At 72.0% G+C, this 53,185-nt stretch carries 39 protein-coding genes (1 of these 39 only partly in view); 16 read left to right on the plus strand and 23 right to left on the minus strand.

All coding sequences use genetic code 11. From position 1 onward, the window contains the following. Positions 1–684, minus strand: partial view of a PucR family transcriptional regulator gene (locus tag ACIRVF_RS27950; RefSeq protein ID WP_402823418.1) — the 5' portion only. Its footprint begins 552 nt before the window's first position; 684 of the gene's 1,236 nt are visible here — the first part of the coding sequence; its start codon is at positions 682–684; its stop codon lies off the left edge, out of view. 329 nt (positions 685–1,013) lie between these two features. Here ACIRVF_RS27950 and ACIRVF_RS27955 point away from each other — a divergent pair, with 329 nt between their 5' ends. After that, positions 1,014–1,544 carry a helix-turn-helix domain-containing protein gene (locus tag ACIRVF_RS27955; RefSeq protein WP_402823540.1) on the plus strand — a complete coding sequence of 177 codons (531 nt, stop codon included), beginning with the start codon at positions 1,014–1,016 and terminating at the stop codon, positions 1,542–1,544. On the opposite strand, the gene ACIRVF_RS27960 is transcribed toward ACIRVF_RS27955, so the two are convergent. From ACIRVF_RS27960 to ACIRVF_RS27975, 4 genes are read right to left on the minus strand one after another with little or no spacing between them, the layout of a single operon-like run. Continuing rightward, the gene (locus tag ACIRVF_RS27960) at positions 1,541–3,202 is read right to left on the minus strand and encodes a class I adenylate-forming enzyme family protein (protein ID WP_402823421.1); all 1,662 of its coding nucleotides are present in this window, start codon (positions 3,200–3,202) and stop codon (positions 1,541–1,543) included. The two genes, ACIRVF_RS27955 and ACIRVF_RS27960, sit on opposite strands and share 4 nt — an antisense overlap. 34 nt (positions 3,203–3,236) lie before the next feature. After that, positions 3,237–3,986 carry an SDR family NAD(P)-dependent oxidoreductase gene (locus tag ACIRVF_RS27965; protein ID WP_402823424.1) on the minus strand — a complete coding sequence of 250 codons (750 nt, stop codon included), beginning with the start codon at positions 3,984–3,986 and terminating at the stop codon, positions 3,237–3,239. Further along, the gene (locus ACIRVF_RS27970; RefSeq protein WP_402823427.1) at positions 3,983–5,053 is read right to left on the minus strand and encodes a phosphotransferase family protein; all 1,071 of its coding nucleotides are present in this window, start codon (positions 5,051–5,053) and stop codon (positions 3,983–3,985) included. The genes ACIRVF_RS27965 and ACIRVF_RS27970 overlap by 4 nt, the downstream gene beginning before the upstream one ends. 4 nt (positions 5,054–5,057) lie before the next feature. Beyond that, entirely contained in the window at positions 5,058–6,239 is a 1,182-nt protein-coding gene (locus ACIRVF_RS27975; protein ID WP_402823430.1) for an acyl-CoA dehydrogenase family protein, read from the minus strand. Between the two features lie 370 nt (positions 6,240–6,609). On the opposite strand from ACIRVF_RS27975, the gene ACIRVF_RS27980 reads away from it, so the two are divergent. From ACIRVF_RS27980 to ACIRVF_RS28010, 7 genes are read left to right on the plus strand one after another with little or no spacing between them, the layout of a single operon-like run. Next, complete coding sequence (locus ACIRVF_RS27980) at positions 6,610–8,145, plus strand: flavin-containing monooxygenase (RefSeq protein ID WP_402823433.1); 1,536 nt, start codon at positions 6,610–6,612, stop codon at positions 8,143–8,145. Next, positions 8,138–9,070 carry an alpha/beta fold hydrolase gene (locus tag ACIRVF_RS27985; RefSeq protein WP_402823435.1) on the plus strand — a complete coding sequence of 311 codons (933 nt, stop codon included), beginning with the start codon at positions 8,138–8,140 and terminating at the stop codon, positions 9,068–9,070. The genes ACIRVF_RS27980 and ACIRVF_RS27985 overlap by 8 nt, the downstream gene beginning before the upstream one ends. Further along, positions 9,054–10,448: a flavin monoamine oxidase family protein gene (locus ACIRVF_RS27990; RefSeq protein WP_402823438.1), complete on the plus strand. Its 1,395-nt coding sequence runs from the start codon at positions 9,054–9,056 to the stop codon at positions 10,446–10,448. Before ACIRVF_RS27985 ends, ACIRVF_RS27990 begins: the two co-directional genes overlap by 17 nt. Continuing rightward, positions 10,445–11,149: a transporter gene (locus ACIRVF_RS27995; protein ID WP_402823441.1), complete on the plus strand. Its 705-nt coding sequence runs from the start codon at positions 10,445–10,447 to the stop codon at positions 11,147–11,149. Before ACIRVF_RS27990 ends, ACIRVF_RS27995 begins: the two co-directional genes overlap by 4 nt. Positions 11,150–11,175: 26 nt before the next feature. Next, the gene (locus tag ACIRVF_RS28000; protein WP_402823443.1) at positions 11,176–12,567 is read left to right on the plus strand and encodes an NAD-dependent succinate-semialdehyde dehydrogenase; all 1,392 of its coding nucleotides are present in this window, start codon (positions 11,176–11,178) and stop codon (positions 12,565–12,567) included. After that, positions 12,564–13,679 carry a Zn-dependent alcohol dehydrogenase gene (locus ACIRVF_RS28005; protein ID WP_402823446.1) on the plus strand — a complete coding sequence of 372 codons (1,116 nt, stop codon included), beginning with the start codon at positions 12,564–12,566 and terminating at the stop codon, positions 13,677–13,679. Before ACIRVF_RS28000 ends, ACIRVF_RS28005 begins: the two co-directional genes overlap by 4 nt. 17 nt (positions 13,680–13,696) lie before the next feature. Beyond that, a complete protein-coding gene (locus ACIRVF_RS28010; RefSeq protein ID WP_402823449.1) occupies positions 13,697–14,953 on the plus strand; it encodes an aspartate aminotransferase family protein in 1,257 nt (418 codons plus the stop codon). 133 nt (positions 14,954–15,086) lie between these two features. On the opposite strand, the gene ACIRVF_RS28015 is transcribed toward ACIRVF_RS28010, so the two are convergent. From ACIRVF_RS28015 to ACIRVF_RS28045, 7 genes are read right to left on the minus strand one after another with little or no spacing between them, the layout of a single operon-like run. After that, positions 15,087–17,432, minus strand: a complete 2,346-nt coding sequence (locus ACIRVF_RS28015) for a sulfatase-like hydrolase/transferase (protein WP_402823452.1) — start codon at positions 17,430–17,432, stop codon at positions 15,087–15,089. After that, positions 17,429–19,033: an ABC transporter ATP-binding protein gene (locus ACIRVF_RS28020; RefSeq protein ID WP_402823455.1), complete on the minus strand. Its 1,605-nt coding sequence runs from the start codon at positions 19,031–19,033 to the stop codon at positions 17,429–17,431. The genes ACIRVF_RS28015 and ACIRVF_RS28020 overlap by 4 nt, the downstream gene beginning before the upstream one ends. Continuing rightward, a complete protein-coding gene (locus ACIRVF_RS28025) occupies positions 19,030–19,881 on the minus strand; it encodes an ABC transporter permease (protein ID WP_402823457.1) in 852 nt (283 codons plus the stop codon). Before ACIRVF_RS28025 ends, ACIRVF_RS28020 begins: the two co-directional genes overlap by 4 nt. 4 nt (positions 19,882–19,885) lie before the next feature. Continuing rightward, positions 19,886–20,830, minus strand: a complete 945-nt coding sequence (locus ACIRVF_RS28030) for an ABC transporter permease (protein ID WP_402823460.1) — start codon at positions 20,828–20,830, stop codon at positions 19,886–19,888. Between the two features lie 12 nt (positions 20,831–20,842). Then, complete coding sequence (locus ACIRVF_RS28035; RefSeq protein ID WP_402823463.1) at positions 20,843–22,432, minus strand: ABC transporter substrate-binding protein; 1,590 nt, start codon at positions 22,430–22,432, stop codon at positions 20,843–20,845. Between the two features lie 44 nt (positions 22,433–22,476). After that, positions 22,477–23,670: an ROK family protein gene (locus ACIRVF_RS28040; protein ID WP_402823466.1), complete on the minus strand. Its 1,194-nt coding sequence runs from the start codon at positions 23,668–23,670 to the stop codon at positions 22,477–22,479. A gap of 33 nt (positions 23,671–23,703) precedes the next feature. After that, the gene (locus tag ACIRVF_RS28045) at positions 23,704–24,651 is read right to left on the minus strand and encodes a TauD/TfdA dioxygenase family protein (protein WP_402823469.1); all 948 of its coding nucleotides are present in this window, start codon (positions 24,649–24,651) and stop codon (positions 23,704–23,706) included. A gap of 584 nt (positions 24,652–25,235) precedes the next feature. On the opposite strand from ACIRVF_RS28045, the gene ACIRVF_RS28050 reads away from it, so the two are divergent. After that, entirely contained in the window at positions 25,236–26,579 is a 1,344-nt protein-coding gene (locus ACIRVF_RS28050) for a GH1 family beta-glucosidase (RefSeq protein WP_402823472.1), read from the plus strand. A 573-nt stretch (positions 26,580–27,152) separates the two neighbouring features. Here ACIRVF_RS28050 and ACIRVF_RS28055 read toward each other — a convergent pair. Further along, positions 27,153–27,920, minus strand: coding sequence for a hypothetical protein (locus tag ACIRVF_RS28055; protein ID WP_402823475.1), 768 nt, complete (start codon positions 27,918–27,920; stop codon positions 27,153–27,155). Between the two features lie 574 nt (positions 27,921–28,494). Here ACIRVF_RS28055 and ACIRVF_RS28060 point away from each other — a divergent pair. The 6 genes from ACIRVF_RS28060 (at position 28,495) to ACIRVF_RS28085 (ending at position 37,904) form a co-directional block, all read left to right on the plus strand. Next, on the plus strand, positions 28,495–30,135 hold the full coding sequence (locus ACIRVF_RS28060) for a glycoside hydrolase family 27 protein (protein ID WP_402823543.1): 1,641 nt from the start codon (positions 28,495–28,497) through the stop codon (positions 30,133–30,135). 332 nt (positions 30,136–30,467) lie between these two features. Then, the gene (locus tag ACIRVF_RS28065; protein WP_402823478.1) at positions 30,468–31,562 is read left to right on the plus strand and encodes a sugar ABC transporter substrate-binding protein; all 1,095 of its coding nucleotides are present in this window, start codon (positions 30,468–30,470) and stop codon (positions 31,560–31,562) included. A 78-nt stretch (positions 31,563–31,640) separates the two neighbouring features. Beyond that, a complete protein-coding gene (locus ACIRVF_RS28070; RefSeq protein ID WP_402823481.1) occupies positions 31,641–32,420 on the plus strand; it encodes an ATP-binding cassette domain-containing protein in 780 nt (259 codons plus the stop codon). Continuing rightward, positions 32,417–33,694, plus strand: coding sequence for a sugar ABC transporter permease (locus tag ACIRVF_RS28075; protein ID WP_402823484.1), 1,278 nt, complete (start codon positions 32,417–32,419; stop codon positions 33,692–33,694). The genes ACIRVF_RS28070 and ACIRVF_RS28075 overlap by 4 nt, the downstream gene beginning before the upstream one ends. A gap of 29 nt (positions 33,695–33,723) precedes the next feature. Then, the gene (locus ACIRVF_RS28080) at positions 33,724–34,956 is read left to right on the plus strand and encodes an ROK family protein (protein ID WP_402823487.1); all 1,233 of its coding nucleotides are present in this window, start codon (positions 33,724–33,726) and stop codon (positions 34,954–34,956) included. Between the two features lie 326 nt (positions 34,957–35,282). Beyond that, positions 35,283–37,904 carry a SpoIIE family protein phosphatase gene (locus ACIRVF_RS28085; protein WP_402823546.1) on the plus strand — a complete coding sequence of 874 codons (2,622 nt, stop codon included), beginning with the start codon at positions 35,283–35,285 and terminating at the stop codon, positions 37,902–37,904. Positions 37,905–37,943: 39 nt separating this feature from the next. Here ACIRVF_RS28085 and ACIRVF_RS28090 read toward each other — a convergent pair whose 3' ends face one another. The 10 genes from ACIRVF_RS28090 to tnpA all read right to left on the minus strand — a co-directional run bounded on the left by ACIRVF_RS28090 (position 37,944) and on the right by tnpA (position 51,560). After that, positions 37,944–38,117 (minus strand): hypothetical protein, encoded by a 174-nt coding sequence (locus ACIRVF_RS28090; protein ID WP_402823490.1) that lies wholly within the window; start codon positions 38,115–38,117, stop codon positions 37,944–37,946. A 48-nt stretch (positions 38,118–38,165) separates the two neighbouring features. Further along, positions 38,166–39,293: an NADH:flavin oxidoreductase gene (locus ACIRVF_RS28095; protein WP_402823493.1), complete on the minus strand. Its 1,128-nt coding sequence runs from the start codon at positions 39,291–39,293 to the stop codon at positions 38,166–38,168. 140 nt (positions 39,294–39,433) lie between these two features. Continuing rightward, entirely contained in the window at positions 39,434–40,882 is a 1,449-nt protein-coding gene (locus tag ACIRVF_RS28100) for a leucyl aminopeptidase (RefSeq protein ID WP_402823496.1), read from the minus strand. Continuing rightward, positions 40,879–43,410 carry a hypothetical protein gene (locus ACIRVF_RS28105; protein WP_402823499.1) on the minus strand — a complete coding sequence of 844 codons (2,532 nt, stop codon included), beginning with the start codon at positions 43,408–43,410 and terminating at the stop codon, positions 40,879–40,881. Before ACIRVF_RS28105 ends, ACIRVF_RS28100 begins: the two co-directional genes overlap by 4 nt. Before the next feature lie 300 nt (positions 43,411–43,710). Continuing rightward, positions 43,711–44,853 carry an aminotransferase class V-fold PLP-dependent enzyme gene (locus ACIRVF_RS28110; RefSeq protein WP_402823502.1) on the minus strand — a complete coding sequence of 381 codons (1,143 nt, stop codon included), beginning with the start codon at positions 44,851–44,853 and terminating at the stop codon, positions 43,711–43,713. Next, positions 44,850–46,091 (minus strand): MFS transporter, encoded by a 1,242-nt coding sequence (locus tag ACIRVF_RS28115; protein ID WP_402823505.1) that lies wholly within the window; start codon positions 46,089–46,091, stop codon positions 44,850–44,852. Before ACIRVF_RS28115 ends, ACIRVF_RS28110 begins: the two co-directional genes overlap by 4 nt. 123 nt (positions 46,092–46,214) lie before the next feature. Beyond that, positions 46,215–48,425 carry an HAD-IIB family hydrolase gene (locus tag ACIRVF_RS28120; RefSeq protein WP_402823508.1) on the minus strand — a complete coding sequence of 737 codons (2,211 nt, stop codon included), beginning with the start codon at positions 48,423–48,425 and terminating at the stop codon, positions 46,215–46,217. Between the two features lie 40 nt (positions 48,426–48,465). After that, complete coding sequence (locus ACIRVF_RS28125; RefSeq protein WP_402823511.1) at positions 48,466–49,449, minus strand: carbohydrate kinase family protein; 984 nt, start codon at positions 49,447–49,449, stop codon at positions 48,466–48,468. 610 nt (positions 49,450–50,059) lie between these two features. Beyond that, complete coding sequence (locus ACIRVF_RS28130; protein WP_402823514.1) at positions 50,060–50,803, minus strand: G1 family glutamic endopeptidase; 744 nt, start codon at positions 50,801–50,803, stop codon at positions 50,060–50,062. Positions 50,804–51,143: 340 nt separating this feature from the next. Then, positions 51,144–51,560: an IS200/IS605 family transposase gene (gene tnpA / locus ACIRVF_RS28135; protein WP_402823517.1), complete on the minus strand. Its 417-nt coding sequence runs from the start codon at positions 51,558–51,560 to the stop codon at positions 51,144–51,146. Between the two features lie 24 nt (positions 51,561–51,584). Here tnpA and ACIRVF_RS28140 point away from each other — a divergent pair, with 24 nt between their 5' ends. Continuing rightward, positions 51,585–52,808, plus strand: coding sequence for an RNA-guided endonuclease InsQ/TnpB family protein (locus ACIRVF_RS28140; protein ID WP_402823549.1), 1,224 nt, complete (start codon positions 51,585–51,587; stop codon positions 52,806–52,808). Positions 52,809–53,185 lie beyond the last annotated feature (377 nt).

The following is a 53,185-nucleotide window of genomic DNA, read 5'->3' on the forward strand; positions in this document are numbered from 1 at the left end:
GGCCGGGGTGCTCACCGCCGCGACGGCCAGGTCCAGGGCGTCGATGTGCCGGGGGTCGTCGATCCACAGCACGAGACCGGTGTGCCAGCGCCCCATCCGGTAGTGCAGGCGCCCCTCGGCGAGGTCCTGCGCCATCGGTGCTCCGCTGGCGATCAGCTGGATCAACGCGATCGCCCCGGCGTCCGCGTTGCCCTTCGCCGCTGTGAGACTGGCTTCCCGCAGCGCCAGGACGGAGTCGAGTGCGTACTGCACCAGCGACTTCGCCGACACGTCCAGGACGTCCACCAGGAGGCCGCGATCGGTGACCTCCGCCGCGCACTCCTCCAGCCACCGCCGCCAGCCCATGCCCAGGGCCACGCGCCAGGCGCCGACGAAGTCCGGCGCGATGCCGCGGGAGACGAGGTCGTTGATGTAGGCCGTGGCACGCGGGCCGACGTACGGCTCCACCCGCCGCCCCGGCCGCTGGACGTTCGCCGTCAACCACTGCACGAGATCGGAGCGGTTGAGCTCGCGGTCCTCCTCCGCCAGGGATGCGTCCGCGAGCAGGGCGGGGTCGTTCTGGGCCACGAGCGTGGGCGGGGTGAGGGCGTCGATCATGGCGTCCGTCTCGCTCATCAGGCGCTGGCACAGGGATCTGATCGCGTCGGCGACTTCGGGGGAAGGCGGGGGCCACAGCTCGTCCATGTCTGAAGTCTGCTCCTGATCTCGAGAAGCCGGTGCACCCGGGGTGCGCCGCGGCACCGGCGGTGGGGGAGGAGGAAGGGGCCGGGGGAGGCCCGTACATCGCCCTGCCGCGGTCATCGCGCGGGGTCGGGGGAAGCGGCCCCGTCCCAGGGGCAGCACCCACCATGGCCTAGCCTCTCCTACGGAGGGGCTCGTCGGAGTCGGCCGGCCGCCCGCCGGCCGGGCGGCCTCGGCTCCGGGACAGGCGGTGAGCGGACATCGACAGCAGCAGGACGACCCACGGGGCGCCGGAGGGCTCGCCAGCTCCCGAAGGCTCCGCGGGCCCGAGGCTGAGGGAGATCAGGGCCGGTCGAGGGCTGTCGTTGACGGAGGTCGCGCACCGGGCGGGCGTCACCAAGGGCTTTCTGAGTCAGCTGGAGCGTGGTCTCACCAGCGTGTCCGTCCCGACGCTGCTGCGACTCTGCGAGGTGCTGCGGATCGGGGTGGGCGAGCTGTTCGACTACCCGGACGAGCCGGTCGTGCAGGGCGGGAGCCGGATCGACATGGGCGGCGAGGGTGTCGTCGAGTACCTGCTGACGCCCGCCGGCACCACGGAGTTCCAGGTCTTCCGCTCGGTGATCGAACCGGGTGGGGGCACCGGCGGCCCCTATCGGCTCGGCCCGGGAAGCGTCTTTGCGATGGGGCTGAGCGGCTCCACCCGCCTGGTCGTCGGTGGCGAGACCCGGATGCTGTCGGCCGGCGCGTCCACCTCGTTCTCCGGCGAGGTGCTGCACCAGTTCGACAACCCGGGCCCAACGGCGAGCGAGGTCCTGTGGGTGGTGTCGCCCCCGCTCCTGCGCGCCGCCCGAGGGCCGTCCTAGCCCTGTTCGCGCAGTTCCTGACGGCGGATCTTGCCGGTGGCGGTCTTGGGGAGTTCGCCGACGAGGTGGATGCGGCGCGGCCGCTTGTACGCGGCCAGGCGGCCGCGCACGAAGGCGTGGAGCTCGTCCGCGGTCGTGGTGGCCCCCGGTGTGAGGGACACGTGGGCGACGACGGCTTCTCCGCGGTAGGCGTCCGGTTCCCCGACGACGGCGGCTTCGAAGACCGCGGGGTGTTCGTAGAGGGCGTCCTCGACCTCGCGGGGCCAGACCTTGTAGCCGGAGCTGTTGATCTGGTCCTTGAGCCGGTCGACCAGGTAGACCCAGCCGTCCGGGTCGAGGACGGCGACGTCGCCGGTGCGCAGGCGCCCCCGGGGGAGGGCGGCGGCGGAGCTGTCGGGCTTCTCCCAGTAGCCGGAGATCACCTGGGGCGCGGAGATCTCCAGCTCGCCGGCGGTCCCGCACGGCAGGCCGGTGCCTTCGGCGTCGACGACGCGCACGACGACACCGGGAGTGGGCACACCCACCGAGAGGGTGCCGTCGGCCGCGTGGAGGCGCGCGTGACGCCCCGGGGGCACGGCGATGCCGCCCGCGGTGGTCTCGGTCATCCCCCAGACGTTGTGGAGGTAGTGGCCGAACCGCTCCTGGAACGCCTCCACGGTGGCCGGCGGTACGGGAGCGCCGCCGGAGTAGAGCAGCCGCACGTGGCGCAGGTGGTCGGCGCCGGCGTGTTCGAGCGCCATCAGGGCGTTGAACGCGGTGATCGACCCGAGGGTGAAGGTGACGCCGTGCTCGGCGAACGCGTCGAGGACGACCTCGGGCCGGTAGCGGCCGACGAGGACGAGTGCCGCATCGTTGAGGACGGCGGTGGCGGCGTTGAGGATCACGCCGGAGATGTGGAACAGCGGGGCGATGCCCAGCACGACGTCGTCGGGTCCCAGGCGCACCCAGGCGCCGAAGTTGGCGGCGGAGTGCAGCACGTTGCCGTGGCTGTTCATCGCGCCCTTCGCCGGACCCGTGGTGCCGGAGGTGTAGCAGATCAGCGCCGTGTCGTCGGCGCCGACGGCCGGACGCCGCGGACGGCGTCCGGCGTGCTGCGCCAGCAGCGCCGACAGGTCCGCCAGCGCGCTGGACGAGGCGCCCCAGGCGACGCGGGGATCGTTGCGGGTCTGCCAGTCGCGGTCGTTGACGCCGATCACCCAGGTGACGGAAGAGCCGGCGAGGGTGGCCGACATCTCGGCGGCGTCGGTGTGGGCCGCGAAGACGCCCACCGGCCGGCAGTCATCGACCAGTCGGCGCAGTTCGCGGCCGCGGTACATCGGGTTGAGCGGCACGCCGATTGCGCCGGTCTTCCACAGGGCGAGGAGGACGACGAGGTAGTGCGGCACGCTCTGCAGGTGGATCGCGACCCGGTCGCCCCGGCCGACGCCCCGGTCCTGGAGCGCGGCCGCGAGGGCGTCCGAGGCCGCGTCGACCTGGGCGGCGGTGAGCGTGCCGTCGAAATACCGGACGAGCACGCGGTGGGGCGCCCTCGCCACGCGCGCGTCCCAGGCCTCGGCGAGGCAGGCGTGGCGCAGCACCGGGTCGGGGTCGGTGCCGGCGGGGTAGCTCGCGAGCCAGGGCCGCTCGTCGGGCAGGGCTCCGGGGCTGGGTGGGGTCATCGTCGACGTACCTTCCTCATCCGGTGGGGGCGGCTCAGGCCTGGAATCCCGAGGTCCCGGCTCGGGTCATCACGATCGGCGCGACACCGGCGTTGCGGGAGAGCCGCAGCACCATGTCGACCACCTCGACCACGTCCTCGACGGGGATCATCGAGGCTGCGGGCACCCGGTCCGCGATCCACGAGGTCATGTCGGTGGCGACGTAGGCCGGCGCGATCGAGGTGGCCCGGACGCCGGCCGCGGACTCCTCCTGGTGGACGGCCTCGAGGTACCGCAGCAGGGCCGCCTTGCTGGCGCCGTAGACCGCATAGCCGGCGTCGGCGTGGACGCCGGTGATCGACGACAGCCCGATGATGCTGGCGCCGTGCCGCGGGTCGGCGGCGGCGCCCTCGCGGAGCAGCGGCAGTGCCCGCTGGGTCAGCCGCATCGAGGTCACCAGGTTGACCTGCAGGGTCTTGGCCATGCGGTGCGCCGGAAAGTCGGCGGCGCGGGCGACCGTTCCGACGCCGGCGTTGAGGACCAGGGCGCTCATCGCGCCGAAGGCGTGCTGGTGCAGCTCGGCGAGCTGGTCGGCCGCGTCCTCGGCGGCGAGGTCGACGGCCAGCCGCGCGACGTGCGGCGCGCCGGCGGCGCGCAGTTCCCCGGCGAGTTCGGTCAGGTGGTCGGCGTTGCGGGCGGTGACCGTCAGGCCCCACCCGTGCTGGGCGAGCCGGGTGGCGATGCCCCGGCCGATGCCGCGGGAAGCGCCCGTGACCAGCGCGGTCCGGGGGGAGGAGTTCGTCATGCCGTCCCCTGCAGTGCGTCGTGTGCGAGGTCGAAGTAGCGGGCGACGGATTCGCCGGCGCTGGCATAGCCCGCGGCGCCGTCGCCGGCGCCCGCCCGGTGGCGGTGCGCGATGCCGGCGGCGATGACGCCGATCTTGAAGTAGGCCAGGGCGAGGTGGAAGTCCCAGTCGCGGAGCGGGACGCCGCCGGCCCTCTCGTACCGTTCCGCGAGGGCGGACGCCTCGGGCAGCCGGGGGCTGGTCCAGGAGCTGGGCGCGCCGACGATGAGGTCGAAGACCCGGTCGCGGTAGGCGCACATGAGGGCGACGTCGGCCACCGGGTCGCCGATGGTGGACAGCTCCCAGTCGACGACCGCGGCGATCTCGGCCCCGCCGGTCGCGCGGCCGAGGCGGACCAGGGTGTTGTCGAGGCGGTAGTCGCCGTGCACGACCGAGACGTGGTGCTGGGCCGGCAGGCGTGCGCACAGCAGTTCCGCGACCCGTTCGCCGGCCGCGGCCAGTTCGGGCGCCCCGACCAGCGTCCACTGGCCGGCCCACCGTCTGAGCTGCCGCTCGGCGTAGCCGTCCGGGCGGCCGAACCGTTCCAGTCCGACCGCGACGTGGTCGACCCGGTGCAGGGCGGCGAGCACGTCGATCAGCCGGGTGACGACCTCGTCGACCTCTGCGTCGCCGAGCGGTGCCAGCTCGGTGGCGAGACGGAGGGACCGGGCGCTGACATGCTCGACGACGGTGAACGGCACGCCGAGCACCGAGAGGTCCTCCACCAGCAGCACGGGCCGCGCCACCGGCACCTCGGTCCCGACCAGGGCCGAGGTGACCGTGAACTCCCGCGCCACGTCGTGGGCGGACGGCGTGTGCCCGGCGCGCGGCGGGGTGCGCAGTACCCAGGTCGACGTGCCGTCGGTGAGCCGGTAGGTGAGGTTGGAACGTCCTCCGGCGATCAGCTCGGTCCGCAAGGGGCCGGCCGGTGTCGTGCCGATCTGACGCAGCGCCGTGTCCAGCCGGGTGAGTTCGGCGTCGGTCGGCTGCATGCCGAGCGGGGTGGCGGCGGCAATGTTGTCGCTCATCCGGTCACCGCCCTGCGACGGCGCGCAGCGCCCGGCGGGCGATGGACCAGCGGTGCACCTCGGAGGGACCGTCGTAGATCCGGAACGGCCGCAGCTCGCGGGCGATCTTCGCGACCGGCAGGTCGCGGGAGACGCCGAGGCCGCCGCACATCTGCACCGCCCGGTCGACGACCCGGTGCAGCGCCTCGGCGGCGAAGGTCTTGGTGATCGAGGTCTCCCGGGAGGCGCGCTCGCCGGCGTCGAGCCGCCGGCACGCGTCGAGCAGCAGCGCCCGGGTGGCGGCCAGGTCGATCTCGCTGTCGCCGATCATCTGGTGGATCATCCCCTGGTCGGCGAGCCGCGAGCCGAAGGCCTCCCGGTCGCAGACGTAGCGCAGGGCCACCTCGTGCGCCCGCTGCGCCGCGCCCGTCCACCGCATCACGTGGGTCATCCGTGCGGGCCCGAGCCGCACCTGCGCGTAGCGCATGCCCTCGTCGACGCCGCCCAGGACGTCGTCGTCGGGGACGAACAGGTCGGTGAAGCGGAGCTCGCAGTGCCCGCCGAGCATGCTCTTGTCGACCGTCTCGACGTGCCGCACCACCTCGATGCCGGGCGAGTCGGCGGGGGCGAGGAACATCGTCGCGCCGCCGGCCGAGCCCGGCTCACCGCCGGTGCGGGCCATGACGATCAGGAAGCCGGCCCCGTCGGCCCCCGTGATGAAGCGCTTCTCACCGTCGATCAGCCAGCCGCCGTGGACCCTGCGCGCCGTGGTGCGCAGCATGCCGGGGTCGGCGCCGGCGCCGGGTGAGGGCTCGGTCATGGCGAACGCCGAGCGGCACCGGCCCTGCACCAGCGGCGCCAGGTACCGCTCACGCTGGGCGGGCGAGGCGATGCGGTCGAGCAGGTGGATGTTGCCCTCGTCCGGGGCGTTGATGTTGACAGCCATCGGCCCGAACAGCGAGCGGCCCGCCGCCTCGAACACCTCGATCCGGTCGACCATGCCGAGGCCGAGGCCGCCGTGCTCCACCGGGCCGTGCGGGGCCAGCAGGCCGCGCTCCCGTGCCAGGCCCTGCAGCCGGGTCCGCAGCGCCTCTCCTCCGGCGGCCTGGACGTCGCCGTCGAAGGCGTCGTCGACGGGGAGGACCTCCTCGGCGATGAAATTCCTCACCCGCTCGGCCAGTTCGGCCGTTGTGCCGTGCTCACTCATGGGGGACCTTCGCATCGAGTCGTTGGTAGGCGGTCGGGAGGCACGTCCGCTTCCGCAGGACGAGCGCTTGCGCCGTGCCGGCTGTGGCGGAGGGAGCGACGGAGTCGGCGACCACCGCACGGACCGGACCCGCCGGTCCGGGGACCGCGCGGCTGTCGTTCACGGCGAACTCGCCGAGAGGGTTTAGTGGCAGTAAACGACGCAAAGCTCTATCACGCCGACGGGGGCGTCACAAGGGTGGCGGCAGCGCACGGCCGGCTTGTGCGTGGTGCACCAGGTCTGGCGCAAGAAGGGTGCGCGCTGTCGTTCCCGCTCGTGGCCACGGTTGGCGACAGTGAGGTCACGACCCCGGGAACAGCGAGGAAACGCCATGACAACCAAGGTGCTCGACCCCGTCGAGGAGTTCGACGTGGTCATCATCGGAGCGGGCATCTCCGGAATCGGTGCGGCCAGCTACTTCAGCCGTGAACTCCCCGGCAAGTCCCTGCTCGTGCTTGAGGGCCGCGACAACATCGGCGGCACATGGGACCTCTTCCGCTACCCGGGCATCCGCTCGGACTCGGACCTCCACACGTTCGGCTACGAGTTCAAGCCGTGGCGTCACGAAGCCGCGATCGCCGATGCGCCGCTGATCCGGGCCTACCTCCGGGAGACGGTCGAGGAGAACCACCTGGAGCCCTTGATCAGGCTGCGCCACCGGGTCGTCAGGGCCGAATGGTCCTCGTCCGACGTGCGGTGGACCCTCACCGTCGAGGCGACCGATCCCGCCCGCAAGGTCACCGTGACCAGGACGATCCGCGCCGGATGGGTGTTCGCCGCCACTGGCTACTACCGGTACGACGAGGGCTTCTCCCCCCGTTTCCCCGGGCAGGAGGACTTCGAGGGCACCATCGTCCATCCGCAGCACTGGCCCGAGGACCTGGACTACAGCGGCAAGAAGGTCGTCGTCATCGGCAGCGGTGCGACCGCGATCACCCTGGTGCCGTCGATGGCCACCGGGCCGGATGCCGCCCGGCACGTGACGATGCTGCAGCGGACCCCGACGTACGTCCTGGCCCTGCCGCGCGTCGACAAGCTCGCCCTGGCGCTCACCAAGGTGCTCGGCGAGGAGCGCGGGTACGCCGTGACGCGGTTCAAGAACATCTGGCTCGACCGTGCGGTCGTCAAGGGCCTGCGCACGTTCCCGAGGGCCGGGCGACGGCTGATCCGGTACGAGAACCGCAAGCGGCTGCCCAAGGGGTTCGACGTCGACAAGCACTTCAACCCGCCGTACGACCCGTGGGACCAGCGGCTGTGTCTGGCCCCGGACGGCGACTTCTTCGACGCGATCAAGAACGGTCACGCGAGCGTTGTCACCGACACGATCACCCGCTTCAGCAGCCGCGGCGTCGTGCTCGGCTCGGGCGAGGAACTGGAGGCCGACGTCGTCGTCACTGCGACGGGGCTGAACCTGCAGCTCTTCGGCGGCATGCCGATCGTGGTCGACGGCCGCGAGGTCGAGATCGCGGACGCGGTCAGTTACCGCGGGATGCTGCTGAGCGGGATCCCCAACTGGGCGATGGCGATCGGCTACACCACCTCGTCGTGGACGCTCAAGGTGAGCCTGATGTGCCGTTACTTCATCGACCTCGTCCGGCACATGGACGCCCACGGGTACGACCAGGTGGTCCCGGTCGCCCAGCCCGGGATGGAACGCAGGCCGGTGATGGACCTGAAGGCCGGCTACGCCAAGCGCGGCGAGAAGGTCCTGCCCAAGCAGGGCCTCGAGAAGCCCTGGCGGATGGCGTTGTCCTATCCCGAGGACGCCAAGGCCCTGCGCGGACCGGTCGCCGACAACAACCTCGTGTTCGGCAACGCACGCTGGGTCGCGCACCCGTCCGACGGGGGGCGAGCGACCCGTGTCTGAGGCGAGCGCGAAGAGCACCGACCAGTACGCGGCCCTGCCGTCCGGCATGACGATCTGCTTCCGCGACTTCGGCGACGAGGCCGACCCCGCCATCCTCCTCCTCGCCGGACTGGGCGAGGACCTCACCTTCTGGAGCGATGCGTTCTTCGACGCGCTCGTCGCCCGCGGCTTCCGGGTCATCGCGGTCGACAACCGTGACGTCGGGCAGTCGAGGTTCGTGGCCGCACCCCCTCCGGCGCTCTGGCGTCAGATCGCCGCGCGCCCGCGCCGCGACGCGTACACACTCGCCGACATGGCGCAGGACGCCGTCGGCGTTCTCGACCACCTCGGGATCTCGCAGGTCCACCTGGTGGGGCGGTCGATGGGCGGGATGATCGCGCAGACGATCGCGGCCACGGCCCCCGAGCGCGTCCTGTCGCTGACCTCCCTCTACTCGACCACCGGGTCGAAGAAGGTGGGCCGGCCGGCACTGTCGACGATCCGGCTCCTCGCCACCCCACCGGCCCGGAACAGGACCGGGGCGGTCCGGGCCCACCTGCGGATCACCCGGCACATCGCGGGAACGGGCTACCCCATCGACGACGCGGCCGAGGCGGCCATCGCGGCCCGCGGCTGGGACCGCTGCGCCGGTGACCCGGCGGCCGGCGTGGCGCGCCAGATCCAGGCGATCCAGCGCTCCGGGGACCGGACGGCCCAGTTGAGGACCGTCAATGCCCCGACGCTCGTCATCAACGGCGACCGGGACCTGCTGGTCCACCCGAGCGGCGGCGAGGCGACGGTGAAGGCGATCCGCTCGGCCCAGCACGTGGTCATACCCGGCATGGGCCACCACCTTCCCCAGGCCCTCGTCGGCCCCGTCACCCAGTACATCGCGCAGCACGCGGCCCGCGTGGGCGAAGGAGGAAACCATGTCCGCATCTCCTGAGCGGAACTCCCGGGACGCCACGGTCGACGTCGTGGTCGTCGGCGCCGGCTTCGCGGGCCTGAGCGCCGCCGAGCGGCTGACCAGCGAGGGCCGGTCCGTCCTGGTCCTGGAAGCCCGCGACCGGGTCGGCGGCCGATCGCTCTCCGGCGAAGTGGCAGGCGTGAAGGTCGACCTCGGAGCGACATGGGTGTCACGACGCCACACCGCCATCCGGGACCTGGCACGCCGAATGGGGTGCACCACGACCGGCCAGTTCGCTCATGGCCGCAACGTGCTGTGGATGGCAGGCCGGCGCCGCACCTACAGCGGCACCATTCCCAAGGTCTCCCCCGCAGCCCTGGTGGACATGGCCCGCATGCAGATGGCGATGAACCAGCTGGTCGCCACCATCGACGTGGACGCCCCGTGGGAGACGCCCGGCGCCGTCAGGCTCGACGCCGTCTCCTTCGGCGAGTGGCTCGACCGGAAGAACGCGCTGCCCAGCACCCGTGCGCTGATGACCATCGTCAGCAAGGTGCAGTGGGGCTGCACCCCGGGAGACGTCTCCCTGCTGCACGTACTGCGCTACATCCGTGCAGCGGGCGGACTCAACCACATGCTGGACGTCGAGGGCGGAGCGAACGAGGACCGGTTCGTCGAGACCACCCAGGAGATCGCCAGGCGGGTGGCCGAGAAGCTCGGCGACCGCGTGCGGCTGGGGACACCGGTGCGATGTATCGCGCAGGACGGCAACGGCGTCACCGTCCACACCGACTCCGGCGAGATCCGCGCGGGATACGCGATCGTCACGGCCGCCCCGGCGCACCGCGCCACCATCGAGTACGAACCCGCTCTGCCCGAGCAGGCCCGAGGGCTCACACGGACCTGGCGCATGGGCGTGCTGAGCAAGGCCTTCGTGGCCTACGACAGGCCTTTCTGGCGGGCCGACGGCTGCTCCGGTGAGGCGGTGACCGACACCGGAACCGTGTTCATCACCTTCGACGTGTCCCCCACCCCTGCCGGACCGGGCGTCCTGATGGCCTTCTGCGACCCTCGCGTCTTCGACGGCTTCAGCCCCGAGACCCGACGCGACCTGGTGGTCCAGCAACTCGTCGACCTCTACGGTCCGCAGGCCAGCACCCCGATCGACTACCTGGACCACTGCTGGGGAGCGGAGCCGTTCGCCCCTGGCGGCCCCCACCCCGTCGCCGGCCCCCACACGACCGCGAGCTACGGCCGGGCGCTCACCGAGCCCCACGGGCGCATCCACTGGGCCGGCACCGAGACCGCCGGCGAGTGGGCCGGCACCATGAACGGCGCGGTCCTGACGGGCCAGCGCACCGCCGAGAACGTCGCCGCGCTCCTGTCCGGCAACGTGCGTGAGGGGGCGTCGAGATGAAGGTGGCGCTGTTCCTGCTGGCCGATCTGTGGATGATCTTCGCCGGCTACTTCTACGGCTGGAGATTCATCCGCCGCTACGGCAACTACCTCCTCGGTCTCGAGGTGATGGTGGTCGCGACGTCGGGCAGCAACTTCCTGCTCTGGTCGCTGCTGGGCGCCGACCGCGGCAGCATCCTCTACGACGTGGCCTACTTCTTCGACGCCTTCTCCAGGTCCGTCGGCATCACGGTCATCCTGATCATGGGTCTGATGATGGTCACCCACCGCTACAAGCCGAGCCGAGGCGTCGACATCGCCGTGTTCGGAGCTGCGGTCGTGGCCGGCCTGTTCCTCCGGCCGTTCCACGGCGCGAACCTCCACACCGACCGCGCCGCGTTCTCGGTCGCCGTGTTCTACGTCGTCGTCAATCTCCTCACGGCGGTCTTCCTCGGATACTTCGTCAAGCGGCTGTGGCAGGCAGGCGCGAGATGGCCGGCGATCTGGACGGCACTGGTCACGGCCGCCGGGACCACCATCGCGGTCATCTACGACTTCTTCCCCCTGCCGTTCGACGACGCCGACCGCACGGTCTTCTACACCGCCGCGCTGGCGACCTGGGGCACCGAGATATTCGTCTACGCCCGCGCCTACCGCGTGCTGCACGACCGCACCGCCACCTCGGACGCAAACCCGGCCCGCGCAGTCGGAGCCCCCGCATGAACCCCGCACACGAAGAGGGAGTCAGGATGGCGAACAGGCACGGGTACGCGGTGGTGGACCCCGCCGACGGCACAGTGGTCAAGGAGTACCCCACCGCGACGGACCAGGCCGTCGACGGGGCGCTCGACGCGGCGGCGAAGGCCTATGCGCACTGGTCGAGGCAGACCTCCCTCGCCCAGCGCGCCCGGGTGTTGAGCGCCGTCGCCGACCTGCACGAAGAGCGCAGCCCGCAGCTCGCCGCGATCATCCAGCGGGAGATGGGCAAGCCGCTGGACCAGGCCCTCGCGGAGGTCGAGTTCAGCGCCTCCATCTACCGGTACTACGCCGACAACGCGGAGGCGTTCCTCGCCGACGAGCCGATCGAGGTCCTGGGGGGAGAGGGCACCGCTCTCATCCGCCGCCAGCCGGTCGGCGTGCTCCTGGGGATCATGCCCTGGAACTACCCGTACTACCAGGTGGCCCGGTTCGCCGCACCGAACCTCGCGCTGGGCAACACCATCGTGCTCAAGCACGCGTCGCAGTGCCCGGAGTCCGCCGCGGCCCTCCAGCAGTTGTTCACCGACGCGGGCGCTCCCGAGGGCTGCTACGTCAACGTCTACGCCACCCGCGAGCAGATCGCCGTCGCCATCGCGGACCCCCGGGTGCAGGGGGTCTCCTTCACCGGTTCGGAGAAGGCCGGCGCGGAGGTCGCCGCGCAGGCCGGGCGCTGCCTGAAGAAGGTGGTGCTCGAACTGGGCGGCTCGGACCCCTTCATCGTGCTGTCGACCGACGACCTCGACGCCACGGTCCGGGCGGCGGTCGAGGCGCGGTTCGAGAACACCGGGCAGGCGTGCAACGGCGGCAAGCGGTTCATCGTCGCCGACGACCTCTACGACGCCTTCCTCGACGCGTTCATCCGGGAGGTGCTCGCCATGACCGACGGCTTGGCGCCGCTGTCCTCGGTCGCCGCCGCCGAGTACCTCGAGGAACAGGTCGAGCGAGCCGTCGACCACGGAGCGACGTTCATCTCCGCGGGGAAGCGGGAAGGGGCGCACTTCCCGCCCGGCGTCCTGACGAACGTGTCGCCGACCTCGCCCACGGCCGCCGAGGAGTTCTTCGGCCCGGTCGCGATCGTCCACCGGGCCCGGTCGGAGGAGGAGGCGGTCGAACTGGCGAACGCCACACCGTACGGGCTGGGCTCCTACCTGTTCACGACCGACGCCGACCAGGCGGAGCGGGTCGCCGACCGGATCGACGCGGGCATGGTCTTCGTGAACGGCGTCGGCCTGGAGGGCGCGGAACTGCCCTTCGGCGGGGTCAAGCGGTCCGGTTTCGGCCGGGAACTGGGCCGGGCCGGAATCGACGAGTTCGCCAACCGCAAGCTCATCCGCACCGCTGCGTCCCGTCCGGCACAGCCCACGGGAGGAAACCCGTCATGACCATCGAATTCGACGCCGCCGTCTTCAGGGGCCCGGGCGCGCCGCTGACCATCGAGCGGGTCGCCCTGCCCTCGACGCCCCCGCCCGGCGAGGTGCTCGTGCGGCTCGGAGCGAGTGGGCTGTGCCACAGCGACCTCCACGCGCTGGTCGGCGAGTGGGAGGTGCCGTCGCCGATGATCCTCGGCCACGAAGGGGCCGGGACGGTCGAGCGCGTCGGCGAAGGCGTCACGACCCTCAAGCAGGGCGACCACGTGGTGCTGTCGTGGACGCCGTCGTGTCGCCGCTGCCGCCACTGCGTCAGCGGAAGGCCGGTCCTGTGCGACATGGTCAGCCAGCACTCGGCGAACCACCTGTCGTTCGACGGCCGATCCCGCGTCACGTCCGCGGACGGGGCCGACGTCTACAGTTTCGCTGGCCTCGGAACGTTCGGGCAGTACACCCTGGTGCCCGAGTCGGCGGCGATCGCCGTCCGCCAGGACGCCCCGTTCCCACAGGCGGCACTGGTCGGATGCGCCGTCACCACCGGCATCGGCGCGGCCGTCAACACCGCCAAGGTGCGTCCGAGCGACACCGTGCTGGTCCTCGGCTGCGGCGGCGTCGGCCTCAACGCGATCCAAGGCGCCCGACTCGTCGGCGCCCGGAAGATCATCGCCTCCGACGTCTCCGACGACAGGCTCGAGCAGGCCCGCCACTTCGGCGCCACCCACGTGGTCAACAACCGGGGCGAGGACCTCGCCGAGCGGATCTCCCAGCTCACCGACGGACGCGGCGTGGAGGTGGCCATCGAGGCCATCGGTCTGCCGCGCACCATCGAGGCTGCCTACGCGGTCCTGGCCCGGGGCGGCACGGCGGTGGTCGCCGGGCAGGTGGCGGACGGTGTGCGGATCTCCATCGACCCGTTCGTCATGTCCGACCAGGAGCTCTCCCTCATCGGGTCGAACTACGGCTCCAGTACACCGGATTCGGACTTCCCTCTGCTGATCGACCACTACCTGGACGGCCGGATCGACCTCGACTCCCTCGTGACGCGCGTGATCGACCTGAAGGACATCAACGAAGGCTTCGACCAACTGAAGCGCGGCGTCGGCATCCGCTCGGTGATCACCTACTGAAAGGCAGGGGCGATCCCATGGCCCTGGAATCATCACGCTCGGCCTTCGAGCGAGCCCGCCGCAGCATCGGCGGGGGTGTGGGGTCGGGCCTGCGCGCCGCGATGCCTCCCCATCCGCTCTTCGTGCGCGAGGCGCGGGGCGCGTACGTGTGGGACCTGGACGGCGACCGGTACACCGACTACGTGATGGCCTGGGGCCCGCTCGTCCTCGGTCACGGGGACCCGCGCGTGGTGTCCGCCGTGACCGAGGTCGCGACCAGGATGCAGGTCGTCGGAACCGGCCACCCGCTCGAATACCTCGCGGCGGAAGCGGTCCTCGCGGCCGTACCGCACGGCGAGCGACTGCTGTGGAGCAACACGGGGACCGAAGCGGTGCAGGTGGCGCTGCGCCTCGCGCGGGCCGCCACCGGGCGCCGCCGCGTCCTCAAGTTCGCCAAGAGCTACCACGGCTGGCACGACACGGTGTACGCCGGGATGTCGGAGGACGACTGCGACCGCGCCGCCACTCCCGGCGGGCCGGGGCAGTCGGCCAGTGTGCTGGACGACCTGGTCGTGGCGCGCTTCAACGACGTGGAGCTGGCCGAGCGCCTGCTGAGTGAGTCCGTCGAGCGCGACATCGCGGCCGTGCTCGTCGACCCGGTGATGAGCAACGCGGGCGTCGAGGCACCCGCACCGCAGTTTCTGTCGACGCTGCGAACCCTCTGCGACGGGCACGGCGTCGTCCTCGTCTTCGACGAGGTGATTGCCGGGTTCCGGATCGCCCGGGGCGGGGCGGCCGAGAAGTACGGCGTACGGCCCGACCTGTCCGTCTTCGGGAAGGCGATGGCGGGCGGTTTCACCCAGAGCGCCGTCGTCGGCCGGGCCGAACTCGTCGACCAGGTGACGGCCGGCGTCGTGCACGCCGGAACCTTCAACGCCAACCCGATCGCGCTGGCGGCCGTCGAGGCGACGATGCGCGTCCTGGCCGATCCCGCGGTCTACGAGCACCTCGAACGGACCTCGTCCGAGTTCGAGAGCCTCGTCGGCGGTGCTCTCGGCTCATCTCCTGACTTCGGCCGCTTCAACCGGGTCGGCTCGCTCCTCCAGTACGTCCCCGCCGGTGGGGCCACCGGGCTCCACGGAACCGGCGGGCTCTGGACCGAGATCCTCGAAGGGATGCTGCGCCAGGGCTTCCTGTTCATGCCGTCCGGCAAGGTCTTCCTCAGCACGGCGCACACCACCGCCGACATCGAGGCGACGGCCGAGGCCCTCCACCGGTTCCTGGAGAAGTTCTGATCCCAGGCTCGAGCCCCCACGTGTGAGCCCCACCTACTCCGAACCAGGCCGTGTGTCCCCCCGCGGCCTGGTTCGGTCCACCTCCCGCAAGACACCATTCCGATCCGGGCCGCCGGTGGTCTCGAAGAGACGCTCATTCGAAGGCCGCGGCCGCCTCCGTCAGGGCCTGGGCGACGGTCTCCGGGTCGTAGGGGGCGGGGTCGCCGGGGATGTAGGTGACGCAGCGGAGGCCGCCGGTGTAGCGGAAGGAGCGGTGGCGTTCGTGGACGGGCCAGGACACCGGGGACTTGCGGTCGATGCCCACGCTGATGCCCTGGAACGGGGCCATGCCGATCAGCTGGTGGACAGGGCCCAGTCGGCCCGCCTCCCTTCCGTCGACGGTGAGCCGGAACTCCCACTTGAGGTCCGCGACGGCCGCCGCCTCGACGGTGATCAGACGGGTGCCCGCCGGGACCGCGCCCGCCTCCGTCTCGAACAGTTCGCCGTACTGGTTGTAGGCGAAGTGCAGTCGGCCGTCCTCGATGTAGAGGCTGTAGCCGCCGCCCTGGTCGCCGTGCGAGACCAGCACGCCCTGGTCGCCCTCGGCGTGGTGGTCGAGGGCGGTCTCGATAGTGAAGGAGCGGAAGGCGATCAGCCGGGACGAGCGGTAGCGTTCGAGCTCGGGGGTGCCGGGAAGGAGAATGACCGGGCGGCGCAGGCGTTCGGCCTCCGGGCCGCGCAGGGCGAGGGCCCCGCTGCCGTCGGCGAGTGGGAAGACGCCGTTGCGCCAGGCGGCCGCCTCCCAGGCTGCGGACAACTCCGCGACCAGTTCCTGGTGTTGGTCGGCGACGTCGTGGATCTCAGTCGGGTCGGCACGCAGGTCGTACAGCGCCCACTCGCTGTCGTCGTACGGGGCGCCGGGGCGGTGCAGGGTGACCAGCTTCCAGCCGTCGCGGTAGTAGCTGCGGTTGCCGGTCATCTCGCAGTACTGCTCGGCGTGGGTGCTTTCCGCTCCGGCGGAGCGCAGGACAGGGGTGAAGCTGACGCCGTCCAGGCCCTGGACGGGCTCGCCGCGGCGTGACGACGGCCTTTCCACGCCTGCGAGTTCGAGCAGGGTCGGCAGGATGTCCGTGACGTACTGGTACTGGGCCCGGACGCCGCTGTCGCCCTCGGAGCGCGGGAGGCCGGCGGGCCAGGACAGGACGAACGGGACGCGCACGCCGCCCGCGTACGTCTGGCCCTTGTAGAGGCGGAACGGGGTGTTGGAGGCCATGCCCCAGCCGCGCGGGTAGTGGACGAGGCTCTGCGGCCCGCCGATCAGGCCGATCTCGCGCTCGACGTCCGGGTTCCAGTCGTCGGGGAGGCGGGGGTGGTGGACGAAGCGGCTGAAGTAGCTGCGGGTGCCCTCGGCGCCGCCCTCGCCGGTGCCGCCGTTGTCGGAGGTGAACAGGATGATGGTGTTGTCGAGTTCGCCGAGGGCGGCGAGGGTGTCGGTGAGGCGGCCGAGGTTCTGGTCGACGTTGTCGACCATCGCCGCGTACACCTCCATGTAGCGGGCGTACAACTTCTGCTGGACCGGGGTGAGTTCGTCCCAGGGGCCGACCTCGTACCCGGCCTCGGAGTTGCGGTCGGGCAGTTCGGTGCCGGGCGGGAAGTGGCCGGCGGCGAGCTGGCGGGCGAAGCGGGAGGTGCGCAGTTCGTCCCAGCCGCCGTCGTAGCGGCCCCGGTGGCGGGCGAGGTCCTCGGGCTTGGCCTGGAGCGGGCCGTGGACGGCGTTGTGGGCGAGGTAGAGGAAGAACGGCTTGTCGGCGTCGTGGGCGCGCAGGGACTTGACCATGGCGATGGCCTGGTCGGTGATGTCGTCGGTGTAGTAGTAGCCGTCCGGGAACTCGTCGATGTCCAGCGGGCTGTTGTCGCGGACGAGTTGGTGCGGGTGGAAGAGGCTGGTGAGGCCCTCCAGGACGCCGTAGTACTGGTCGAAGCCCTTCTGCAGCGGCCAGTTGGCGCGGTTGTCGGCGGCGCTGGAGGCGGAGTCGCGGGTGAGGTGCCACTTGCCGACGGCGTAGGTGGCGTAGCCGTTGTCGTGGAGGAGTTCGGCGAGGGTGGGGATGTCCCCGGCGACCTCCATGCCGTAGCCGGGGAAGCCGGGGTCGGCGTTGGCGACGAAGGAGTAGCCGACGCGGTGCGGATTGAGGCCGGTCAGCAGGGCCGCGCGGGCGGGCGAGCAGAGCGGCATGGTGTGGTAGTTGGCGAGCCGGACGCCGGTGGCCGCGAGCCGGTCGAGGGTGGGGGTGGGGATCTCGGCGCCGAACGGGCCGATGTCGCTGTAGCCCATGTCGTCGATGAGCACGACGACGATGTTGGGCGCGCCCTCGCGCGGGCGGACCCTGCTGGGCCAGGCGGGCGTGGACTCGGCGAAGGTGCGGCCGACGGTGCCGGGGAAGCCGGCGTACGGGTCGCGGTGGTGCGGGTCGTCGGGGGTGGCGGTGGGGCTGGTCATGCGGTGCTCCGGATGGTGGGTCGCGAGCTGGGTCGGACCGCGTCGAGGCGCGGGACGGCGGCCAGGAGTTCGGCCGTGTAGGGGTGTTCGGGGGCGGTGACGACGCGGTCAGCGGGGCCGGTCTCGACGATCCGGCCGCGGTGCATCACGGCGATCCGGTGGCTGACCCGGCGCACGACGGCGAGGTCGTGGGCGATGAAGAGGACGGCCAGGCCCAGTTCGCGCTGTAGCCGGGTGAGCAGGTCGATGACCTGGGCCTGGATCGAGACGTCGAGGGCGGAGACCGGTTCGTCGCAGATGAGCACGCTCGGTTCGGGCGCCAGCGCGCGGGCGATGCCGATGCGTTGGCGCTGGCCGCCGGAGAAGGCGCGCGGGTACCGGTCGGCCGTCGCCGGGTCGAGGCCGACCTGGCGTAGCAGTTCGGCGACCCGGGCGGTGCGCTGGGCGCGGTCGCCGATGCGGTGGTTGATCAGCGGTTCGGCGATGATCTGGCCCACGCTCATCCGGGGGTTGAGCGAGGAGTACGGGTCCTGGAAGACCATCTGGATCTCCCGGCGCGGCGTCCGGCCGAGCTCCTCGCCGCGAAAGCGGATGCTGCCCTCGGAGGGTGCGTGCACCTGGACGAGGGCCTTGGCGAGCGTGGACTTCCCGGAGCCGGATTCGCCGACCAGGCCGAGGGTTTCACCGGGGTGCAGGGCGAGGTCGACGCCGTCGAGGGCGGTGACGGTCCGACGTCGCGAGCCGTAGGTCTTGCGCAACCCGGTGACGGAGAGCAGGGGTTGGGCGCCGGGGGTGCTGTTGGTGGCGGCGGCGGACGGGGTCTCCAGTCGGGGGACGGCGGCCAGCAGGGCCTGGGTGTAGGGGTGTTGGGGCGCTTCGATGATGTCGGCGGTCTCGCCCTGCTCGACGATCCGGCCCTCGCTCATGACGAGGAGGCGGCGGCAGGTCCGGGCGATGACGCCGAGGTCGTGGCTGATGACGACGAGGGCGATGCCGTTCTCCCGGTTGATCCGGGTGAGCAGACGCAGGATCTGCTGCTGGACGGTCGGGTCGAGCGCGGTGGTGGGCTCGTCGGCGACGAGCACCTCCGCGTCGTGGGCGAGCGCGAGGGCGATCATGATGCGCTGGCGCTGCCCGCCGGAGAACCGGTGCGGATGGTCGCGCAGCCGCCCGGCCGCGTCCGGGATGCCGACGAGGTCGAGCAACTGGACGGCGCGAGAACGGCGTTCGGCGCGTGCGAGAGTGCTGTGGGCGCGCAGCGCCTCGTCCAGCTGCTTGCCGATCGTGAGGACCGGGTTGAGCGAGGACATCGGGTCCTGGAAGATCATCGCGATGCGCCGGCCCCGCAGGGCCCGGAGCCCGTCCTCGGGGAGCTCGGCGAGGTCCTGGCCGAGCAGTTCGACCGAGCCGCCGGTGATCCGGCCGCCGGACGGGAGCATGCGCAGCAGGGCGAGCGCGGTGGTGGACTTGCCGGAGCCGGACTCGCCGACGATGCCGAGGGTGTCGCCGGGGGCGAGGTCGAAGCCGGCGCCGTCGACCGCGGCTTCCTTCGCCCCCTCGAACTCCACGGTGAGGTCGCGTACGTGCAGGGCGGCGGTCATCGGCGGATCCCCCGGTTCAGGGCCTCGGCGACCAGGGTGAAGCCGAGCACCAGTGCGGTGGTGGCCGCCAGCGGGCCGGCGGCGAAGGAGGGGTCGGTGGCGAGGTAGTCGACGGACTGGCTGAGGATGCTGCCGAGGGTGGGTTCCGGCGGCCGGACGCCCAGGCCGAGGAAGCTCAGCGCGCCCTCGACGAAGACGCCGACGGAGAGCGCCACGGCGGTCTGGACGATCAGCGGGTCAACGGCGTTGGGCAGGACGTGCCGCAGCAGGACCCTGCCCCGGGTGGCGCCGCCGACCCGGGCGGCCACCGCGTACTCGCGTTCCTGCTGGACGAGGATTCCGCCGCGCAACTGTCGTCCGAAGTAGGGGACTTCGGCGATCGCGATGACGAGTGCGACGGTCCAGCGGCCGGGCCCGAGCACGGCGGTGACGGCGAGCCCGAGGATCAGGCCGGGGAAGGAGAGCAGCAGGTCGAAGACCCGCTGGACGGCGAGGTCGGCCCACCGGGAGCTTGCGGCCAGCAGGGCGCAAGCGCAGCCGAGCAGGGCCCCGGCCGGGACGGCGAGCAGGATGATCGAGAGGTCGGTGCCGATGCCACGGAGCACCCGGGCGAACAGGTCGCGCCCCAGGTCGTCGGTGCCGAAGGGGTGTTCGGGGCCGGGCCCGGCGAGGGCGAGGGGGCCCTGTGCGTTGGGGTCGGTGCCGCTGAGCAGCGGAGCGAGCAGTCCGGCGAGGGCGACGACGCCGACCAGGGCGAGGCCGGCGAGGCCGCGCCAGGTCAACAGGCCTGTCAGATACCGGTTCCGGGAGCGGGCGCCGGAGCGAGAAGGGGCAGTGGCGGTGGTCATCGGGTCACTCCCACCGGACTCGTGGGTCGAGCCAGGCGTACGCGAGGTCGGTGAGCAGTTGGACGGTGACGTAGGCGGCGACGACGAGCAGCAGGAGGTCCTGGACGACGGGGTAGTCCCGCCGCAGCACGCCCTGTTCGATCAGCTGGCCGAGACCGGGCCAGGCGAAGATCCGCTCCACCAGGACCGCCCCGGCGATGAGTTGGCCGATCTGGAGGCCGAGCACGGTGACGGCGGGCGGCAGGGCGTTGGGCAGCGCGTGCTGCCACAGGATGCGCCGGCGCGAGACGCCGAGGGCGGTCGCGGTGCGCACGTAGTCCTCGCCGAGGGCCCGGTCGATGCCGTTCTTCAGGTAGTGGGCGAGGACGGCGGCGCTGGGCAGAGCCAGGCAGAGGGCGGGCATCAGCAGGTACTGGACGGCCAGGTCGGGGGCGTCGAGCAGGGACTCGTGCCCGCCGGCCGGGAGCAGGCCGAGGGTGACGGCAAAGAGGAGGACGAGGAGGAGGCCGGTGACGAACGGCGGCACGGCGAGGACGGCCGTGGTGACAGCCTGGACGGTCGCGGCGACCGCGCGGTGCCTGGTGGTGGTGCCGAGGACGGCCAGCGGCAGGGCGAGGAGGACGACCAGCAGCAGGGCGCCGAGCGTGAGTTGGACGGTGGCGGCGAGGCCGTTGCCGATCAGGTCGGAGACCTGGCCGCCGATCGCGTAGCTGGGCCCGAGGTCCCCGGTCAGCAGGTGACCGAGCCAGTGCGCGTACTGGCTGAACAGTGGCTGGTTCAGCCCGAGTTGGGCGCGGATGGCGTCGACTGTGGCCGGGGTGGCGTCCGGGCCGGCCAGGGTGGTGGCCGGATCGCCGGGGATCAGCCGCAGGATGAGGAAGACCAGGAAGGAGGCGAGGAGGAGGACGAGCAGCCCGCTGGGGAGCCGTTTGAGGAGGAAGGTGCGCACGGTCGGACTCCGTCAGGTGGTGAGGAAGGCGTCGTCGAGGTTGAGGTAGCCGAACTTGTTGAGGTCCGCGCCGCGGACCTTGCTGCCGGCGACCTCGATCAGGCCGGCGATGGCCAGGTCGATCACGAAGGACTCGTCCAGCAGGATTTCGGTGATCTGCTGGTGGAGGGCCTTGGCCTCGGCGCTGTCGCTGTCGGGGCGGTTCCAGGCCTTCTGCACCACGTCCGTGTAGGCGGGGGAGCTGAAGTGGGAGCTGTTCTTGGCCTCGTTGAACGGGTAGGCGCTCACCGCAAGCGTGGCGGGCTGGAGTTGGGCGAAGCCGTGGCTGAGCGTCCACAGCGCGGGCATGGACTGCGAGATGAGCTGCTTCTGCATCGTCGGCGAGTCGGTGGGCTGCAGCACGGTCTGGATGCCGACCTGCTGAAGGTCGTACTGCAGGATCTGCGCGATGGCGGTGGCGCCGGGGTCGGCGGAGTGGGCGAACGGGAGGGTGATGGGGCCGACCCCGGCCTCGTTGAGCAGGGCGCGGGCCCGGTCGGGGTCGTGGTGGTAGCGGGTGGCGTCGGCCTCGCGGTAGGCGGGGGAGGACTTCGGCCAGGGGGTGGAGGAGATGGTGCCGTAGCCGCCGAGTGCCTGCTGGAGGAAGCGGTCGCGGTCGATCGCCCAGGCGATGGCCTGGCGGACGCGCTTGTCCCCGACGTGCTCGGCGGTGAGGTTCGCGCCGATGTAGTAGGCGCCGGCGCCGGTGTCGTACTGCTTGATCCGGAACAGCGGATCGTTCCTGAGGGTGGCGACGTCCTTGCCGCGGACGTTGTACGAGAGGTGGGTCTGCCCGGTGCGCAGGGAGGACAGGAGGGACTCGGCCTGCGGGACGACCCGGATCTCGACGCCGTCGAGGTGGGGGCGGCCCGGGCTCCAGTAGTCCGGGTTGCGGGCGAAGCTGATCGAGGAGCCCGGCCGGCGCTCGGTGAAGGTGAACGGGCCGGTGCCGATCAGACGGGTGCCGGCGACGGCGTCCTCGACGGTGGCCGAGTCCGGGATGATCATGAACTCGAAGAGGTCGAAGAGGTTGCTGACCGGGTGGGCCAGGACCAGGGTCAGCTCGAAGTCGCCGTTCTTGCGGAAGTCGGTGACGGCGGCGGCGGTGGCGCGCAACTGGGCGGAGCGGGCCGGGTTCTGGAGGTTCTTGACGGCGAACACGACGTCGTCGGCGGTGAACCGGCGCCCGCCGTGGAAGTGCACGCCCTCGCGCAGCTTGAGCGTGACGCTCCTGCCGTCCGGGGCGACCTGCCAGGAGGTGGCGAGCTCGGGCTGCGGGCGGAGCTGGTCGTCGTACCTGGTCAGGGTGTTGAAGACGAGGCGCTGCACGAGGGTGTTGGCGCTCTGGGCGAAGAGCAGGCCGGGGGTGAAGTCGATCCCGGTGCCGACGGTGAGGACGCCGCCCCTGCGCGGTCCGGCTGACCCGCCGGCGGCGGAGGAGGCGGCCGTGTCGGCGGCCGACCGGCAGGCCGCCAGCGCCAGCAGGCCGGCTCCGGCGAGGCCGCCGCGCAGCAGGGCGCGGCGGGTCACGCCGTGGGCGGGTGGTGTGGTGAACGCGGTCATCGGACGGGGTCCTTCGGTCGGGGCGGTTTCGGTGTCGGCCCTGTTCAGGCGAGGGTGCGGTAGGGGCGGGCGTACAGCTCGCCGAGGACGGCCGCGCCGGCCGCCACGGCGAGGGCGTCGGCCCCGCGCTGCTGGGCGATCAGCAGGTCGGCGTCCCGGTGCAGGTGCGAGCAGAGGGCGAACTCGCTGCGGACGACGTCCAGGTAGACCGGGTCGAGGAGGGCGAAGGTCTCGGTGAGGACGAGCAGGTCGGGGTTGACGACGTCGGCGAGCAGGGCGAGCGCGCGCCCGATCACCCGGGCGCGCTCGCGGACCAGCCGGTCCGCCCGCCGGTCGCCCTCCCGGACGGCGGCGATCAGCCCGGCCCGGTCCGGCCCGGCGGTGATCCCCTCCCGGGCGGCCGCCGCGAACAGCGTCGTGTCCGAGGCGGCCACCGCGAGACAGCCGCGCCGGCCGCAGTGGCATGGTTCGTCGCTGTCCGGGACCGGCAGGTGGCCGACGTCGCCGGTCGGGGACGGCGGTCCGAGGTGGACCGCACCCGCGACCGCCAGCGCCGCGTCCACCACGTGGCCGACGAACAGCTGCACCACGCTCCGGCGGGCCGCCGGATGGCCGAACAGGATTTCGGCCCGGGCGAGCGCCCGGGCGTGGTTGTCGACCTGGACGGGGAGCCCGGTGGCCTCCCGGAGCAGGTCGCGCAGGGGCACGTCCCGCCATTTCAAGGGATCGTGATGGACCGTCATTCCGCGCGCCGGGTCAACCGCGCCGCCCGTCACCGCGCCCAGCCCGACCACCGTCCGCCCGCCGCGCCGGGCGGCGATCAGCCGGGGCAGGCGCGCCAGCAGCGGCCTCAGGACGGCGAATCCGGTGTGACCACGGTGGGAGATCTCCTGCCGGTACAGCACCCGGCCGCGCAGGTCGAGCAGGGCGAAGGTGGTGTAGGGCAGGCCGATGTGCAGACCGGCCACTGCGAGGCGGTCGGTGTCGACGTCCACCGGGAGCTGCGGGCGGCCGAGGGTGCCGGTGCCCGACAGCTCCGGGTGCTCGCGCAGGAGTCCGACTCCCATGAGGTCCACCACCTGCCGGGACACCGCGGAGGCGCTGAGCCCGGTGAGCGCGGCGACCCGGCTGCGGGCGACCGGCCCGTGGTCGAGCACCGTGCGCAGGACGGCGGCGGCGTTGGCGTCCCGGCGGTCGTCCCCGGCACGGGGAAGGGCTCCGGCCGTCATGGTCGTCATGGTCGTCATGGTCATCGGTCCCGTCGGCGCGGATCAGGCGGTTTCGAGCTCCTCGGCGGGGACCAGCCCGGCCACCCGCGGCGGGTCGGCAGGCTCCAGCAGGCGGCTGGGGGTGCCGTCCACGCCCACCGGCAGGTCCCCGTCCAGGGTGATCCGGCGGACCAGGCGCGGGTCGTCCCCGTAGTCGGCGACGGCGTAGTGCTGGGTGGCGCGGTTGTCCCAGATCGCGACGTCGCCGACCTGCCAGTCCCAGCGGACGGTGTTCTCCAGCCGCTCGACGTACCGCTGGAAGATGCCGATCAGGGCCCGGCTGTCGGCGCCGGAGACGCCCCGGATGCTCTGGGCGAAGGCGCCGAGCAGGAGCGTGCGCTCGCCCGTCACCGGGTGCACCCGCACGACCGGGTGCTCGGTCTTGAACGCGGTGGAGACGAACACCTCGCGGAACAGCCTCGCCACCTCGGCGTTGTCGGCCAGCTCAGGCCGCAGGGCCAGGCTCGCGGCGTAGTCGTAGTCGTTGGTGTGGACGGCGCGCAGGCCATCGGCGAGGGCCTTCAACGGCGCGGGCAGGTCCTGGTAGGCCGCGGCCGTGTTGGCCCAGACCGTGCTGCCGCCGGCCGTCGGAAGTTCCAGGGCGCGCAGGATCGACGCCTTGGGGTAGTTCGGGACGAACGTGACGTCGGTGTGCCAGTTGTTGGCGCGCACGCCCTTCGTCGCGTCCAGCTCGAAGATGTAGCGGCCGTCCGCGCTGGGGACGGTAGGGTGCCCGACCGGGTGGCCCAGCAGACGGGCGAAGGCCTCGTGCCCGGCGTCGTCGAGGTGCTGCTGGCCACGGAAAAAGAGCACCTTGTGCTCGTAGAGGGCGGCTTCGAGGGCGGCGACGGTCCCGGCGGGCAGGTCGCCCCCGAGGCGTACGTCGTGCACGACGGCACCGATCCGGCCGGCGGCGGGGGTGAGGCGGAGTTCGGTCAGGGCAGGGGTCATGACGGTTCCCTTCGACTGCGCTTGCGTGATGATGGTGCGACGGAGCACGACGGAACCCGGCGGCACGGCGGACTTCCGGCCGAGGGGTGCGTGAAGAGGAGTTCCAGCGAGTGGTCAGTGCGCGAGCGCGCGGCGACAACACCGGCAGCGAGCGGGAACCGGGCACGGAACAGGGCGATCGGCGGTGTGCACGGCCCCTCCTTCCGGTTCGCTGCGAGTGGGCTCGGCGCTCATCGTGCTGAACGCCGCAGCCAGATGTCAATCACCAACTTGCCTACTGAGAGCGGGCGTTGCCGCGCCATGGCCGCATGTTGCGGCAGGTGTCGCAGAAATGACGGGCGTGCTTCGCCCGGGAATCAGACCTTGTCCCGGGCTCGTGCCGACGACTAACTTGCGGAGCGGAAGTAAGCCCCTCGGGCTCGTGCGCCTCCGCAGCGGGAGGACCCGCCGCTGCGGGGCTTCCTTGGTTCTGCTCGCTTGAGGAGGGGACGGGACAGCCCTCCTGGCCTGAGAGCGTGGCCTCTGGCGCGTCGGCATGAAGTCGCTAACATGAGTGCTCCTCATGTTTCTGTCTGGAGGCTGCCATGCCGGACCGTCTCGACCTGCCGGCGGGCTTCCGCTGGGGTGTTGCCACAGCCGCGTACCAGGTCGAGGGGGCGGTGGCCGAGGACGGGCGGGGCCCGTCCGTCTGGGACACCTTCTGTGCTCGCCCCGGCGCCGTGCGGGACGGGCACACCGGGGCGGTGGCCTGCGACCACTACCACCGGTACGCCGAGGACATCGCGCTGATGCGCGGCCTCGGGCTGGACGGTTACCGCTTCTCCGTCGCCTGGCCCCGCGTCCTGCCCACCGGATCCGGTGCGGTCAACCCCGCCGGTTTCGCCTTCTATGACCGCCTCGTCGACGCCCTGCTGGAGACGGGCGTCACCCCGCTGCCCACCCTCTTCCACTGGGACCTCCCGCAGGCCCTGGAGGACGAGGGCGGCTGGCTGAACCGCGACACCGCGCACCGCTTCGCCGACTACGCCGCCGTGGTCGCCGACCGGTTGGGCGACCGTGTACCCGCCTGGATCACCCTCAACGAGCCCTTCGTCCACACCGTGTTCGGTTACGCCCTGGGCATCCACGCCCCCGGCCGCACCCTGATGTTCCAGGCCCTCCCGGCCGCCCACCATCAGCTCCTCGCCCACGGGCTGGCGGCATCCCTGCTCCACGACCGCGGCCTGGAGGTGATGCTCTCCAACAACCTCACCCTGGTCGAGCCGGCCTCAGACTCCGCCGAGGACGTGGCCGCCGCCGCTGCCTACGACGCCCTCCACAACCGCCTGTTCACCGACCCCCTCCTGCTCGGCCGCTACCCCGACCTCGCCGCCCTCGGCGTCCCCGACGACATCTACGGCGCCGTGCGCGACGGCGACCTCGACCTCATCCACGCCCCCGGCCTCGACGGCCTCGGCCTCAACTTCTACAACCCCACCCGCGTCGCCGCCCCCACGCAGCCTGGCCTGCCCTTCGACCTGGTCGCCATCCCCGACGTCCCCCACACCGCCTTCGGCTGGCCCGTCGTCCCCGAAGCCCTCACCCGCCTCCTCCTCTCCCTCCGCGACACCTACGGCAAGGCCCTCCCACCCATCACCATCACCGAGAACGGCTGCTCCGTCACCGAGGCAACCACCCCCGACCAGCCCCGCATCGACTACCTCGCCACCCACCTCGATGCCCTCGCCGCCGCCACCGCCGAGGGCATCGACATCCGCGGCTACTACACCTGGTCCCTCCTCGACAACTTCGAATGGGCCGAGGGGCTGTTCCGTCAGAGGTTCGGTCTCGTTCACGTCGACTTCGAGACGCAGCGGCGCACTCCGAGGGCCTCGTACGCCTGGTATCGCGACCTGATTGCCGCCCATCGTGCCCACCACTCGCCGTAGTTGGCCGCTGGCCGCTGCGGAGCTGCCAGCGCTGCACGTTGCTGATCGCGGTCGGTACGAGCACGGCGGCGAAGCGGCCCCGGGTCAGGTTCCGGACGAAGGGCAGCTCCTGGGTCGGCTCGTGGAACGGGCGGCCCTCCGTGTCCTCGGTGCCCAGGCTGTCCTTGGCCGACTCGGGGTTGGTGGCGTGCCTGCTGCGCTTGAAGCGCACCTCGAGGACGGGTTTGAGCTTGCCGTCGACCAGCAGGAACCGGTCGCACAGCAGGGTGTTGTGCACCAGCGGGATCTTCTCGGTGCCGCTGAGCTGGTAGTCCGTGCGACCCGCGTCGCCCGAGGAGCCGCGGCCGGTCAGCTGTAGACCGCGCCGGGGTCCGTCCTGGCGATGGACTGGCGCAGCACCACCACGTACGTGCCGTCCGAGATCTACGTCAGTCGGTGCGGGACCGTTCGGCCTCCTGGCGTCGACCGGTCTCTCAGCCGTGCCCTGCCGCCATCCGGAGGCCCCGACGTCCGGACCCGGTTCCGACGACAGGCGGGTCCGAACGCCTGCGGCCGGCAGTTGCGGGACAGCCGCTAGACGGTTGATCCGCCGCCGGAGGTGTTGCTCCACCAGGCGCTGTAGGCGTTCAGGGAGTACCGCTTCTGCACGCCACCGGTCGAGGTGATCTCGATGCCGAACTGCATGGTGTCGAAGGTGGTGTTGCGCAGGAGGTTCTGCGACGCGGCCCAGCGCCAGACCGCCGAGGCGTCGACGGTACCGGTGCTGCTCTGCTGGGCGGGGATGAGCTGCAGGACGTTCCAGCCGGGATCGGCCCGCCAGACCGAGGCGTACAGGACGCCACCGATGGTCACGTTGGACGCGATCCGCGTTCCCCAGCCGCCGGCCGCCGTGCCGGACCAGCTGGTGAAGACCATGATCTCGTCCTGGTTGCCGGTCGACCAGAGGTCGCCCGTCCAGTCCCACCAGTCACCGCCGGCGACGGGAGCCGACGAGGTGTTGTACCAGAAGCCCGCCGAGTTCAACTGCGACAGCGGCGTCTGGGGCCGGACCCCGGTGTTCGGGTAGGACTTGACCCCGCCGCCGGAGTGGTTGGCATCGACGTACCACGACTTGATGCTGTTCACGGTCAGGCACTGCGGGCCGTGGTTCTGGCCCCAGACGTCGTTGTAGACCGTCCAGGTGCCCTGGGTGTACTGACCCCACTGGTCGCAGGTGGAGTACACCTGGGCCTGCGCCGGAGTCGCGAAGCTCAGGAACCCGGCGATCACGGCGGCGATCAGGGCCGGCCGACCGAACCGGGCCGACCTGCTGCTGATGGATTCAAGGGTTTGCCATCTCATGTGTCCCTCCAAGGGCGGCGATGCATCTGTCACGGCCCCCGGTCTGGTGGTGGGACCGGGCTCGCCGGATGCAGGTGCGCAGTGTCGAAGCGCTTGGCTGGACGGTAATGACGGGGCGTCTGCTCAGCAAGACTCCGTGCAGGAAGACACATTTCTTCCATGGCATCACTGTCGAAAGCGCGTCGAATGACATCGACGCCCGCCGTGGCCTGCGCGGAACAGCTCCCTGTCCTGGTGAACGTGTTGGAACGCAGGGAAACTGAGGTCCCATCAGATGAAAGTGGCCGCGCCAGGGGGCGGCCACCGGGCGGCGCGCAGTGCTGCGAGAAGGGTTGACACTGTGTGCCGGGTGCTGGAAGCTCCCATTGGCCGACGCCGGGGACCTTCACCCCGGTGGTTTTTTGCGACTGATTGTTAGCGCTAACAGACCGGAAGGCGCACCGGAAACCGGCGTGCAGTGCTCCCTGTCCGGAGCCCCACCTCCCGCAACGGTGGGGCCCGGTCCGGCCCTGGGATTGTCATGCCCACGAAGATTCACCTCCGCCATCACCCCACCCACCAGGAGGCGACCACCATGCTCCATGCGAACCCGCGCAGGACGCTTGCCTGCGTCCTCTCGGCGTTGCTCCTGTCCTTGGCGCTTCCGCTGCTCTCGCTGGCCGCGGCCCCGCCGGCTGCGGCGCTGGGCAACGGTCTGGCGCTCACGCCGCCGATGGGTTTCAACGACTGGAACGCCTACGGCTGCAACGTCTCCGAGCCGCTGATCAAGAGCACGGCGCTGGCCATGCACAACAACGGCATGCAGGGTGCCGGCTACCAGTACGTCAACATCGACGACTGCTGGATGACCCACACCCGGGGCTCCGACGGGCGCCTGGTACCCGATCCGAACAAGTTCCCGGACGGGATCAAGGGCACCGCCGACTACGTCCACTCGCTGGGGCTGAAGCTGGGCATCTACGAGGACGCCGGACTGCAGACCTGCGGCGGTTTCCCGGGCAGTCTGGGCCACGAGACCACGGACGCGCAGACCTTCGCCGACTGGGGCGTGGACTACCTGAAGTACGACAACTGCTACGCGGGACCCGGCTGTTCGCTCAACTCCTGCCCCAACGGCTCCAAGGTGCCCGCGCAGACCCGGTACATCACGATGCGCGACGCCCTGGCCGCGACCGGCCGCCCCATCCTGTTCAGCCTGTGCAGCTGGGGCGAGGACAGCGTGTGGACCTGGGGCGCCGGCGTCGGCAACAGCTGGCGCACCACCGGCGACATCAGCGCCAGCTTCAACAGCATGTTGTCGATCTTCCACAGCAACGTGAACCTGGCCGCCTACGCCGGGTCCGGTCACTGGAACGACCCGGACATGCTGGAGGTCGGCAACGGGCCGCTCACCGACACCGAGAGCCGTTCGGAGTTCAGCCTGTGGGCGGAGATGGCGGCTCCATTGATCGCCGGCACCAACATCGCCTCCGCGAGCCCGGCCACCCTGGCGACGCTCACCAATCCCCGGGTGATCGCGGTGGACCAGGACCCGCTCGGCAAGCAGGGCGTCCTGGTGTCCTCCGCCGGCGGCCTCGACGTGCTGGCCAAGCCGCTGGCGAACGGCGACGTCTCGGTGGCCCTGTTCAACGAGACCGGATCGACCGCGACCATCAGCACCTCCGCCGCCGCGATCGGGAAGACCGGCGCCGCCGGCTACAACCTCACCGACCTCTGGTCCGGCGCGACTTCGACCACCACCGGCACCATCAGCGCCTCGGTGCCGGCGCACGGCACCGCCATGTTCCGCGTCGCGGGCGGCACCAGCGGCGGAACGAACCAGACCGGCCCGGTGCACGCGGTCGGCGCGGGCAAGTGCCTGGACGTGCCGAACTCGACCACCACCCCGGGCACCCAGGTGCAGATCTGGGACTGCAACGACCAGCCGAACCAGACCTGGACCGGCACCGCCTCCGGCCAGCTGACGGTCTCCTCGGGCGGCACCCGGATGTGCCTGGACGCGTACAACGGCCAGACCGCGCCCGGCACCAAGGTCGAGATCTGGACCTGCAACGGACAGCCCAACCAGCAGTGGACCCGGAACGCCGACGGCACCGTCACCGGCGTCCAGTCCGGACTCTGCCTGGACGTCAGCGGAGCGTCGACGGCGAACGGCGCGCTGGTCCAGCTGTGGGCCTGCAACGGGCAGAGCAACCAGCAGTGGAAGCTCGGCTGACCACCGCTCGAAGCCCTGCTCGCGGCCCCGCTCGAAGCCCTGCTCGAAGCCCCGCTCGAAGGTCCGCTCGAAGGTCCATCCGGGCCCGGCCCCGGCTCGCCCACAGGGCGGTGCCGGTGTCGGGCCCGGATGCGTGAGCGGTCGGTGGCCGCCGGGGGTGTTGCGCACGAAGGGTCGGCACGAGGGGTTGGCGGGCCTCACCGTAGGCCGTATGTTGTCGCAGGCAACAAAAGGGCCCCGGTTGCTTCCCCGCTGCGTGCCCGTGCCCTTCCCCGCCCTTCGTCAGCCGCACGTCCGGCGCTGTTCGGACACGCCTCGAAAGGACCCTGCCGATGCGCAAGGGATTCCTGTTCGCCACCGCTGCCGTGTCAGCGGCCCTGCTCGCCACGGTCACCGCCTGCAGTTCCTCGGGCTCCGGTGCCGGCCCGGCGGGCGCCAAGAAGCCGAAGATCGGCGTGATCCTGCCGGACAGCAAGTCGTCCGTCCGCTGGGAGACCGCGGACCGGCCGTACCTCGCCGCGGCCTTCAAGGCTGCCGGTGTGGACTACGACATCCAGAACGCCGAGGGCGACAAACAGGCGTTCCAGACCATCGCCGACCAGATGATCACCAGCGGCGTGAACGTCCTGGTCATCGTCAACCTGGACAGCGGCACCGGCAAGGCCGTCCTCGACAAGGCCAAAGCACAGGGCGTGGCCACCATCGACTACGACCGGCTCACCCTCGGCGGCTCCGCCCAGTACTACGTCAGCTTCGACAACACCCAGGTCGGCAAGCTCCAGGGCGAGGGCCTGACCAAGTGCCTGACCGAGACGGGCGCCAAGAACCCCGTCGTCGCCGAACTCAACGGCTCCCCGACGGACAACAACGCCACCCTGTTCGCCGACGGCTACAACAGTGTGCTGGACCCGAAGTACGCCTCCGGGGAGTACACCAAGGGTCCCAACCAGTCGGTGCCCGACTGGGACGACGCCCAGGCCCAGACCATCTTCGAGCAGATGTACACCAGCCGGCCGGACGTCGCCGGCGTGCTCGCGGCCAACGACGGGCTGGCGAACGCGGCCATCGCCGTGCTGCGCAAGAACCACCGCAACGGGCAGGTGCCGATCACGGGTCAGGACGCCACCGTGCAGGGCCTGCAGAACATCCTGGCAGGCGACCAGTGCATGACCGTCTACAAGGCCGTGAAGAAGGAGGCCGACGCGGCGTCCGCCCTCGCGGTGGAGCTGGCGGGCGGCAAGAAGAGCCAGACCAAGGCCACCGTCAACGACCCGACGGGCAAGCGTGACGTGCCGGCGGTGCTGCTGGCTCCCGAAGCCGTCCACAAGGACAACATCCAGGACGTCATCGCCGACGGCTACGTCACCAAGGCGCAGCTGTGCACCGGCGACTACGAGGCGCTGTGCACGAAGGCCGGCATCAAGTAGCGCGAGCGCCGGCCGTACCAGTGGGTCCCGGCAGCCTGTGGACGGGGCCCACTCCGCCAACCCCCAGGAGCCTCACCCATGACAGACACACCGACCCTCGAACTGCGCGGGATCAACAGGAGCTTCGGCCCCGTCCAGGTCCTGCACGACGTCGCGCTCAGCGCCTACGCGGGAGAGGTCACGGCCCTCGTCGGCGACAACGGAGCGGGCAAGTCGACGCTCGTCAAGTGCATCGGCGGGATCCACCCCATCGACGCCGGGGACTACCTCTTCGAAGGCCGGCCGGTCCAGGTGCACAGTCCGCGCGACGCCGCCGCGCTCGGCGTGGAGATCGTCTACCAGGACCTCGCGCTGTGCGACAACCTCGACATCGTGCAGAACATGTTCCTGGGCCGGGAGAAGCGGCGAGGCCTCGTGCTCGACGACTCGACCATGGAGGAGATGGCCGCCGCGACCCTCAAGGGGCTGTCGGTACGCACCGTCAAGTCACTTCGCCAGAAGGTCTCCAGCCTCTCGGGCGGCCAGCGCCAGACGGTGGCCATCGCCAAGGCGGTGCTGTGGAACAGCAAGCTCGTGGTCCTCGACGAGCCCACCGCGGCGCTGGGCGTCGCCCAGACCGCGCAGGTGCTGCAACTCGTGCGGCGGCTGGCCGACAACGGGCTGGCAGTCGTCCTCATCTCGCACAACATGAACGACGTCTTCGCGGTCTCCGACCGGATAGCCGCCCTCTACCTCGGCCGGACGGCCGCTCAGGTCAAGGCCTCCGACGTGACCCATGCCCAGGTCGTCGAACTGATCACCTCGGGCCGCAGCGGCGACCTGGGCCCTCGGACCACCCCCAACGGAGCCGCCGCATGACCTCCGCCCTCGCCTCCCAGAAGCCCGAGCGGCCGAACCGCCCCACCGACTCCGCGCAAGACCGGCCCCCGACCGCCGGCCTGGGTGACATCGGCCGCCGCTACGTCGAGCAGGTGCGCGCGGGCGAGCTCGGTGCCCTCCCCGCCATCGCCGGCCTGGTCGTCCTCTGCGTGTTCTTCTCCCTCCTGCGCCCGGTCTTCCTGTCCAACCTGAACTTCGCCAACCTGCTCACCCAGAGCGCGGGCAGCATAGCCATCGCCACGGGGCTGGTCTTCGTCCTGCTCCTCGGCGAGATCGACCTGTCCGCCGGGTACGCCAGCGGCGTCTGCGCCGCGGTCCTGGCCATCCTGCTGACCAACCACGGCTGGCCCTGGTACGCCGCGGTGGCCGCCGCCGTGCTGACCGGTGCGGTCATCGGCCTGCTCATCGGCACGCTCGTCGCCAAGGTCGGCATCCCCTCCTTCGTGGTGACGCTGGCCGCGTTCCTCGGATTCCAGGGCGTCGTCCTGATCCTGCTGAAGGAAGGCACGAACGTCTCCGTCAAGGACCCCACCATCCTGGCCATCGCGAACGACAACCTCAGCCCCGTCCTCGGCTGGGTCCTGCTGGCCTGCTGCGCCGCCGGGTACGCCGCCCTGCAACTGCGCCGCAGCCGCGACCGGCGCGGCCGGGGCCTCCCCGGCACCCCGGCGGTACTCCTCGCCCTCCGGACCGGTGCCGTCGTCGTGCTCGGCAGCGTGGCCGTGTACCTGCTCAACCAGGAGCGCAGCCGCAACATCGCCATCGGCTCCCTCACCGGCGTGCCCATCGTCGTGCCCGTGATCGGGGCCCTCGTCCTGCTCGGGACGTTCACCCTGCAGCGGACCGGCTTCGGCCTGCACATCTACGCCGTGGGCGGCAGCGCCGAAGCCGCCCGCCGGGCCGGGATCAACGTCGCCTTCATCCGCACCGCCGCTTTCGTCATCTGCTCCTGCCTGGCGGCCGTCGGCGGCATCATCGCCGCCTCCCGGGGCAACTCCGTGGACCCCAACACCGGCGGCAGCAACGTTCTGCTGCTCGCCGTCGGCAGCGCCGTCATCGGCGGCACCAGCCTGTTCGGCGGTCGCGGCCGCGTCGTCGACGCCGTCCTGGGCGGCCTGGTCGTCGCGGTGATCCAGAACGGCATGGGCCTGATGGGGTACAGCTCGGGCGTCAAGTACGCTGTCACGGGCTCGGTTCTGCTGGTGGCCGCCGGTGTGGATGCCATGTCCCGCCGCCGCACAGCCCGACGATGAGCCCATTCCAACGCTGAGGGTGGCCCGCCATGAAAGCCGGTCCTTCCCAGGAAGAGGTCCGCCAGCAGAACCTGGGTGCCCTGCTGCGTCTGGTCCACTTCGACGGGCCGACCTCGCGGGCCGTCCTGGCCACCCGGCTCGGCCTCAACCGCAGCACCATCCTGGGCCTGGTCGGCGATCTGACGGCGGCGGGCCTGGTCCGCGAGGAACTGCCGCAGGAGACCGGCCGGGCCGGGCGGCCCTCGCTGGTCGTCCGGCCGGAGTCCGAGCGGGTGCACGTCCTGGCGGTGGACCTGGGCGTGGAGCGCCTGGCTGCAGCCCTCATCGGACTCGGCGGCGTGTTCCTGGACAGACGCGAGTGCCCCTGGCCCGACGGGCAGCCGCAGGACCCCGCACGCGTGGCCGCCGTCCTCGCGGGATTCGCCCACGAGATGCTGGCCGGCGCACCGGCCGGCAGCTCGTGCGTCGGCGTCGGCGTGGCGGTACGCGGCATCGTCCGCCATCCCGACGGGCTGGTCAGCCTCACTCCCAACATGGGTTGGAAGGGCGTCGACTTCGCCGGCGCGTTCGCCGACCGGCTGCGCCTGGACCTGCCGGTCCTCGTCGCGAACGAGGCCAATCTCGGTGCGCTCGCCGAGCACCGGCGCGGCATCGGCCGCGGAAGCCGGAACCTCGTCTACCTCCACGGCGAGATCGGCATCGGCGCCGGAGTGATCATCGACGGTGAGCTCCTGCGCGGCCGACGCGGATACGCCGGCGAGGCCGGCCACATGACCGTCAACCCGCACGGGGGACGGCCGTGCGGCTGCGGTGCCCGCGGCTGCCTGGAAGCCGAGGCAGGTGAGCGCGCCCTCCTGGAAGCCGCGGGCCGGGACGGCCGCGTCACCGGGGCCGACGCCGTGCGCTCGGTCGTCACCGCAGCCGACCGCGGAGACGTCACCGCGCGGGAGGCTCTGCACCGCGTCGGAGACTGGCTCGGCATCGGCATCGCGAACCTCGCCAACCTCCTCGACCCGGACCTGGTCATCCTCGGCGGCACCCTCCGGGACGTCTTCCTCGGATCCGCCGCCCAGGTGCGCAGCCGGATCAACACCAATGCCCTCGCCGCAGTGCGGGAGAACCTGCGGCTGCGGATCAGCGAACTCGGTGCCGACACCGTCCTGATCGGCGCCGCCGAACTGGCGTTCTCCGCGGTGCTCACCCGGCCGCTGGAGACGCTCACCCGCACCTCGGAGCAACCGACGCTCCCCGAGCCGGAGTAGACCGGCGGGCCACCTCGGCGTGGTGGGCAACCGCCCACCGCCCGAGACGCAACGCCGCACGCCGAAGGCCTCCCACGCCTGGTGTCCCGACCCGATCGCCGCCCACCGGTCGCCGTCACGCACGGTAGCCGGCTCCGGGCCGACAGTGGGAGGTGGGAGGCGGATTGCCCGTTGCCAGAGCCCGCTCGTGCTCCGGGCGGGACCATGGGTGTATGGCGAAGGACAAGGGCTCCTCTCCCCGGCCTCCGGACCGCTCGGGCGTCCGCCGGAGGCGGCGGCCACGCCCTGTCCCGCCGGAGCCGTCGGTGCGGCGGCTGCGGTCGGTGATGGGCATCCGCAGCGTCGCGGGTCAGATTTTCGTCCTCCAGGTGTCGATCGTGCTGTTGCTCGTGGTGGCGGCGGTCGTCGCGCTGCTGGTCGAGTCCCGCAGCGACCGGTTCGCCGCAGCGCGTGACCGCTCGCTGGCGGCGGCCGAGGCGTTCGCCCACAGCCCCGGCCTGGTGGCGGCGATCCAGGGCCCTGATCCCAGCGCGGTGCTCCAGCCGTTGACCGAGGAGGCCCGCAAGGCCGCCCAGGTCGACTTCATCGTGGTGACCGACCGGAACGGCATCCGCTTCACCCACCCCCAGCCGGAGCAGATCGGCAAGAAGTTCGTCGGCACCATCGGGCCGTCGCTGCAGGGCGGGATCACCGTCGAGCAGGTGCACGGCCCGCTCGGCCAGGAGTTCCAGGTGGTGGTCCCGGTGGAGGACGCCCGGGGCGCGGTCGTGGGCATCGTGTCGTCCGGGATGAAGGTCGCCAACGTGAGCAGCGCGATCGACCGCCAGCTGCCGGTCGTCCTGGCCGCCGGTGCCGTCGCGCTCGGCCTGGCCACGACCGGAACCGCGCTGGTGGGCAGGCGTCTCCTGCGGCAGACCCGCGGCTTGGGGCCGGAGGAGATGACCCGGATGTACGAGCACCACGACGCGGTCCTGCACGCGGTGCGCGAGGGCGTGGCCATCGTCAGCGGCGACGGCCGGGTCCTGCTCGCCAACGACGAAGCGCGGCGGCTGCTCGACCTGCCCGCCGACGCGGAGGGGCGCGCCGTCGCCGACCTCGGCCTCGCCCCCCGTACGACCGGACTGCTGACCTCGGGCCGTCCCGTGACCGACGAGGTGATCCCCGTCGGCGACCGACTGCTGGCGGTCAACAACCGCCCGACCGACACCGGGGGAGGCCCGCCCGGGAGCGTCACCACCCTGCGCGACTCCACCGAGCTGCTCGCCCTGACGGGTAAGGCCGAGGTCGCCCGCAGTCGGCTCAGGCTCCTGTACGACGCGAGCGTGGCCATCGGAACCACCCTGGACGTCCGGCGCACCGCGGAGGAACTCGCCCGGACGGCCACCCGGGAATTCTGCGACTACGCGACCGTCGACCTCGTCGAGGAGGTGCTGCGCGGCGAGGAGCCGCAGACCCTGACGGTCGGGGCCCCGGTGGTACTGCGACGGGTGGCCGTCACGGGCCTGCGGGACGATTCGCCGCTGTACCCCCAGGGAGAGCTGGTCACGTGGGCGGGGAGCACCCCGCAGGCGGCGGGCGTCGTCAGCGGGCGCTCCGTGCTGGTCCCCGAGCTGGCGACCGACGCCGGGTGGCGCAGGCAGGACGCCGAGCGCACGCAGGCGGTGCTGGAGTTCGGCCTGGCGTCGATGATCGCCGTGCCCCTGACGGCGCGGGGTGTGCTGACGGGCGTGGCCTGCTTCTGGCGCAGCCGGGACAGGGGACCGTTCGACGAGGACGACCTGTCCGTGGCCGAGGAGCTGGCCGCCCGGGCCGCCGTGTCCGTCGACAACGCCCGCCGCTTCACCCGCGAGCACACGATGGCGGTCACCCTGCAGCACAGCCTGCTGCCGCGCGCGTTGCCCGAGCAGAGCGCGCTCGACCTCGACTACCGCTATCTGCCCGCCCAGGCAGGCGTCGGCGGCGACTGGTTCGACGTCATCCCGCTGTCGGGGACCCGGGTCGCCCTCGTCGTGGGCGACGTGGTCGGCCACGGACTGCACGCGGCCGCGACCATGGGCCGCCTGCGCACCGCCGTCCAGAACTTCTCCACCCTGGACCTGCCGCCGGACGAGCTCCTCGGACACCTGGACGAACTGGTCGCCCACATCGACCAGGAGACGGCCGCGGTTGAGGGACAGCTCTCGATCACCGGCGCCACCTGCCTCTACGCCGTCTACGACCCCACCACAGCGACCTGTGTCCTGGCCCGGGCCGGTCATCCCCCGCCCGCCCTCGTCCACCCGGACGGCACCGTGGAGGTCCTCGGGCTCCCCGCCGGCCCGCCGCTCGGCCTGGGCGGAATGCCCTTCGGAGCCACGGAGGTGCGCCTGCCGCCGGGCAGCAGCCTGGTGCTCTACACCGACGGCCTCATCGAGGACCGCACCCGCGACATCGGCGTCGGCCTGGACGTCCTCGGCACCACCCTGGCCCACCCCGGCCGGTCGCCGCAGGAGATCTGCGACGCCGTGCTGTCGGCCCTGCTGCCCGCCCGGCAGACCGACGACATCGTCCTCCTCGTCGCCCGAACCCGCGTGCTGGAGCCCGACCGGATCGCCGAGTGGGAGGTGAGCGCCACTCCTGCGGCCGTGGCCCGGGCCCGCGCCGACGCGGCCCGACAGCTCGCCGAGTGGGGCCTGGACGAGGCCGGCTTCGTCACCGAACTTGTGCTCAGCGAGCTGGTGACCAATGCCATCCGCTACGCGAGCGGACCGATCAAGGTGCGCCTGATCCACGACCGCACGCTGATCTGCGAGGTCTCCGACACCGGCAGCACCGCCCCCCACCTGCGCTACGCGGCCGCCGAGGACGAGGGAGGCCGTGGCCTGTTCCTCGTCGCCCGGCTCGCCGAACGCTGGGGTGTCCGCTACACGCCCGAAGGCAAGATCATCTGGGCCGAACAGTACCTGTAGCCGACCGCCCCGGTCGCGACGGCGGCCACCCGCCGCCGGTCACGCCGGCGTCTCGCAGAGGTTCTCCACCTCGCGCTGCCGGAGCACCTGCGGCCGGCCGTCCGGGTGGATCAGCAGCGTCACACCGCCGCTGAACAGGAAGCCGCCGGGGGCGTGGTGGGGTTGCCGGGGCGGATCGCGGCGCTGATGTGCGAGGAGGCGGGGACCTTCCACACCGCCTCCCCGGGAGCCGGGCTTCCGGGGAGGCGGCGGGGCGGGAAGTCAGCTCAGGGTGCTGATCGCGGACGCGTCGTAGGGACGGAGGTCGGCGAAGCGGCCGCCGAGCACCTTGGCGGCCCACTCCGGGTCCTGGAGGAGGGCGCGGCCGACGGCGACGAGGTCGAACTCGTCGCGCTCCAGGCGGTCGAGGAGGTTGTCGAGGCCCTGGAGAGCGGAGCCCTGGCCGGCGAAGGCGCCCAGGAAGTCGCCGTCGAGGCCGACGGAGCCGACGGTGATGGTGGGACGGCCGGTGAGCTTCCTGGTCCAGCCGGCCAGGTTGAGGTCGGAGCCGTCGAACTCGGGCGTCCAGTAGCGGCGGGTCGAGGCGTGGAAGGCGTCGACGCCGGCCTCGGCGAGCGGGGTGAGGATCGCCTCCAGCTCCTGGGGGGTCTCGGCGAGGCGGGCGTCGTAGTTCCCCAACTTCCACTGCGAGTAGCGGAAGATCACCGGGAACGCGGGAGAGACGGCCTCGCGCACCGCGGCGACGAGCTCGGCCGTGAACCTCGTCCGGGCGACCGGGTCGCCGCCGTAGGCGTCGGTGCGCCGGTTGGTGCCGGCCCACAGGAACTGGTCGAGCAGGTAGCCGTGGGCGCCGTGCAGTTCGACGCCGTCGAAGCCGATCCGCTCGGCGGCCGCGGCGGCTTCGGCGAACGCCTGGACGACGGCGTCCAGGTCGGTCCGGGTCATCGCCCGCCCCGCCCCCTCGGTGCCGTCCAGCCGGATGCCGGACGGGCCGACGGCGGGGGCGCCGGCGAAGGGAGGGTCGTTCTGGTCGCGCACCATGCCGATGTGCCAGAGCTGCGGCACGATGGTGCCGCCCGCCGCGTGGACGTCCTCGGCGACGCGGGCCCACCCGGCCAGCTGCTCCTCGCCGTGGAAGCGAGGGACGTCGTCGCTCTGACCGGCGGACTCGTGGCCGACGTACGTTCCCTCGGTGACGATCAGGCCGACGCCCGCGGCGGCGCGCCGCGCGTAGTACGAGCGCACGTCCTCGCCGGGCACGCCGCCAGGGGAGAACTTGCGCGTCATCGGCGCCATCACGATGCGGTTGGGCACGGTCAGCCCGTTGATCGTGACGGGCCGGGACAGGATCTCGGTCGCGCGGGAGGCGGAGGGCTCAGTGACGGTCATGGGGATTCCTCGCGGATGGCAGTGGATGGTGCCGGGACGGAAACGGTTGACCGTGCCAACCATCCCGACGCTCCCCGCATTTCGCCCGCCGCACCGGACCCGCTGTGATCCGCGCCACTCCTCGCCGCCCCCCCGGACGGTCAGGTGGGCGGCTGGGGGTGGGCGATGAGGAGTTCGGCGAGGGTGCGGACGCCGAAGCCGGTGGCGCCGGCGGGCCATTCGGCGTGGTCGGTGTCGGAGAGGGCGGTGCCCTGGATGTCGAGGTGGGCCCAGGGGATGTGGGGCGGGACGAACTCGCGCAGGAAGTGGCCGGCCAGCAGGGCGGTGCCGTGCCGGGTGCCGAGGGTGTAGTTGACCAGGTCGGCGATCCGGGAGCGGAGCTGGGGCCGGTAGGCGTCGGGCAGCGGGAGCGGCCAGAGCGGTTCGCCGGCTCGGGCGCCGGCTGCCCGCAGACGGTCGATCAGGGCGTCGTCGGTGCCCATCAGTGCGGCGATCCGGCGGCCCAGGGCGATCGCGGCGGCGTCGGTGAGGGTGGCGATGTCGATGATCGCCTGCGGCTTGGTCTCGGCGGCCAGGACGAGCGCGTCGGCCATGATCAGGCGGCCTTCGGCGTCCGCGTGGCAGATCTCGACGGTGGTGCCGTCGCGCATCACCAGGACGTCCCCGACCCGGATCGGATCGGCGTTGGGCATGTTCTCGGTGAGCGGCAGCCAGGCGTCCACGGCGACGGGGCAGTTCAGCGCGCCCAGGACGGACATCGCGCCGAGGACGGCGGCCGCTCCGGCCATGTCGGCCTTCATTCCGGCGAGGTGCGCGTTGGGCTTCAGCGACAGGCCGCCGGCGTCGAAGGTCACGCCCTTGCCGACCAGGGCGATCCGTTCGGTCCAGCGGCTGGGCCGGTAGCCGAGCTTGACCAGCCGGGGCGGCACCAGGGAGCCCCGGCTGACCCCGAGCAGGCCGCCCAGCCGCTCGGCGGCGATCCGCGGGCCGTCCCAGACCTCGCAGTCCAGCCCGGTCTCCGCGGCGATCTCGGCGGCGCGTTCGGCGAAGGCGGGCGGGGTGAGGGCCTCGCCGGGTTCGTTGACCAGGTCACGTGCCAGGAGGACGGCTTCGGCCAGCCGACGGCCCTCGAACAGGCCGCGGACGGCATCCGGGGTCTCCGGGGCGAGCACCTCGACGAGCTGGTCGGTCGGCGCGCCGGCGCCGCTCCGGTACCGGGTGAACCGGTAGCCGCCGAGCAGGTAGCCCTCGACCAGCGGCCGCAGGTCCGGGCCCGGCGGGTGGACGGCCAGGTGCCGGTAGGCGGAGACCGCCCGGGCCAGCCCGGCCGCCGCGGCCCGGATCGCGTCCCGGTCCAGCCGGTCCCGAGGCCCGACGCCGAGCAGGACGGTCACCGGAGTGCCGGGCAGCTGCAGGACCTGGCCCACCTCGCCGTCGAACCCGGTGCCGGCCAGGAACGCGGCGGGCAGGTCGGCGGGCGGCTCGCCGGCCCACACCGGCCGTACGACGGCCTCGGCGCCGGCCCCAGCCCCGGCACCGGCCTCCGCTCCGGGGTCCGTCTCCGGGCGCAGCACCCAGGTGACGCTCACGCCCGCTCCCGCCGGGCGGCGCGCCGGACCGCGCCCCAGGCCTCCAGGTCGGCGAGGTAGGTGCGGGCCAGCTCGTCCATGCCGTTGGCCGCGCCGACCGCCGCCCAGCCGCGGGCCGCGGAGACGGCGTACGGGTCCAGCCGGAGGGCCTGGAGGTAGCAGTCCTCGGCGAGGACCGGCTGGCCGGCCCGCCGGAAGCACTCGGCCGCCGACGCGTAGCCGAAGGCGGTGGAGACCGGGCCGAGCCGGGCGGTGCGCAGGTAGCTGTCGGCCGCCTCCCGGGGGAGGTCGCGCCGCAGCAGGCCCTCCGCGACCTCGATGTGGGTCTTGGGCTCGTACGGGTCCAGGGCCAGCGCCTCCGCGACCAGCCGGTCGCCCCGCTCGTCCTCGCCGAAGGCGTAGCACTCCTTGGAGCGGCTCTCCACACAGGCCCGCAGGTTCTCCCGCTTGAGGAACTCCTGGTACGGCCCCTCGGCGGGCACCGCCCGGGCGAGCTCCTCGGCGCGGTCCATGTCGCGGGCCAGCAGGTCGCGGTCCCTGGCCATGAACGGCACGAAGCTGACGCTGCGGTAGAACCGGCTCTCCGCCATCATCTTCTCGAACTCGGAGCGGTCCGGGTCCGCCAGCAGCTCCTCCATCGCCCGGGCGCCGATCCCGCGCCAGCGCGCCGCCTCCTCCAGCGAGCGGGTCTCGCGGGCGTGGAACACCACGGCCACCACGGCGATGACGAACCGGAGGTGGGTCGGGCAGGCCGGGTGTTCCGCGACGGCGAAGGAGGTCTCCGGGGTGGCCACCGCCCTGGTGCCGATGGAGCCGACGTAGCGCACCAGGTCGCGCCAGTGGTGCAGCCGCAGTTCGGCCGGGGTACGAAGCCGGTCGACCGGCACGGCGGGGATCAACTCCAGGACCAGCTTGGTGAATCCGAGCCGGTACAGCACCATGGCGATCTGCTGCTGCCGCTCGGGCTCGCAGGCCTCGAAGTCGTCCAGCCATTCGCACAGCCGGTTCCAGCGCGGCGTGCGCAGGTGCTCGGGCAGCTCGGCGGGGTGGTCGACCGCGAACTCGGTCAGCCCGGACTCGCGGATCAGGTTGCCCCGGAAGGCCGGCGGCATGAGGCGCTGCCAGTTGACCTCGGCCCGGTCGCTCCCGCGCTCGGCGAACTCGTAGGCCAGGCTGGGAAGTCGGGCGTACAGGCCGGGGGACTCGGACTCGCCCAGGTTGAAGTACGAGGCGTACATCCGGTAGTGCCAGTTGTTGGCGTACGGCCGTTCCCGGTCCCGGGTGGCGGCGCGTTCGGTCAGTTCGGCCAAGGGGAGGTCGCCGTCCCGCCGACAGGCGTCCAGCAGCGCGTCCCTGGTGGCGCCGGCGCGCGGTGCGGCGCGGAAGGCCCGTTCGTTGAGCACCCGGGCGAACTCGGTGTGCCCGAGCTCGCGGGCGCAGTCGGCGGCCCGCAGCAGGGCGAAGCCGGTGCCGAAGGGGCCGAGCCGGGCGGCGTGCAGGTAGCCGGCCAGCGCCTGCTCGTGCTCGCCCGCGCGCTCGTGGGCCTGTGCCGCCTGCATCCGGATCTTCACGTCCGAGGGGTCGAGGGCCAGGCCCTCCTCGACGGCGGCGCGCTCGGCCTCGCTGTCGCCCATCCGCACCGCGATCTCCAGGTGCCGGTCGAGCAGCCGCCGACGGGTCTCCAGCAGGACCAGCTCGTCGTCCTGGTCGGGGGCGGTCAGCTCGGCGACGCTCGCCCGGACGTCGGCCAGCAGTGCCCGGGCGCCGGTGAAGTCCCGCTGCCGCTCGGCGTACATCACCTCGCGCAGCGCCAGCCGGGCGGTCACCACGGTGTGGGTGAAGCCGGTGAGCTCGCCGGCGATGTCCTTGAGCAACTCCCGGGCGCGGCCGAGGAAGACGGGCGCGGCGGAGTCGTCCCCGGCGTGGCGGGCGAGCAGGTAGCCCCAGCCGGCCACCGCCTGGACGTGGGCGATCGTGGGCGCGGGGTGGTCGGCCAGCACCCGGTAGGCGGCCGTGGCCCGCTCGGAGAGGCCCTCGGAGCCGAACAGGGCGGCCGCGCGGGCGGCCTGCACGGCGGCGGTCACCTGGTCCTGGCAGGCCGCCGGGTCGAGGTCCGCCGGGACGACGTCGAGCACCGCGTCGGGGAGGCAGACCGCGAGCAGCCAGTGCGCGAGGCCGGACCGGTCCAGCTGGTCCAGCTCGGCGTGCCGCCGGTACGCCTCGGTCATCCGCCGCCAGGCGGGGGAGGCCAGCTCGTCGGGCAGGTCGGTCGGGACCGCCGCCCGGTAGGCGGTCAGCCGGGACTCCTGCACCAGCAGCCGGCGGTAGCTCGCGGGCATCGACATGCCGAACCGCAGCGCGCCCGGAGAAGGGTTCTCGAAACGCCGGGCGGCGAGGACCGCGGACCGTGCCTGAATGACCGTGGCCGGTGATTCGGCGCCGTCGAAGTACGGGCGGTGCACCTCGTAGGTGAGCCAACTCGGCGCGTTGACCCCGACGATTCCGTGACTGAATTCCCACCGGTTCACGCGGTAATTCCTCTACATTTCGTGGGCCGGGCGCCGGGCGATCGGCAAGATGCCCCGCGATGGAATCCGGGGCGTGCCCGGATTCCATCGCGGGGTGGTGGAGCGCCGGGATCAGACGCCGGCGTCGTCGATCAGACAGGTCCAGCAGTCCGCCGCACCAGTGCTGATCTCGACCTCGTCCTCCAGGGACTCCCAGGTCTCGTAAGCCATTTTGCAACCCCTCTCTTTTCACGGGCCGGTCCGGATATCCGGGCCGGCGAAGCGGTTGAGCGTTATTCTTCGCGAACCGGAACAGCGCCGTCAAGGCTTGTGCACGGCAAGCTCCGAGAGAATCTCCGCCACTTCTTCATCGGTTGTCCAGAAATGCGGTGAGACGCGGACCCAGCCGTCCGGAACGGAAACGTGTATTCCGGCCGACGCCAATCGCCGGACGATCTCCGCCCCCTCCGTCCGGCCACCGGCGAAACTCACCACGCCCGAGTGCCCGGTGCCGTCCGGGGGGATCGCCGACCGGTACCCGAGCCCGGCGATCCCGGTGCGCAACCGGTCGGCCAGGGTGCGCACCCGCTCGGCGACCGCCGGGATGCCGGTCTGCTCCAGCTCGGCCAGGGCGGCGGCGAGCCCGGCCATGCCGACCAGGTCGTACATCCCGCCCTCGACCCGGGCGGCAGAGGCCCGCTCGGGCAGGTCGTAGCGCAGGTGTCCGGGCCCCTTGGACACCTCTGCGGCGCCCTGGTAGCCGAACCAGCCGGTGGGTGTGGTGCGCAGCAGTTCCAGGCGGTCGGCGCGGCAGTAGAACACCCCGGTGCCCGGCGGCCCGCACAGCCACTTGTGCGCGCCGGCGGCCAGGAAGTCCACCGGGGTGTCGGCCACCGACAGTGGCAGCGCGCCGAAGCTCTGCACGGCGTCCACGCAGACCAGCGCCCCGACCCCGGCGGCCAGTTCGCAGATCCGGTCGAGGTCGCAGCGGAAGCCGGTGGCGAAGTTGACGTGGCTGACCGCCACCAGGCGGGTGGCCGGTCCGACGGCCGCCGCCACGTCCTCGATCCGGTAGCCGCCGTCGCGCATCGGCACCCAGACCGGCTCGACCCCGAGTCGGCGCAGTCGCAGCCACGGCCGCACGTTGGCCGGGAAGTCCCGGTCGAACAGCACGACCTGGTCACCCGGGCGCCACTCCAGACCGTCGGCCACCAGGTGGATGGCGGCCGAGGTGTTGGGGACGAAGGCGACCTCCTCGGGCGTACAGCCGAGCAGCCGGGCGACGGACTGCCGGGCGGCGTTCCGGGCGCCGAAGAGGGGGCCGACCCTGGCGCTGCCGTACGGAAGCACCTCGTCCACGGCGGTGCGCATCGCGGCGACGGCGGCGGGCCGGAGCCGTCCCAGCCCGGCGTAGTCGAGGTAGACGTCACCGGCGGCGCCACCGGGTCGGCGGGCCCCGGTCACGAGGCCGGCCGGAGGGTGCGGACGGCACGGGCCGCGCCGACCGCCATCCAGCCGGCCACCAGCAGGGGCACGCCGTGCAGCAGCAGCACCCACTGGGCCACCCAGGCCGGCTGCAGCACCAGGCTGGTGACCAGCAGGCCGGACATGAAGCCCGCGTTGACCGTGATCTGGGACAGCCCGAAGGCCCTTCCCCGCCGCCCGTCGGGCAGTTGCTGGAGGGACTGCTTGTAGGTGATCTCGCTCAGGGCGTCGCCCAGACCGGCCCCGGCGGCCGCCAGCAGCCTCGGCCACCAGCCGTCGAGCCAGAACACGCCGATGAAGCCCAGCGACATCACCATGGTGGCGACGCAGTACACCGGAGCCGGTGCGCGTTCGACGAGGCGCTTGGCCAGCGGACGCAGCACGAAGCTCGCCAGCAGCAGGCCGGCCGCCCAACTGCCCCACACCGCACCGGAGACCACGGCGGGCTCGGTCGGGCGCAGCTCGGTGCCCAGCAGTGGCAGTCCGACGTGCTGGGAGGCACTGCCGAACGCGTCCAGCCCGCGCAGCACGACCAGGCCGGCGAGTCCGGCGGCCACCAGCAGCGGCCAGGCACCGGAACGGTCCCTGGCCGCGGCCGCCGCGCCGTCCGGCTCCCGCATCCGCAGGCGCAGCGCGAGCAGCACCGCCGCGGAGAGCGCGTAGCTGGACGCGTCCAGCCCGAACACCCAGCGGTACCCGGCCAGGGGGACCAGGACGGCGGCGAGGCCCATGCCGACCATGAAGGCCACTCCCTTGAGGCCGGCCAGCGCGCTGTTCACCGAGGGGGTGCGCGGCCCGGCCAGTACGGGCGTGGCGGCGGACAGCGTGGCCTCGAACACCGAGCGCCCGGTGCCGATCACCGCCACCGCCGGGTACAGCCACCAGTTCTGCGCGCCCGTCGGCAGGAGTGCCAGCAGGGCCAGCATCAGCGCCCGGGCGAGGTCGGCGCCGATCATCACCCGGCGGCGGTCCCAACGGTCCCCGTAGCGGTGCCCCAGCCGGCCGCCCCCGATCGCACCGGCGTACAGCGCCACGCTGACCAGTCCGGTTTCCAGGGTCGACCGGCTGTGTTCCCAGACGAAGACGGACAGGCAGATGAAGTCGAGCGCGTAGCCGACGTCCGATATCGTCTTGGCGGTCAGAAGGACCGCCAGTTGACGGCGACTCGCCGAGGCCGCCTGCCGTGCCACTTCGGTGCCGGCCATCACGGCGCCCATGAACCTCTCAACTCCCCGGTTGTGTGAGGGCTGTCATGATTCCCTCACCAACCCTCCACGGGCAAGAGGTAGTTCATGAGAACGCTCGGATCAGGTCGTGAGCCGCCCGCGGGGTCGGCGGAGTCAGGCCGTCAGTGGGGCGGCGTCGGCAGCGTCGAGCGCGGGTTCTGCGGGTCCGGGGGCGGGGCCTGGGGTGCAGGTGCGGATGCCGTGGACGATGCGGGCGGCCCAGTCGGCGGGGCGTTCGTGGCCGAGGAGGCGGGAGAGCCGGTCCATCCGGGCGCGCCGTTCGGCGGGGCCCAGGTCGAGGGCGCGGGCGAGGACGGTGCTGAGGTCCTCGCGGGAGCGGGGATCGGTGAGCAGGGCGGCCGCGCCGAGTTCGGTGGCGGCGCCGGCGTGGCGGGAGAGCACCAGGACACCCGGGCCCCGGCCGGTACGGGGGTGGGGCCGGGCGGCCTGGGCGGCGGTGAACTCCTTGGCGGTGAGGTTCATCCCGTCCTGGAGGGAGGTCACCCAGAGGACGTCGGCGGCCAGGTACTCGTCGACCACCTCGGCGGCGGACAGGCTGTGGGGGAGGTAGTCGATCGGCTGCCAATGACCCTGCTGCCACGTGGCGTTGACGGCGGCGACGCGCTGTTCGAGGTGGTGGCGGGTGGTGTCGTAGGCGGTGATGCCGGGTTCCGGTGGCGGGCAGACCAGCCGGAAGGTGAGCCGGCCGCGCAGCTCGGGGCGCAGGGCGAGCAGGTGGTCGATGGCGTCGACCTTCTGGATCGGGGCCTTGGCGTAGTCGAGGCGTTCCACCGACAGCACCAGCCGCCGGCCGGTGGCCGGGCGGTGGTGGTGGGGCGTGCGGCGGCGGGACGCACGGCGGGCGAGCTCCTCGACGGCCGGCCGGTCGATCCCGAGCGGGTGGACGGCGGTGTGCGGCGGGTCGGGCCAGTCGGCCAGGGTCCGGCGGAAGTGCCCGGCGAAGTCCTCGGTGTGGAAGCCCGCCCAGTCGAGACAGCCCAGTGAGCGGCGCAGTTCGTCGGCCACGGGGAGGGTGGCGAAGACCTCGGGGGCAGGGAAGGGGGTGTGGTGGAAGAGCCCCGTCCTGAGGTCGGGGCGGAGGCGGCGGAGCAGGCCGGGGACCAGCCACAGGTTGTAGTCGTGGAGCCAGACGGTGGCGCCGGGCGCGGCCTGACCGCTGATGTGCTCGGCGAAGCGGGCGTTGACCGTGCGGTAGTCGGCCCAGGCCCGTTCGTCGTGGACGGACCGCTCCGGTTCGGACATCAGCACCGGCCAGAGCGTCTCCTTGCACGCGCGGTGGAAGTAGCCGTCCCAGGTGGCGGTGTCCAGCGGTACGGGGGACAGCGGCAGGGTGGTGGGCCGCGGGTGCGCGGCGAGCCGGTCGCGGCCGGTCAGTGCGGTGACCCAGACGCCCGACAGGCCGTCGGCGAAGGCACTGCTCAGGGTGGGCAGGATGCCGTTGGGGCTGCGGGGCGGCTGCCAGCGCTCGCCGTTCCAGTGGAGCGGGGGGCGGTGGTAGGCGACCACGAGGGAGTGCGGGCCCGCGGCGCGCTCGGGGCCGGGGCGCCGGCTGCCGGGGTCGCGGTTCCGGGTGCCGGGGTCGGGTTCGGAGGGGAGCCAGCCGAGTTCGCGGAGCGCCGCGTGGATGCCGCCCGCCCCGGCCCGGTCGGCGCGGTGGACCCGGGGGTCCTCGGCGAGGGCGGCGAGCAGGGCGGGTTCCGCTCCGGCGACGGCCACCGCGTGGGTGCCCAGCCGGAACAGCGAGAGGTCGTTGAGGGAGTCCCCGGCGACCAGGATGTGCTCGGGCTGCCAGCCCAGCTTCGCGGCCAGGGCCCGCAGGGCGTTGCCCTTGGAGGCGCTCTGCGGCAGGACGTCGAAGTAGCGGTCCGCCGAGTACACCCAGGTGCAGCCGAGGGCTTCGACGGCGGCGACGAGCTCGTCGGTCAGCCCGTCCGGGGCGAGGTGGTAGGAGCAACGGCCGTTCTGGACGACGCCGTGCTGGTAGGCGAGCGCTGGGAAGCGGCGCAGTGCGGCGCGGACCCGGTCGTGGCCCGGCCAGCCGGCCCGCAGCTGTTCCTGGACCGGGTCGACGGGGGTGAGGTCGGTGCCGTCGACGACGGTCGCGCCGACGTCGGCGATGATCCACCGGGGCCGTGGGACGAGCGGATCGCGGAGGACCTCGCGGATCGACGACGGCCCCCGACCGGTGGCGAAGACCGTCGTCACCTCGGGGTGACGGGCCAGGGCGTCCCGTAATCGGATCCGGTCGTCCTGGGTGCCGCCGAGCAGTGTGCCGTCCAGATCGGTGACCAGAATCCTCGACATCCGAGGGACGCTAACACGATCACGCCCGGTGGTGAAGTGTTCACCCCACGTTGGTAGTTGTCCGGGACGGCCGGTCGGGGTGGCGGTCGAGGCGGGGAGCGAGGTGGCGGTCGAGCCGGCGGGTGAGGTCGGCGGCGTGCAGGGCGGCGCTGGAGCCCGGGCCGGTGGTCGCCGCGGCTCCGCAGAGCGTCGCCGCGGTGAGACAGTCGGGCAGGTTCCAGCCTTCGAGCAGCCCGTGCACCAGACCGGCGTTGAAGCAGTCGCCCGCCGCTGTCGGGTCGATGCCGGCGGCCTCGGGGACCGGTGGTGCGTCGAACCGCTCGCCGTCCCGGACCGCGAGCGCGCCCTGGGCGCCGCGGGTGACCACGACGGTGGGCACCAGGGCGGCGATCGCGGCGATCGCGCCGTCCAGGTCGCCGGCACCGGTCAGGCGGAGGGCCTCCGCGTCGTTGGGGGTGAAGACGTCGACCAGGGCGAGGGCCTCGCGCACGGCCGGGTCGTCGAGCGTCGCCGGAGTGTCGTGGCAGTCCATGACCACCAGCGTGCCGAGCCGATGCGCCGCCCGTAGACCCGCCACTGTGGCCTTGTCCCAACGGAGTTGGGGCAGCAGCAGCACGCGCGGGTGCAGCCGGTCGAGCAGGGGCCCGAGCGGCTGGCCGTCCACCGGGTCCTGGAAGCTGACCATCGCCCGGTCGTCGGCGGAGGCGAGGGCGACGGTCAGGCTCCGGACCGGGAAGGGGTGGTGGCGGTAGGCGCCCTCGGCCAGCCCCTCCTGCCTGGCGCAGGCCAGCACGTGGGCGCTGAACGGGTCGGTGCCGAAGTCCGTGCTCCACAGGACCTGTCGCCCCAGCCGGTGCAGTGCCATCGCGAGGGTGTACGCGCCGCCGGGCACCAGGCCGAAGCCGTCGGCGAAGACCTCGGTCCCGGGCCGCACCGGCCGGGCCAGACCGTGGAACACCAGATCAGCGAAGTACGCCCCGGAGACGAGGACTTCGCACGATCGCACCGCTGGGTTGGTCTCCATCCAGTGAGGATACGGCCCGTGGGCGGCGGCGGAAGACCGTGCGCGGGCCCGCCTCCTGGGAGACCGTTCCGCCGGGACGCCGGGACGCCGGGACGCCGGGACGCCGGGACGCCGGGACGCCGGGACGCCGGGACGCCGGGACGCCGGGACGCTCGGAGGGACCCGACTCTCCCTGCAGACGGTGGCCGAGCCGGTGTTGGCCGGGCTGGTGTGGGCCGGGCCGCAGTACCGGGGGCCTGTGGGATTCCGGCGAGAGGGCCGCGCGCGGGGCGCGAGGCAACTGGTCGGTTGGAGCGACACCGCCCGCCCGGGCCCCACCAGCTCCGTGTTCCCGGGGACGGAGCCGGTCATCCGGCCCGAGCACTTCGACGCCGGGACACGGTCGACGCGGTGAACCACGGCATCTCGCCCGGGGACGCGTCCTTGCCGAGCCGTACGCGTACGTCGGTCCGCGTGCCCCGTGGCGGGGGGAGTTCCGGAACGCGTCGTTCGGGGCGGCCCGGACGGCCCACGAACTCGGCGGGGTCGGCGGGCCCATGGACTTCCTGGAGCAGGGCCGCCGACCGGCCGTCGAGGCCTGGCGGACTGGCCAGGCCTCGACGGGAGGTCGTCAGCTGTGCTGCCAGTTCACCGAGAAGTCGGTGTCAGTGACGAGCGCGCTGGTGGTGGCCTTGGTGACGCCGCCCTCGGCCATGTCGATGCTCGACGCCTTGGCGGCAGCGAGGCTCTGCCCGTTGACGGTGGCGTCGGTGAACCCGACGGTGTGGAAGTCGGCCAGCGGGAGGACACCGAAGAGGCTGGACGGGGCTTCGGCGATCACCTCGGCGGACGCCAGGGTGGCGCTCTTCAGCGTCTTGCGGACGCTGCGGGACCAGCCCCGGGTGAGGTCGGTGAGGGAGAGCGTGAACACCCCGGAGCCATCGGTGGTGACGCTCGCGGTCAGGTGGTCGCCCGGCTCCACGGGATCGCGCAGGTCGACGGGGTAGGAAGGGAACATCTCGTACCAGGCGGAGTACACCGGGGAACCGCCGGAGCAGTCCGCCTCGGTGCCGATCTGCTCGACGGTCTTGCTGCCGTCGCCGTCGAGGCCGACCCAGAAGGCGGACCAGCTGTCGGTGTCGGTGCAGGTGACGGCCGGCTGGACCCAGTCGGCGCTGACGCTGGTGAACTTGCCACCGGTGGACACGTAACCGGCCCAGTTGGAGCTGGTGCCGTGCAGCACGCCCCCGCCGTGGTGGTGCGCGGCGATCGGGGCCAGGACGGGGGTGGCGGCGGGGAGGGCAGGTGAGGCACTGCCGAGAAGTGCCAGCAGGGCGGTGGCGGCGACGAAGGCGTGCCGACGGAACTTGGGCATGACTAGTCCCTTGGGAGAGGGCAGAGTTGACCAAACGTCGACAAAGCTACGTCGGGGGCGCGGGTTGACGGGCCAAAAAGGCGGCGTCGGAGACGGGAATCCCCTGGTCGGCCCAGCGCGGGCGGGCGGCGACCGGGAGCGGGCGGCGGCTGGGGTTGTGGGGCGGTGGGACCGGCGCCTCCTGTGCGCCCGTACCTGGATGAGCCCGCACGTGGATGAGGACGGATCACCCGTGTTTACGGAGTGACCCATCTGATTCGGGCGCGAGCCCGGTCCTTCAGGGCCGGGATAGCCCGTGCGGCCCGGGGCGCGGAGCGTTCCGGCCTCGGGCCGCAGCGTTTCAAGCTGGCCGTTGCTGCTGCTCGATGTACTGCTTGATGATCGACAGCGGGGCTCCGCCGCAGGAAGCGGCGAAGTAGGAAGGGGACCAGAAGTGCCCGCGCATGACGGCCTGGTTCACACGGCCGGTGAAGTCACGTCGGAGGATGCGGGCGGATACGCCCTTGAGGCTGTTCACCAGGCCGGACACCGAGACCTTCGGCGGGTAGTTGATCAGCAGGTGCACATGGTCCTTCTCGCCGTTGAACTCCTTCAACTCCGCCTCGAAGTCCTCGCAGACCTTGCGCATGGTCGCTTCGCAGACCGTCAGCATCTCGTCATCCAGGACGCCGCGCCGGTACTTCGTCACGAAGACCAAATGCACGTGCATCGCCGAAACCACGCTCCAGCCACGTCGATACTCCGTCAATTCACTCACAGACCAAATGGTGTGGTCAGTCGTGTGCAGCTCCGGTACAACTACCGCGTGTACCCCGAACCTGCCCAGTGCCGTGCGCTGGCCCAGGCGTTCGGATGCGCCCGCGTGGTCTTCAACGACGGCCTTCGGGCACGTCAGGAAGCCCATGCGGCGGGACTGCCGTACATCAAGGACACCGACCTGCAGAAGCAGGTCATCACCGCCGCGAAGCGCACCGAAGAGCGCGCGTGGCTGGGTGGGGTGTCCTCGGTGGTGCTGGTGCAGTCCCTCCGGGACCTGCACACGGCCTACCGGAACTTCTTCTCCTCGGTCACGGGCAAGCGCAAGGGGCCGAAGGTCGCCGCGCCGCGCTTCAAGTCCAAGCGGGACAGCCGGCAGTCGATCCGGCTCACCGCCAACGGGTTCTCTTTGCGCGAGTCAGGTCGCCTCTACGTGGCGAAGGTCGGAGACCTCGAAATGCGCTGGTCACGTCCGCTCCCGGCGAAGCCGACCAGCGTCACCGTCACCATGGACGCCGCCGGCCGGTACTGGGCCGGCTTCGTCGTGGACACCGGGCCGGACATCCTGCCCGAGCTGGACACCGAGACCGGCATCGACCTGGGCCTCACCCACTTCGCCGTGCTCTCCGACGGCCGCAAGGTGGACTCGCCGAAGTTCCTGCGCCGGGCGGAGAAGAAACTCAAACGCATGCAGAAGGCCCTGAGCCGCTGCGAGAAGGGATCGAAGAACCGGGCCAAAGCCCGCAAGAAGGTCGCACGTCAGCACGCCAAGGTGGCCGACCGCCGCCGGGACTGGCACCACAAGGAATTTACGAAGATCATCCGCGAGAATCAAGCGGTGTACGTGGAAGACCTCGCGGTGTCCGGCCTCGGACGGACACCGCTCGCCAAGTCCGTGCACGACGCCGGATGGTCCGCCTTCCTCAACATGCTGGAGTACAAGGCCATCAAGCACGGCCGCCACTTCGGCAGGACAGGCCGCTTCGAGCCCACCTCCCAGATCTGCTCGGCCTGCGGCATCAAGGACGGCCCCAAGCCCCTCGGCGTCCGCGAGTGGACGTGTGGGGACTGCGAGACCGTCCACGACCGCGACGTGAACGCCGCACGCAACATCCTGGCCGCCGGACGGGCGGACAGGCTAAACGCCTGTGGAGCGCGGGTAAGACCGGGACTCGTCCCGGCACAGCGCCGTGAAGCAGGAACCCACCGAGACGGTCAGACGACCGTGGCAGGAATCCCGGTCCTTTAGGGCCGGGAGGACGTCAATGCTCCAGCGATTTGTTCCGGGCGTCGGGGAGGGGTACTGTCTCCCAGTCGCTCGGCAGGGAGCACCGGACACGCAGGTTCTGCGCGGACGGTCCCGGGGCGGCCAATCCACAGAAACACCAGGTGCCGCTTCGGCGTGCCTGTTTATCGGGATTGCGACTGGATTCGGCTGGATTCGCTTTTCGGAGCGGGGGTCGGCTAGAGTTCGGAAGGTCGGACGGGGCGTCAAGCCTCGGAAGACACCGGCGAGTTGGATGAGGAAGCCCCGGAAAACGGAGCGGAAAACATCTGATAAGCTGGAAACACGAAAGAACGAAGCGCCCGGAGGGCCCGCTGGAAGGCGGTCCGAAGGAAGCGTCC

It is taken from the genome of Kitasatospora sp. NPDC101157 (assembly GCF_044768255.1).
GTDB lineage: Bacteria > Actinomycetota > Actinomycetes > Streptomycetales > Streptomycetaceae > Kitasatospora.

What these genes read in the sequence shown, in the direction of transcription:
- ACIRVF_RS27960 (WP_402823421.1), bottom strand. Translation starts at nt 3,202, where the DNA reads ATGACCCCACCCAGCCCCGGAGCCCTGCCCGACGAGCGGCCCTGGCTC.
- ACIRVF_RS27965 (WP_402823424.1), bottom strand. Translation starts at nt 3,986, where the DNA reads ATGACGAACTCCTCCCCCCGGACCGCGCTGGTCACGGGCGCTTCCCGC.
- ACIRVF_RS27970 (WP_402823427.1), bottom strand. Translation starts at nt 5,053, where the DNA reads ATGAGCGACAACATTGCCGCCGCCACCCCGCTCGGCATGCAGCCGACC.
- ACIRVF_RS27975 (WP_402823430.1), bottom strand. Translation starts at nt 6,239, where the DNA reads ATGAGTGAGCACGGCACAACGGCCGAACTGGCCGAGCGGGTGAGGAAT.
- ACIRVF_RS27980 (WP_402823433.1), top strand. Translation starts at nt 6,610, where the DNA reads ATGACAACCAAGGTGCTCGACCCCGTCGAGGAGTTCGACGTGGTCATC.
- ACIRVF_RS27990 (WP_402823438.1), top strand. Translation starts at nt 9,054, where the DNA reads ATGTCCGCATCTCCTGAGCGGAACTCCCGGGACGCCACGGTCGACGTC.
- ACIRVF_RS27995 (WP_402823441.1), top strand. Translation starts at nt 10,445, where the DNA reads ATGAAGGTGGCGCTGTTCCTGCTGGCCGATCTGTGGATGATCTTCGCC.
- ACIRVF_RS28000 (WP_402823443.1), top strand. Translation starts at nt 11,176, where the DNA reads ATGGCGAACAGGCACGGGTACGCGGTGGTGGACCCCGCCGACGGCACA.
- ACIRVF_RS28005 (WP_402823446.1), top strand. Translation starts at nt 12,564, where the DNA reads ATGACCATCGAATTCGACGCCGCCGTCTTCAGGGGCCCGGGCGCGCCG.
- ACIRVF_RS28010 (WP_402823449.1), top strand. Translation starts at nt 13,697, where the DNA reads ATGGCCCTGGAATCATCACGCTCGGCCTTCGAGCGAGCCCGCCGCAGC.
- ACIRVF_RS28015 (WP_402823452.1), bottom strand. Translation starts at nt 17,432, where the DNA reads ATGACCAGCCCCACCGCCACCCCCGACGACCCGCACCACCGCGACCCG.
- ACIRVF_RS28020 (WP_402823455.1), bottom strand. Translation starts at nt 19,033, where the DNA reads ATGACCGCCGCCCTGCACGTACGCGACCTCACCGTGGAGTTCGAGGGG.
- ACIRVF_RS28025 (WP_402823457.1), bottom strand. Translation starts at nt 19,881, where the DNA reads ATGACCACCGCCACTGCCCCTTCTCGCTCCGGCGCCCGCTCCCGGAAC.
- ACIRVF_RS28035 (WP_402823463.1), bottom strand. Translation starts at nt 22,432, where the DNA reads ATGACCGCGTTCACCACACCACCCGCCCACGGCGTGACCCGCCGCGCC.
- ACIRVF_RS28040 (WP_402823466.1), bottom strand. Translation starts at nt 23,670, where the DNA reads ATGACGACCATGACGGCCGGAGCCCTTCCCCGTGCCGGGGACGACCGC.
- ACIRVF_RS28045 (WP_402823469.1), bottom strand. Translation starts at nt 24,651, where the DNA reads ATGACCCCTGCCCTGACCGAACTCCGCCTCACCCCCGCCGCCGGCCGG.
- ACIRVF_RS28050 (WP_402823472.1), top strand. Translation starts at nt 25,236, where the DNA reads ATGCCGGACCGTCTCGACCTGCCGGCGGGCTTCCGCTGGGGTGTTGCC.
- ACIRVF_RS28055 (WP_402823475.1), bottom strand. Translation starts at nt 27,920, where the DNA reads ATGAGATGGCAAACCCTTGAATCCATCAGCAGCAGGTCGGCCCGGTTC.
- ACIRVF_RS28060 (WP_402823543.1), top strand. Translation starts at nt 28,495, where the DNA reads ATGCTCCATGCGAACCCGCGCAGGACGCTTGCCTGCGTCCTCTCGGCG.
- ACIRVF_RS28065 (WP_402823478.1), top strand. Translation starts at nt 30,468, where the DNA reads ATGCGCAAGGGATTCCTGTTCGCCACCGCTGCCGTGTCAGCGGCCCTG.
- ACIRVF_RS28070 (WP_402823481.1), top strand. Translation starts at nt 31,641, where the DNA reads ATGACAGACACACCGACCCTCGAACTGCGCGGGATCAACAGGAGCTTC.
- ACIRVF_RS28075 (WP_402823484.1), top strand. Translation starts at nt 32,417, where the DNA reads ATGACCTCCGCCCTCGCCTCCCAGAAGCCCGAGCGGCCGAACCGCCCC.
- ACIRVF_RS28080 (WP_402823487.1), top strand. Translation starts at nt 33,724, where the DNA reads ATGAAAGCCGGTCCTTCCCAGGAAGAGGTCCGCCAGCAGAACCTGGGT.
- ACIRVF_RS28085 (WP_402823546.1), top strand. Translation starts at nt 35,283, where the DNA reads ATGGGCATCCGCAGCGTCGCGGGTCAGATTTTCGTCCTCCAGGTGTCG.
- ACIRVF_RS28095 (WP_402823493.1), bottom strand. Translation starts at nt 39,293, where the DNA reads ATGACCGTCACTGAGCCCTCCGCCTCCCGCGCGACCGAGATCCTGTCC.
- ACIRVF_RS28115 (WP_402823505.1), bottom strand. Translation starts at nt 46,091, where the DNA reads ATGGGCGCCGTGATGGCCGGCACCGAAGTGGCACGGCAGGCGGCCTCG.
- ACIRVF_RS28120 (WP_402823508.1), bottom strand. Translation starts at nt 48,425, where the DNA reads ATGTCGAGGATTCTGGTCACCGATCTGGACGGCACACTGCTCGGCGGC.
- ACIRVF_RS28125 (WP_402823511.1), bottom strand. Translation starts at nt 49,449, where the DNA reads ATGGAGACCAACCCAGCGGTGCGATCGTGCGAAGTCCTCGTCTCCGGG.
- ACIRVF_RS28130 (WP_402823514.1), bottom strand. Translation starts at nt 50,803, where the DNA reads ATGCCCAAGTTCCGTCGGCACGCCTTCGTCGCCGCCACCGCCCTGCTG.